This is a genomic window from Pseudomonas sp. NY8896 (assembly GCF_039634505.1).
The window spans coordinates 6,645,401-6,701,481 of record NZ_CP132350.1 but is presented as its reverse complement, the minus strand read 5'-3'; the positions used below and the strand labels follow the sequence as shown (position 1 = coordinate 6,701,481).

The following is a 56,081-nucleotide window of genomic DNA, read 5'->3' as shown; positions in this document are numbered from 1 at the left end:
CAGATGCCGGTCGACGCCGGCCAGCCGCAACGTTGATGCCCCCGCTGGTGCCGCTCAACGCGGCGCCAGGTACCAGCCACGGTCCGAGACCGTGCCCTGCAGCGGTACATCCCAGCTGGCCTGCGCCAGCCGCTCGACCTTCTGGCATTCATGCGCCAGCCCCAACAGCAACGGTTTTTTCCAGGTCTGCCGACGCGCCTGGTAGGCCAGGCTGCGATCATAAAAGCCACCGCCCATGCCCAGGCGCCCGCCCACTTCATCAAAACCGACCAGCGGCAGCAGGATCAGGTCCAGCGCCCAGATCGGCCGTTGGCGTTTGCGGTCAGTGACCGGCTCGGGAATACGGAAGCGGTTGGGCTTGAGCTTTTCACCCTGCTCGAAGCGCTGGAACACCATGCGCGTGCGCGGCCAGGCGTGCAACACCGGCAGGTAGGTGCGCTTGCCGCGACGCTGGGCTTCGCGCAGCAGTAGGCAGGGGTCGATTTCGCTGTCGTTGGGCAGGTACAAGGCAATGTGGCGTGCGCGGCGGAACAAGGGGTGTTGCGCCAGCTGGCGGTACAGGCCGAGGGTGGCCTGGCGTTGCTGGGCAGGGGTAAGGGCGCGGCGGGCATTGCGAAGCAGACGACGGAGCTGGGGACGGGTGAGCGGCGCAGTGTCGGTCATGGCACGAGCTATCCCAGGTGTGCTGGCCAACCTCTGGGCGGTCGGCCAAAACGAATTGCCCGCCGGGGGGCGGGCAAGAGAATTCAGGCTCCCCGATAAGACCGCTATCGGTGTAGCCCTTGAACCCGAAAGTTCAAGGTGGAGATTGCAGGGGGCGTTAAGGCTTTCCGTCGGGCGGACATGCACACCGGCCCCAGCGTGCAACCCCCGTGGTTGTGCGTATCGGCTCAGGGACATAACCGACTGGCGCATCCCCCAGGGAGTGGCGCCAGTATACCAATCTCAGCCGATTTTGGTATCCGTGTCGTCGGACAAAGCCTTGTCTACCCGATCCAGCAGGTCGCGCACCTGTTCGCGGTTGGTGCCGGTGACCGGCGCGTCGTTGCGATCTTCCTGGCGGTGCAGCATTTCGTGGGTAATGTTCAACGCCGCCATTACCGCGATGCGGTCGGCACCGATCACCTTGCCGCTGCTGCGGATCTCGCGCATCTTGCCGTCCAGGTAGCGCGCGGCGCTGACCAGGTTGTTGCGCTCTTCCGGCGGGCAGATGATCGAGTACTCCTTGTCGAGGATCTGCACGGTGACGCTATTGCTTGAACTCATGAGTCTTGCTCCAGAGCCTTGAGGCGTAAAATCATCGACTCGACTTTGCGCTTGGCGATCTCGTTTTTTTCGATGAGGTGGGCGCGCTCTTCGCGCCAGGATTTTTCCTGCGCTAATAGGAGTGCATTTTGCCGTTTTAGTTGCTCGACGCGTTCGATCAGCAACTCGAATCGGCTCATCAGTGCCTGCAGGTCGTTCTCTTGCGTGGGTTGCACTCGATTCGCTCCGTCGTTGAGTCACCTGGCGATGATGCCTCTCCCTGGGCGGCAACGGCCAGTGCCGATGGTCTTGGCGCGCCTGCCGGTGCTAGGATACAAGGTCTCCATTCTAGTCATTGCGCCGTCTGGCGCCTAGCTGCCCATGCCCAATACTCAATCGCCCTACATCGCCTTCGCCATGCTGCTTTCCAGTAATGGCCACCCTGTCACCCCTGCCGAACTGCACGGCCTGCTGATCGGCCGCAGCTGTGCCGGCGCCGGCTTCGATGCCGATGCCTGGCTGGCCGATGCCGCCCAACTGCTGGAAACCGAGCCGGGTGACACCGTGCGCAACGCCCTGATCGGCCTGCAGGAAATGGTCAAGGGCGAGCTGAACAGCGACGACATGGCCATCGTCCTGCTGCTGCCTTCCGACGACGCTGCCCTGAGCGACCGCGCCACCGCGCTGGGCCAGTGGTGCCAAGGCTTCATTACCGGTTTCGGCCTGAATGCCGGTGGCAAGGACCTGTCCGACGAGGCCAAGGATGTGCTGCAGGACCTGGTGGCCATTTCCCAGGTACAAGAAGCCCTCGAAGAGTCCGAAGACGGCGAGAGCGACTACATGGAAGTCATGGAGTACCTGCGCGTGGCACCTCTGTTGCTGTTCTCCGAGCTGGCCAAGCCGGCCGCACCCGCGCCCAAGCCATCGCTGCACTGATCAACCGGGGGAAGTCTGCCCATGAGCCACATACCCAAGGCCGAGTATGCCCGTCGGCGCAAGGCGCTGATGGCGCAGATGGTCCCCAACAGCATCGCCATTCTGCCCGCCGCTGCGGTTGCCATCCGCAACCGTGATGTCGAGCACGTGTACCGCCAGGACAGCGACTTCCAGTACCTCAGCGGCTTCCCGGAGCCCGAAGCGGTGATTGCGCTGATACCGGGGCGCGAGCATGGCGAATATGTACTGTTCTGCCGTGAACGCAACCCCGAGCGCGAGCTGTGGGACGGCCTGCGGGCCGGCCAGGAAGGCGCGGTGGGCGATTTCGGCGCCGACGATGCCTTCCCCATTACCGACATCGATGAGATCTTGCCGGGCCTGATCGAAGGCCGTGAGCGGGTCTACAGCGCCATGGGCAGCAACCCCGAATTCGACCGCCGGCTGATGGACTGGATCAACGTGATCCGCTCCAAGGCACGCCTGGGCGCCCAGCCACCGAACGAGTTCGTTGCGCTGGATCATCTGCTGCACGACATGCGCCTGTATAAATCGGCGGCGGAAGTGAAGGTGATGCGCGCGGCCGCAGACATTTCGGCGCGGGCCCATGTGCGGGCCATGCAGGCCTGCCGGGCCGGGCTGCACGAATACAGCCTGGAAGCCGAGCTGGACTACGAATTCCGCAAGGGCGGGGCGAAGATGCCGGCCTACGGCTCAATCGTCGCGGCCGGGCGCAATGGCTGCATCCTGCACTATCAGCAGAACGACGCGCCGCTCAAGGATGGCGACCTGGTATTGATTGACGCTGGCTGCGAAATCGACTGCTACGCCAGTGACATCACTCGCACCTTCCCGGTCAGCGGGCGTTTTTCGCCCGAACAGAAGGCCATCTACGAGCTGGTGCTCAAGGCCCAGGCGGCGGCGTTCGCCGAAATCGCCCCCGGCAAGCACTGGAACCACGCCCATGAGGCGACCGTACGGGTGATCACCGCTGGCCTGGTGGAGCTGGGCTTGCTGGAAGGGGATGTGCAGGCGCTGATCGACAGCGAGGCCTATCGCGCCTTCTACATGCACCGCGCCGGGCACTGGTTGGGCATGGATGTGCACGACGTGGGCGACTACAAGGTGGGCGGCGAATGGCGGGTGCTGGAACCCGGCATGGCGCTGACCGTGGAGCCGGGGATCTACATTGGCGCCGACAATCAGGCCGTGGCCAAGAAGTGGCGCGGCATTGGGGTAAGGATCGAGGACGACGTGGTGGTGACCAGGCAAGGTTGTGAAATCCTGACTTCGGGCGTGCCGCGCACGGTTGCCGAGATCGAGGCGCTGATGCAGGCCGCCCGCAAGGACGCGGCATGAACCGGGTAAACCTGGCGATCATCGGTGGTGGCCTGGTGGGTGCAAGCCTGGCCTTGGCGCTGCAGGCAGGGGCCAAGGCGCGTGGCTGGAAGATCCTGCTGATCGAGCCGTTCGCCCCCGGCGACAGCTTTCAGCCCAGCTACGATGCGCGCTCGTCGGCGTTGTCATTCGGCACCCAGCAGATCTATCAACAACTTGGCCTGTGGCAAGCCATCGGCCGCCGCGCCGAGCCGATCCGGCAGATTCACGTATCCGACCGTGGCCGCTTTGGCGCCACCCGCCTGGATGCCCTGGAAGAGGGAGTCCCGGCGCTGGGTTACGTGGTGGAGAACGCCTGGCTCGGGCAGTGCCTGTGGCAAGGGCTGGACAGCGAGGTGGTGAGCTGGCGCTGCCCGGCGGAAGTGACCGCGATGCAGGCCATCGAAGGCGGTTACCGCCTGCGGCTCAACGATGACACCCAACTGGAATGCGACCTGGCGGTACTGGCCGACGGTGGCCGCTCCGGCCTGCGCGAGCAGCTGGGTATCCATGTGCGCCACACGCCTTACCAGCAGAGTGCGTTGATCGCCAACATCACCCCGGGTGAAGCCCACGGTGGCCAGGCTTTCGAGCGCTTCACCGAAGAGGGCCCCATGGCCCTGCTGCCGCTGCCGGAAAACCGCTGCGCATTGGTGTGGACCCGTCAGGGCATGGATGCACGGCGTCTGGCTGACATCGACGAGCGCAGCTTCCTGCGCGAGCTGCAGGGAGTGTTCGGCTATCGCCTGGGCGCGCTGCGCCAGGTGGGCGCACGGCACCTCTACCCGCTGTCGTTGATCGAGGCCCAGGAGCAGGTACGGCCGCACCTGGTGGTGCTGGGCAATGCAGCGCACAGCCTGCACCCCATCGCCGGCCAAGGCTTCAACCTGTCGCTGCGTGACGTGCAGTCGCTGGCCGAAGCGTTGCTGGCCGGCCCGCAGCAGCCTGGCGACCTGACCACGCTGCAGGCTTATCACCAGCGCCAGCGCCTGGACCAGGCCATGACCATTGGCTTCTCCGACCAGGTCACCCGCCTGTTCGGCAGCAACCAGCCGCTGCTGGCCGCCGGGCGCAACCTTGGCCTGCTCGGGCTCGACCTGTTGCCACCGGCAAAAAGCTGGTTCGCCCGCCAGGCCATGGGCCTGGGCACCCGCCCTGATTCGCGGGGCCAGGCATGAGCAACCCGCGTAAACTGGCACGACGGGCGCGCATGCTGCGCTGGCTGCTGAACCTTTACCCACCGTACCTGGGCGCCGGTATCCGTGTGCAGCACATCAGCCCGGACCTGCGCAGCGTCAAGGTGGCGATGAAACTGACGCGCTGGAACCGCAATTACGTCGGTACCCAGTTCGGTGGCAGCCTGTATGCCATGGTCGACCCGTTCTACATGCTGTTGTTGATCGAGCAGCTGGGGCGCGACTACATCGTCTGGGACAAGGCCGCCAGCATCGATTTCATCTCGCCGGGCAAAGGCCCGGTGTATGCCGAATTCCACGTCGATGATGCGCTGCTGGCCGACATCCGCCAGCAGACCGCCACCGGCAAGAAGTGCCTGCCGCGTTTGCAGGTCGATATCCGCGATGGTGCCGGCGAGCTGGTGGCGCGGGTCGATAAAACCCTATACGTGCGGCTCAAGCCGCAAGCGAGGCAGGCGTAAGGCATGGAAATGCGCGCAGATCTGTTGATTGTCGGTGCCGGTATGGTCGGCAGCGCCCTGGCCCTGGCGTTGCGCCACAGTGGCCTGCAAATCCTGTTGGTCGATGGTGGCCCGCTGACGGTCAAACCCTTCGACGCCCAGGCCCCGTTCGAGCCGCGTGTCAGCGCGCTGTCGGCGGCCAGCCAGCGCATCCTCGAGCGCCTTGGCGCCTGGGAAGGCATTGCCCAGCGGCGTGCCACGCCGTACACCGACATGCAGGTGTGGGATGGCAGTGGAACCGGGCAGATTCACTTCTCGGCGGCCAGCGTGCATGCCCAGGTGCTCGGCCATATCGTCGAGAACCGGGTGGTGCAGGATGGCCTGCTGGAGCGCCTGCATGACAGCGACATCGGCCTGCTGGCCAATGCGCGGCTGGAGCAATTGCGCCGCTCTGGCGATGAGTGGCTGCTGACCCTGGCCGATGGCCGGCAACTGCGTGCTCCGCTGGTGATCGCCGCCGACGGCGCCAATTCGGCGGTGCGGCGCCTGGCTGGCTGCGAAACCCGCGAGTGGGATTATCTACACCATGCCATCGTCACCAGTGTGCGCTGCAGTGCCGGGCACCAGGGTACGGCCTGGCAGCGCTTCACCGATGAGGGGCCGTTGGCTTTCCTGCCGTTGGTCCGCGATGGCCAGCAGGATTGGTGCTCGATTGTGTGGTCGACTACCCCGGAACATGCCGAGCAGTTGATGGCGCTGGATGAAGCGGCCTTCCTGCAGGCCCTGGAACGTGCCTTCGAGGGGCGCCTGGGCCATGTGCTGCAGGCCGACCCTCGGGTGTGCGTGCCGCTGCGCCAGCGTCACGCCAAGCGCTATGTGGATGAGGGCCTGGCCTTGATCGGCGACGCTGCGCACACCATCCACCCATTGGCGGGGCAGGGTGTGAACCTGGGCTTCCTGGATGCCGCGGTGCTGGCCGAGGTGCTGGTCAATGCTTGCGAGCGTGGCGAGCGGTTGGCGGATGTGAAGGTGTTGAGCCGTTACGAGCGGCGGCGCATGCCGCACAACCTGGCGTTGATGGCGGCCATGGAAGGGTTCGAACGGTTGTTCCAGGCTGATCCGCTGCCGTTGCGCTGGTTGCGAAATAGTGGGTTGAAACTGGTGGAGAAGATGCCGGAGGCCAAGGCGGTGTTTGTGCGCCAGGCGCTGGGTTTGAGTGGGGACCTGCCGGATTTGGCCAAGGCTTGAGATTGCTGGGGCCGCTTTGCGGCCCATCGCGACACAAGGCCGCTCCTACAGGGATATCACAAGGCCAGAGGTCACTCGGGCCCTGTAGGAGCGGCCTTGCGTCGCGATGGGCTGCGCAGCAGCCCCCTCTGCAACATCCGGTAACGGCTAGGTAGATGAGCCAGAAAATGGGATTCACTACCATTTGCACCTCTCAAACGATCCGAGGAGTGCTTCACATGTTGCCACGCAAGCCCCTACTGGCCGCTCTGGCCCTGACCCTGTTCGGCGGCACCGCCCAAGCAGCGGACGAAGTGGTGGTGTACTCCTCGCGCATCGACGAGCTGATCAAGCCGGTGTTCGATGCGTATACCGCCAAGACCGGGGTCAAGATCAAGTTCATCACCGACAAGGAAGCCCCGCTGATGCAGCGCATCAAGGCCGAGGGCGACAACGGCGTGGCCGACCTGCTGCTGACCGTCGATGCCGGCAACCTGTGGCAGGCCGAGCAGATGGGCATTCTGCAGCCAATCAAGTCCGACATCATCGACCAGAACATTCCGCCGCAGTACCGCGCCTCGTCCCATGACTGGACCGGCCTGAGCCTGCGCGCTCGCACCATCATCTACTCCACCGAGCGGGTCAAACCCGAGGAGTTGAGCACCTACGAAGCCCTGGCTGACAAGCAGTGGGAAGGCCGCCTGTGCCTGCGCACCGCGAAGAAAGTGTACAACCAGTCGCTGACCGCCACCCTGATCGAAACCCACGGTGAGGCGAAGACCGAGCAAGTCGTCAAAGGCTGGGTCAACAACCTGTCCACCGATGTGTTCTCCGACGACAACGCGGTGATCCAGGCCATCGAGGCCGGCCAGTGTGACGTGGGTGTGGTCAACACCTACTACTACGGCCGCCTGCACAAGCAGAACCCGAACCTGCCGGTGAAGATCTTCTGGCCCAACCAGGGTGATCGTGGGGTGCACGTGAACCTGTCGGGTATTGGCCTGACCAAGCATGCACCGCACCCGGAAGCCGCGAAAAAGCTGGTGGAATGGATGACGGGTGAAGAAGCGCAGAAGCTGTTCGCCGACATCAACCAGGAGTTCCCGGCCAACCCGAAGGTCAAGCCTTCGGATGAAGTGGCGGCATGGGGCAGCTTCAAGGCTGACAGCATTCCGGTGGAAATTGCCGGCAAGCGCCAGGCTGAAGCCATTCGCTTGATGGATCGCGCTGGCTACAACTAAGCGTCAGGCTTTATCCTTCCGAGGCCTTTCAGGGCTTCTTCGCGGGTGAACCCGTTCCCACAGGTACAGCGCAAGTCTTGATGATGGCGCGGTCCCTGTGGGAGCGGGTTCACCCGCGAACGACCGCGCAGCGGTCGCCATCGCACTCGAGATTTCAGCCTTGCCCCACATCCCCCAACGCCGCTGGTACCTCCCGGTCTCCACGATCGCCGCCCTGGTGCTGCTGCCCCTGAGCGTGCTGCTGCTGTCCTGGCAATCGATTGATCTGCAGATCTGGTCGCACCTGCTCGACACCCAGATGACTCGCCTGCTCGGCAATACCCTGACGCTGGTGGTGGGTGTAGGCATCGGCGTCACCGTGCTGGGCGTCAGCCTCGCCTGGCTCACCAGCCTCTGCGAGTTCCCCGGTCGGCGCTGGCTGGACTGGGCGCTGATGCTGCCGTTCGCCATCCCGGCCTATGTACTGGCGTTCGTCTTCGTCGGCCTGCTGGACTTCGCCGGGCCGGTGCAAAGCGCCCTGCGTGAAGTGTTCGGGCCAATGCGCCTGCCTCGGGTGCGTTCCACCGGCGGGGTGATCATCGTTTTGGTGCTGGTGTTCTACCCCTATGTCTACTTGCTGGCACGCACGGCGTTCCTGGCCCAAGGCAAGGGCCTGATGGAGGCGGCGCGGGTGCTCGGGCTGTCGCCCCTGCAGGCATTCTGGCGTGTGGCCCTGCCCATGGCGCGACCGGCGATCGGCGCCGGCATCGCGTTGGCACTGATGGAAACCCTGGCCGATTTCGGTGCGGTGGCGGTGTTCAACTTCGACACCTTCACCACCGCCATCTACAAGACCTGGTACGGCTTCTTCAGCTTGTCCAGCGCAGCCCAACTGGCCAGCCTGCTGCTGTTGGCCGTCATGCTGGTGCTGTACGGCGAGCGCCGCGCGCGCGGTGCTAGCCGCAGTGGCAACGAACGGCCGCGCGCGCAGGCGCTGTATCACCTGCGTGGGGTCAAGGCGTTGCTGGCAAGTGGTTGGTGCCTGCTGGTGTTCGCCTGCGCTTTTGTCATCCCACTGCTGCAACTGTTGGTGTGGTTCTGGCAGCGCGGTCGGCATGACCTGGACGAGCGTTATGTCGGCCTGGTGCTGCACACCCTGTACCTGGGCGGCATGGCGGCGCTGGTCACGGTATGCGTGGCACTGCTGCTGGCCTTTGCCCGGCGCCAGGCGCCGACCGGCGGTATTCGCGCCGGGGTTGGCCTGGCCAACCTGGGGTATGCCTTGCCCGGTTCGGTGTTGGCGGTGTCGATCATGCTGGCCTTCAGTTACCTCGACAACCACCTGGTCATCCCGCTGTCCAGCTGGCTGGGCGGGGCCGGCAAGCCGCTGCTGCTAGGCAGCCTTTCGGCGTTGCTGCTGGCCTACCTGGTGCGCTTCATCGCAGTGGCTTACGGGCCACTGGAGAGCAGCCTGGAACGCATTCGCCCGTCACTGCCCGAAGCCTCTCGAAGCCTCGGTGTCGGTGGCGCAAGATTGTTTTTCAAGGTGTATCTGCCGCTGCTGGTACCCGGTGCCCTAAGCGCGGCATTGTTGGTGTTCGTCGACGTGCTCAAGGAAATGCCGGCCACCTTGCTGATGCGACCGTTCGGCTGGGACACCCTCGCCGTGCGGGTATTCGAGATGACCAGCGAGGGCGAGTGGGCGCGTGCCTCGCTGCCAGCATTGACGCTGGTGCTGGTGGGCCTGTTGCCGGTCATCGGCCTGATCCGCCGCTCGGCACGTCGACCCGGTCACAGTCACTGAGGGTGCCAGCTGGCGACCTTGCGGCTACAATGCGCGGCATTCGCGCGGCGGGTACTTACAACAAGAGCTGACGACCCACGTCATCGACCGCCGCCGCTTCGCCACGCCCGGAAGGAGAAACCCATGGGACAGCGCACGCTTTTGTATGACCTGCACCTGGCGCTAGGCGCCAAGACGGTCGATTTCGGTGGCTGGGACATGCCCCTGCACTATGGCTCGCAGGTCGAGGAGCACCATCAGGTGCGCAGCGACTGCGGCGTCTTCGATGTTTCCCATATGACCGTGATCGATGTCGACGGCACCGATGCCACCGCTTGGCTGCAGCGTTTGCTGGCCAACGACGTGGCCCGCCTCGACGACGTCGGCAAGGCACTGTACAGCCCGCTGCTCCACGAGCAGGGTGGGGTAATCGACGACTTGCTCGTCTACCGCATGGAAAACGGCTACCGCCTGGTCACCAATGCCGCCACCCGAGCCAAAGTGCTCGACTGGTTAGAGCAGCAGCGGGCCGGTTTCGCCGTGAACTTCCAGCCCCGTCCCGACCTGGCCATCCTCGCCATCCAGGGGCCGCATGCCCGCGAAAAGGTCGCCGCTTTGCTCAGCCCTGCACGCGCGGCCCTGATTCGTGAACTGCGCCCGTTCGAAGGCGTCGCCGAAGGTGACTGGTTCATTGCCCGCACCGGGTACACCGGTGAAGACGGCCTGGAGATCATCTTTCCAGGCGATCAAGCAGTGGCCTTCTTCAACGACCTGGTCGGCGCCGGCATTGCCCCGAGCGGCCTTGGCGCCCGCGATACGTTGCGCCTGGAAGCCGGCATGAACCTGTACGGCCAGGACATCGACGAAAACCACACTCCGCTCACTTCCAACCTGGGCTGGAGCATCGCCTGGGAGCCCGCCGAGCGCGACTTCATCGGCCGTGCCGGCCTGTTGGCGGAAATCGAGCGCGGTGTGCAGGAGAAACTGGTCGGTCTGGTGCTGGAAGAGCGCGGCGTGCTGCGTGCCCACCAGGTGGTGCGCGTAGCCGGGATTGGCGAAGGGGAGATCACCAGTGGTAGTTTCTCACCTACGCTGAGCAAGTCCATTGCCCTGGCGCGCGTACCCATGGCGACCGGTGACCGGGCCGAGGTGGAAATTCGCGGCAAATGGTACCCGGTGCGGGTGGTCAAACCGACCTTCGTGCGCCACGGCAAGATCCTGATCTGAACAATTATCAACCGGCGGGCGTACCGCTGAGCCAATCGAGGAATTCAAGACATGAGCAATATCCCCGCCGACCTGCGTTTTGCCGAAAGCCATGAATGGGCTCGCCTGGAAGCCGACGGCAGCGTGACCGTGGGTATCAGCGACCACGCCCAGCAAGCCTTGGGTGACGTGGTGTTCGTCGAGTTGGCCGAAGTCGGCAAGGTATTCGCCGCTGGCGACGCTGCCGGCGTGGTCGAGTCGGTCAAGGCCGCTTCGGACATCTACGCCCCGATCGGTGGCGAAGTGATTGCCGTCAACGAAGAACTGGCCGACAGCCCAGAGCAGCTCAACGAAGAACCGTACGGCGCGTGGATCTTCAAACTGAAGCCAAGCGACAAGGCCGAGCTGGACAAGCTGCTGGACGCTGCTGGTTACGCAGCAGCTATCGGCGAGTAACACCGCGTCGCCTGCTTCGCGGCTTTAGCCGCGAAGAGGCCAGGCCTGTGAGCAAGTTTCCCCGCAGAATCGGCAATCCCTTCCTAGACTTGTAAGTCTCCATGAGACCCGGTCTAGGAAGAGAGCGTCGTCATGTCCCAGTCGCCATCCCTGCATCAACTGCAAGAGCTCAACCCTTTCCTGCGTCGCCACCTGGGCCCCGATGCCGCCGAGCAGCAGGCCATGCTCAAGGTGCTGGGCGTCGCCAGCCGCAACGAGCTGATCGAGCAGACCGTACCGCCTGACATCCGCCTCAATCGCCCCCTCGACCTGCCGGCGGCGCTGGACGAACAGGCCGCCCTGGCCAAGCTCGCCGGTTACGCCGAACAGAACCAGGTGTGGACCAGCCTGATCGGCATGGGCTACCACGGCACCATCACCCCCACGGTCATCCTGCGCAACGTGCTGGAAAACCCCGGCTGGTACACCGCCTACACGCCCTACCAACCGGAAATTGCCCAGGGCCGGCTCGAGGCGCTGCTGAACTTCCAGCAGATGGTCATCGACCTCACCGGCCTGGCCCTGGCCAATGCCTCGCTGCTCGATGAAGCCACCGCCGCCGCCGAGGCCATGGCCCTGGCCAAGCGGGTGGCGCGCAACAAGAGCAACGCGTTCTTCGCCGACGAACACTGCCACCCGCAGACCCTGTCGGTACTCAAGACCCGCGCCGAGGGCTTCGGCTTCGAGCTGATCGTCGATGCTGTGGATAACCTTGCCAATCACGCGGTGTTCGGCGCTTTGCTGCAGTACCCCGACACCCATGGCGAAGTGCGCGACTTGCGCCCGCTGATCGACCAGTTGCACAGCCAACAGGCCCTGGCCTGCGTGGCGGCCGACCTGCTCAGCCTGGTGGTGCTGGCGCCACCGGGGGAACTGGGTGCCGATGTGGTGCTGGGCTCGACCCAGCGCTTTGGTGTGCCGATGGGCTACGGCGGGCCCCACGCGGCCTATTTCGCCTGCCGCGACGACTACAAACGGGCCATGCCGGGGCGCATCATCGGCGTATCGCGCGACGCCCGTGGTAACACGGCATTGCGTATGGCCCTGCAAACCCGCGAGCAGCATATCCGCCGCGAGAAGGCCAACTCCAACATCTGCACGGCCCAGGTGCTGCTGGCCAACATTGCCGGCTTCTACGCGGTGTACCACGGCCCGGAAGGCCTGCAACGCATCGCCCAGCGCGTGCACCGGCTGACCTTCATCCTGGCCGCCGGCCTTGAGGCCAAAGGCATCAAGCGGCTCAACCAGCACTTCTTCGACACCCTTACCCTGGATGTTGGCGGGGCGCAGGCGGCCATCATCGAAAGCGCCGAAGCGGCGCACATCAACCTGCGCATTCTAGGGCGCGGGCATTTGGGCGTGAGCCTGGATGAAACGTGCAACGAGCATACGGTGCTGCGCCTGCTCGATATTTTCCTAGGCGTGGATCACGGCCTGGAAATCGCCGCCCTCGACCAGTTGGCCCTGCCTGAAGGCATTCCCGCCAGCCTGGTACGGCGCACCCCCTTGCTTGCCCACCCGGTATTCAACCTACACCACAGCGAAACCGAGATGCTGCGCTACCTCAAGCAGCTGGAGAACAAGGACCTGGCGCTTAACCAGTCGATGATCCCGCTGGGCTCCTGCACCATGAAACTCAACGCCACCAGCGAGATGATACCCATCACCTGGCCCGGTTTCGCTCACCTGCATCCGTTTGCCCCAGCGTCCCAGGCCAGCGGGTACAAGGCGATGATCGACGAGCTGGAAAGCTGGCTGTGCGCGATCACAGGCTTCGATGCCATCTGCATGCAGCCCAACTCCGGTGCTCAGGGCGAGTACGCCGGCCTGATGGCGATAACCCGCTACCACCGCAGCCGTCACCAGCCGCAGCGCACGTTGTGCCTGATCCCGTCGTCAGCGCACGGTACCAACCCGGCGTCAGCGCAGATGGCTGGCATGGAAGTGGTCATCGTCGATTGCGACAACGATGGCAACGTCGACCTGGCCGACCTCAAGGCCAAAGCCCACGCGGCGGGGGAGCGCCTGTCGTGCCTGATGATCACCTACCCCTCGACCCATGGCGTGTACGAAGAGGGCATACGCGAAATTTGCGAGGTGGTGCACCAGCACGGCGGCCAGGTGTACATGGACGGTGCCAACCTCAATGCCCAGGTGGGCTTGGCGCGCCCGGCGGACATTGGGGCCGATGTTTCGCACATGAACCTGCACAAGACCTTCTGCATCCCCCATGGCGGCGGCGGCCCGGGCATGGGGCCGATTGGTATTCGCGCGCACCTTACGCCGTTCGTCGCCAGCCACCCTGTGGTGCCGGTGCCGGGGTTGGACCCGAACAACAGCGCGGTCAGTGCCGCGCCCTGGGGCAGCGCAAGCATTTTGCCGATCAGCTGGATGTATATCGCCATGATGGGCCCGCAGCTGGCCGATGCCAGCGAGGTAGCGATTCTCTCGGCCAACTACCTGGCCAGCCAGCTGGGAGGTGCTTTCCCGGTGCTCTATCGCGGGCGAAACCAGCGTGTGGCGCATGAGTGCATCCTCGACCTGCGGCCGTTGAAGGCCCTGACCGGCATCAGCGAGGAGGATGTCGCCAAGCGCCTTATGGACTATGGCTTCCATGCGCCGACCATGTCGTTCCCGGTGCCGGGCACGCTGATGGTGGAGCCGACCGAAAGTGAATCGAAGGCCGAGCTGGACCGGTTTGTCGAGGCCATGCTGGCGATTCGGGCGGAAATTGCCGAGGTGCAGGAGGGCAACTGGCCGGCGGAGAACAACCCGCTCAAACATGCGCCGCATACCCTGGCGGATGTACTGGGGGTGTGGGACAGGCCGTATAGCCTGGAGCAGGCAGTGGCACCCAGTGCTCATGCGCGCCAGCATAAGTACTGGCCGGCGGTGAACCGGGTGGACAACGTGTATGGGGACAGGAATTTGTTCTGTGCTTGTGTGCCGGTGGAGGCGTATCGCTGAGTTCGGTGGTGGGTGCGTCGCGGGCGCATGCCCGCGAAGCAGACGACGCGGTTACTCGGCTACCGCATTCTTCGCCAGGATGGCATTGGCCAGCTCCATGTCGGACGCTTGCATCCCCGGGTTCTCTGCCCGTGCCTGGCGCATGGCCGCTTCCAGGAACGGCCCGCGAATCGCGCCTTCGCTGGCGACGAAGCTGCTGGCGTCATCCTGCGCGGCCACGACCAGCTTGTGGTCGCGCGAGGTCAGGTAGCTCGATGCCGTAGTGGCACCGGAAGTCATCACGTTACGCCAGAAGGTATCGGCCATGGCCGAGCCGATAGGCAGCGAGAGCAAGGCAGCGGCGGCGATGGCGGTTTTGAGACGCATGTTGAAACACCTCGAAGGGTGAGGGTTGAAGATGCGCGGTTGGATCTTTTCGGACGAGGCAAGTTCCTTGAATACAAAGGACTTTTCGTCAGTTACAGACGCGTAGCACTTCCTCCGCACGGGTCTGTCCGCTAGCCACCTTTGCTTCTCCGCAGCGACGCAGGTCAACCAGGCCGTCGGCCAGTGCCTGGCGCCGTAAATGTGCCAGGTCGGCGTGAGGACCGATCAATGCACGCAGGCTTTCGCTGGGCTGCAACAGCTCGAACAAGCCCGTGCGCCCATGAAAACCGGTGCCTCGGCAGGTTTGGCAAGTGGCTGATGAACGTGCCTGGCAGTCCGTGCACACGGTGCGCACCAGGCGTTGGGCCATGACCCCGATCAGCGTCGCCTTGATCAGGTAGTCGGCTACGCCCAGCTCAAGCAAGCGTGTGATTGCTGCGCAAGCATCGTTGGTATGCAGGGTCGACAGCACCAGGTGCCCGGTCAGTGCAGCTTGCACCGCCACCAGGGCGGTTTCGCGGTCACGGATTTCGCCGATCATGATGATATCCGGGTCCTGGCGCAGCATGGCCCGCACGCCGTTGGCAAAACCCAGGTCCAGCGCGGGCTGCACCTGCAGCTGGTTGAAGGCAGGGTCGAGGCGCTCGATGGGGTCTTCGATGGTGCACAGGTTGACCTGCGGCGTGGCCAGCAGCTTGAGGCTGGCGTATAGGGTGCTGGTCTTGCCGGAACCGGTGGGGCCAGTCACCAGGATAATGCCCTGGCGCTGGTGCAGCAGGCCTTGCCACTGGGCCAATTGCTGGCCTTGCAGGCCGAGGTGGTCGAAGCCCTCCTGCAGCTGCTGCGGGTCGAACAGGCGCAGCACCAGTTTTTCGCCAAACGGGGTGGGCAGGGTGGATAGCCGCAGCTCCACTTCACCGCCGCCTGGCAGGCGGCTTTGCAGTCTACCGTCCTGCGGCCGGCGCTTTTCTGCCACATCCATGCGGCCCAGGTGTTTCAGGCGGCTGACCAGCGCCAGGGTGACGCTGGCTGGGAAGGCATAGACAGTGTGCAACAGGCCGTCAATGCGGTAACGCAGCTGGCCCTGTTCGCGGCGGGGCTCCAAGTGGACATCGCTGGCGCGCTGTTCAATGGCGTACTGCAGCAGCCAATCGACGATATGCACGATGTGCGCGTCGTCGGCACCGGCCTCGGCCTGGCGCTTGCCCAGTTCCAGCAATTGCTCGAGTTCGCCCAGGCTCGTCGACTGCTGGTACTGCGCGCCTTTTACCGATTGGGCCAGATGCTGAAACGACTGCCCGGACTGGCGGATCTGTAGCGGGCTGGCCAGCACGCGCCGAACCGATCTGCCGAGGCTACGGGCCAGGTCTGCCTGCCAGTCATCCTGATAGGGCTGGGCGCTGGCGACGGTAACGCTGGACGCATCGGCGGCGACGATGAGAATGCCATGGCGCTGGGCGAAGGCAGGGGAGATCAAGCCGGCGACCTGGGGCAGGTCGAGTTGCATGGGGTCGATGCGCAAGTAGGGCTGGCCAACCTTGTTGGCCAGCCATTGGCAGAGGTGGTCCAGGTCCAGGGGTTGGCCGGTGTGGTGGCGGTCTTCCAGGCTGCAAGCAGCGATCTGCTCCAGCGGGTGGCCTGTGGGGTGGGTGGTGGCGTGTTCGAGTACTTGCAAGGTGTCGTTGGCATGCAAGCGCTGGTCGGCGAGCAGAGCTTCGAGCACGCAGTTGAGGTCGAGTGCCGGGCTGTCGGGGGTATGCATGGTGGGCGTCCGTGCCTGATGAGAGCGTGCTGATCAAGGCTAGCCGGGCGGCGCAGAGGCATCGGAGGTGAAAGGTTTCGGGGTTTTGCTGCACAGCCACAGCAGCGCTGTCAGACCGCGGCCAGTTCCACCCGTTGCAGGTTGGTCAGGCTTACTTCGCCAACACACACCAGGTTACGCAGTTTCTGCGCAATCACCTCGGCCCGGTGCCAGCTCAAACCGCCGATGCCGACTTCAATGTTCAGCCAGTCTTCCTGCTGGTTGACCTGTACGCTGTGCGGGGTCAGGAATTGCAGGGCGAACAGGTTGAGCACCCGGCACAGGCTGTCAGGCTCGGCTTCGGCCTGCAGGCGATAGTGCACGGTGCTGTGGGCGTTGTTGGCGGCCCAGGCGTCGGTACGGGGCTGTGCGTTCATGCTGGTCTCCGCAAATGTGGGAGAAATTCTTGCACGTTGGTCGGGGTATTTTTTCGCTATGATTTGATCTTTTCGCGGGCTTTGCGAATTAATCAATTCATAGGTCGCGTATTTGGAGGCATATCAATGCACAGCCAGCTGGACGCCTACGATCGCCGTATTCTCGAACTACTGCAAGAGGACGCTTCACTGTCCAGTGCACAGATCGCCGAGCGCGTGGGGCTTTCGCAATCGCCGTGCTGGCGGCGTATTCAGCGGTTGAAGGAAGAGGGGGTAATTCGCGGGCAGGTAACCTTGCTGGACCGCAAGAAGGTCGGCCTGAACACGCAGATTTTTGCCGAGGTGAAGCTCAATGCTCACGGGCGTTCCAACTTTACCGAATTCACCGAGGCGATCCGCGGGTTTCCGGAGGTGCTGGAGTGTTATGTGCTAATGGGGTCTGTGGACTTTCTGCTGCGCATCGTCACATCGGACATCGAAGCTTACGAGCGCTTCTTCTTCGAAAAGCTGTCGAACGTGCCGGGCATTCAGGAAGTGAACTCGATTGTGGCGCTGTCGGAGATCAAGTCCACCACCAGCCTGCCACTGTCGCGGTGAGGCAGCTTCAAACCTGCTGGCGCGGTCCCTTGTAGGAGCGGCCTTGTGTCGCGATAGGGCCGCAAAGCGGCCCCAGCAATATCAGCTTAATTGCACAAATCCTGGGGGTGCTTCGCACCCCTTTCGCGACACAAGGCCGCTCCTACAAAGGCTGTGTTAGCCTCCAGAGGGGATCAAGCCTTGAGCAGGTGCTTCCAGCCGCGGCTCTGATCCACTGCCCGAGCCTGTTCGATACGCGCTTCCAGCACTTCATCGCTGATCGGCAGTTCGGCCAGCTCATGCAGCTTCTTCAGGTCGCCATACAGGCGGTCCATTTGCGGTGCTTCCAGCACCTGGCGGGCGTGGTGCAGCCAGGCCAGCAGTTGCTCGATACGTGGCAACTGCTCGGCCAGGTCTTCCGGGCGCTGGGTGTACAGTGGCAGCTTCAACGCTCGGCCTTCCTCGCCCAGCAGGTGCCCCAGCCAGCTGGCCAGCTGCGCCTTGCCCTGGCGCTCGCCACGGCCCTTGCGCTCTGTGGTCCAGGCGCGGGCCAGCAGCCAGCGCGAGGTTTCCAGTGAGAACTGGCCCCAGCGTACGTCTTCCAGCTCTTCGGCGAACTGCTCGGGCGCGGCGCGGCGGATATCTTCGTCATCGTTGCCGGCCTGAACCAGCGGGCGCCAGTCTTCGAGCAGCGCGTCAAGGCTGGCGCGCAGGTCGCGGGTGGTCGCGCGCGGTGCCGCCTGGCCCAGGCTGGCGGTGAGGGCACGCAGTTCACTCAGGCACTCGACCCAATCCTGCAGCAGGCGCCAGTGGCCGTTGTGGCGGTACTGCTCGGCAAGGCGCTGGCTGCTGCCCAGCAGCTGCCAGGCCAGGGCGGCATAGGCGTCGTCCAAGGCCATTTCGGCTTCCAGCTCGGTATGCGGCAGGCCCAGTTCGTAGCTGTCCGGCTCCAGCAGTCGGTAGCCGCGCTCGGCCTTGCTGATGTCGCAGGGCATCAGTGGCAGGCTGGCGGCGAGTTCGGCGGCCAGTTCCAGCAATGCTTGCGGGTCACCTTCGCGCAGCTCCAGCTCCAGCTCGCAGATCTCTTCCTTGCGCTTGCCGGCGATCACGAAACCCTGGTCCAGCGCCGCCTCGATCACCACCTTGCTCTTGCCACGGCCCCAGGCGATTTCGGCGTATTCACGGCTGAAGTCGGTGGTGAACAGCGGCTTGATGGTTTTCTTGTCCAGGTTGGCCAACTGCTCGGGCCAGCAAGTGGCGTCCAGCTTTTTCAGGTCGAGCTTGACCTTGTCCAGGTTCCATTCGTACTCGTTGCGCTCGGACAGGCCGGCCACGCTGGTACCGCGGCATTTGAGGGTCTGGATGATGGCGTCGCCATCGCGGCGCAGGCGCAGCGCGACACGGGCGGCGGACAACTCACGCTCGGGGGTGTCGAAGTACTGGTTGAGCAGTTCACGGGTCTGCCAGCCGGACTTGTTGCGCTTTTTCAGCAGAGGGTGCTCGCGCAGGGCGGCAAGGGTCTCGCGGCTGGCGCGGAGCTTCAGTTCGGTTTCTTTGTGCATCACAGACTCGAAAGAGGGGGGCGTGGTTGGCGGAGAGTCTACAGCAGTCCGCCCTCAACGGTTTATTCCAGACAGCGGATAGTCCTATGATGGGCAACGCTTCCGAGGAGTACGCGCATGCCGTTGCCGACGCTGAAAGACCAGTTCGCCGCCTTGATCGCCGCGCCTTCGGTCAGTTGCACCCAGCCCGCGCTGGACCAGTCCAACCGCCAGGTCATCGACCTGCTGGCGGGCTGGCTGGGCGACTTGGGTTTCAGGTGTGACATCCAACAGGTCAGCCCCGGCAAGTTCAACCTGCTGGCCAGTCGCGGCACCGGCCCGGGAGGCCTGGTGCTGGCCGGGCACAGCGATACTGTTCCGTATGACGAACAGCTGTGGGCCAGCGACCCGCTGAAGCTGACCGAGGCCGATGGCCGTTGGGTTGGCTTGGGCAGCTGCGACATGAAGGGCTTCTTCGCCCTGGTCATCGAAGCGGTCATCCCGCTGCTGGAGCACGACTTCAAGCAGCCGCTGTTGATCCTCGCTACCTGTGACGAAGAAAGCTCCATGTCCGGCGCCCGCGCCCTGGCCGAGGCCGGCCAGCCTCTTGGTCGTGCGGCGGTTATCGGTGAGCCTACCGGGCTGCGGCCGATCCGCATGCACAAGGGCATTCTCATGGACCGCATCGACATCCTTGGGCGCAGCGGCCATTCGTCGGACCCAAGCCTGGGCCGCAGCGCCATGGAAGCCATGCACGCGGTGATGGGCGAGCTGATGGGCCTGCGCCAGCAATGGCAGCAAACCTACCGCAACCCGCAGTTCACCGTGCCGACCCCGACCCTGAACTTTGGTTGCATCCACGGGGGTGACAACCCCAACCGTATCTGCGGCCAATGTGCCCTGGAATTCGACCTGCGGCCGCTGCCGGGCATGGACGTGGAGCAACTGCGCGCGGCCATTCGCGAAAAGCTGGTGCCCGTGGCGGAGCGTCATGATGTACGCATCGACTACGCGCCACTGTTCCCGGAGGTGCCGCCGTTCGAACAGGCCGCCGATGCCGAGCTGGTACACGTCGCGGAACGGCTGACCGGCCACCGCGCCGAAGCGGTGGCGTTCGGCACCGAAGCGCCTTATCTTCAGCAGCTGGGTTGCCAGACCATCGTGCTGGGCCCTGGCGACATCGCCTGTGCCCACCAGCCCGGCGAATACCTTGAAATGTCACGAATCGAGCCTACCGTGCGTCTATTGCGTGACTTGATTCGGCACTATTGCCTGCACTAAACGTCAATCGAACTGATTCGTTCCTGCCTAGAGGAGACCGCGCGTGACCGCAAGCCTGTTCCGACGATGATTCTGAACGCCCCCTGTATCGCCGTTCTCCGTCCACTTATCCACAGGCCCTGTCATGCCCGATTACGTCAACTGGCTGCGTCATGCCTCCCCGTACATCAATGCCCATCGCGACTGCACCTTCGTGGTCATGCTCCCTGGCGATGGGGTGGAGCACCCTAACTTCGGCAATATCGTCCACGACCTGGTACTGCTGCACAGCCTGGGCGTGCGCCTGGTGCTGGTACATGGTTCGCGCCCACAGATCGAAAGCCGCCTGGCCGATCGCGGCCTGACCCCGCACTACCATCGGGGCATGCGCATTACCGATGCCGCCACGCTGGACTGCGTGATCGATGCTGTCGGCGCCCTGCGCCTGGCCATCGAAGCGCGCCTGTCGATGGATATCGCCGCTTCGCCCATGCAGGGCTCGCGCTTGCGCGTGGCATCCGGCAACCTGGTGACCGCACGGCCGATTGGCGTGCTTGAAGGGGTTGATTACCACCACACCGGTGAAGTGCGCCGGGTCGACCGCAAGGGCATCAGCCGTCTGCTCGACGAGCGTTCCATCGTCCTGTTGTCGCCCCTGGGCTACTCGCCTACCGGGGAAATTTTCAACCTGGCCTGCGAAGACGTGGCTACCCGTGCGGCCATCGAGCTGGGCGCCGACAAGTTGCTGTTGTTCGGCGCCGAGCCTGGCCTGCTGGACGCCGACGGTAAACTGGTGCGCGAACTGCGCCCGCAGCAGGTTGCCCCGCATCTGCAGCGCCTGGGCAGCGATTACCAGGGCGAACTGCTGGATGCCGCAGCCGAGGCCTGCAAAGGCGGCGTGGCACGTAGCCATATCGTCAGCTATGCCGAGGATGGTGCGCTGCTGACCGAGCTGTTCACCCGTGGTGGTGGCGGTACGCTGGTGTCGCAGGAGCAGTTCGAAGTGGTGCGCGAGGCGAGCATCGAGGACGTTGGCGGCTTGCTGGAGTTGATCAGCCCGCTGGAAGAACAGGGCATTCTGGTGCGCCGTTCGCGCGAGGTGCTGGAGCGCGAGATCGAACAGTTCAGCGTGGTCGAGCGTGAAGGCATGATCATCGCCTGTGCGGCGCTGTACCCGATTGCCGATTCCGAGGCGGGGGAGCTGGCGTGCCTGGCAGTGAACCCGGAGTACCGCCATGGTGGGCGTGGGGACGAGCTGCTGGAGCGCATCGAGAGCCGGGCGCGGCAGATGGGCTTGAATACCTTGTTTGTGCTCACAACGCGCACTGCGCACTGGTTCCGCGAGCGCGGCTTTGCGCCGAGTGGGGTAGAGCGGCTGCCGGCGGCGCGGGCTTCGCTGTACAACTACCAGCGTAATTCGAAGATTTTCGAGAAGGCCCTGTAAACCTGTGCCGGCCTCTTCGCGGGTGAACCCGCTCCCACAGGATCTTCACCGGACCTGAGGCTGGCGCTATCCCTGTGGGAGCGGGTTTACCCGCGAAGCAGGCGACACGGCCTGGAATGAAAAACGCCGCCCTTGTGGGCGGCGTTTTCGTTTACACGGTATGCAGGTACCAGTTGTACTCGAGGTCGGAGATCGAGTGTTCGAACTCCTCCAGCTCGCTCTCCTTGCACGCGACAAAGATGTCGATGTACTTAGGATCGATGTACTTGTTGAGGATCTCGCTGTCGTCCAACTCGCGCAGGGCATCACGCAGGTTGTTCGGCAGGCTCTGCTCCAGCTGCTCGTACGAGTTGCCTTCGATCGGCGCGCCTGGCTCGATCTTGTTGGTCAGGCCATGGTGCACGCCTGCCAGCACGGCAGCCATCATCAGGTACGGGTTGGCGTCGGCACCGGCCACGCGGTGCTCGAGACGTACAGCGTCCGCCGAGCCGGTTGGCACGCGCAGTGCGACAGTGCGGTTGTCCAGGCCCCAGCTTGGCGCGTTCGGCACGTAGAACTGTGCGCCAAAGCGGCGGTACGAGTTGACGTTCGGGCAAAGGAACGCCATGGACGCGGGCAGGGTCTCGAGCACACCGCCGACAGCATGACGTAGCGCGGCGTTCTGCTCGGGATCCTCGCTGGTGAAGATGTTGTTGCCATCTTTGTCCAGCACGGAAATGTGTACATGCAGGCCGTTGCCTGCCTGGCCCGGGTAGGGCTTGGCCATGAAGGTGGTGTCCATTTCATGGTCGTAGGCGATGTTCTTGATCAACCGCTTGAGCAGTACCGCGTAGTCGCAGGCCTTGAGCGGGTCGGCCACGTGGTGCAGGTTGACTTCGAACTGCGCCGGGGCGCTTTCCTTGACGATGGCGTCGGCTGGGATGCCTTGCTCTTTCGCGCCTTCGAGGATGTCCTGCAGGCAGTCGGCATATTCGTCGAGGTCGTCGATCAGGTACACCTGGGTCGACTGCGGGCGCTTACCCGAAATTGGCGAGCGTGGTGGCTGCGGGCGGCCGTTCACGTTCTCCTGGTCGATCAGGTAGAACTCCAGTTCGAATGCGGCGCAGATAGTCAGGCCCAATTCATCGAACTTGCTCACCACCTGACGCAGCACTTCGCGTGGGTCGGCGAAGAATGGCTCGCCTTCCAGTTCGTGCATGGTCATCAGCAGCTGGGCGGTGGGGCGTTTTTGCCACGGCTCGTTACAGAGCGTGTCGGGGATTGGATAGCAGATGCGGTCAGCATCGCCGATGTCCAGGCCCAGCCCGGTACTTTCGACGGTGGAACCGTTGATGTCCAGGGCGAAGAGGGAGGCCGGCAGGTTGATGCCTTTCTCGTAAACCTTGTGGAGGCTGGTGCGCTCAATGCGCTTGCCACGCACCACACCATTCATATCTGCAATCAGAAGGTCAACGTAGAGAACCTCAGGATGTTCCTTAAGGAACGCGTTCGCTTCGTTAAGCTGAACGGCACGCGGGGGTACCGACATGATGCAACACCTTTGTTGTTAAAAATATCAATCAAGGGGGGCTTGCAGGACCAGTCAATCGAAAAGCCATACTGATGTCAAGCCAACCCCATGATGCCCTGAAATGGCACATCTACGGCAGATTTGCTGCATATCGGGGCAAAGCATTATCCGCTATTTACCGCGTAAAGGGCTATCTCCGGTGCACCGTGTTTTATTTTTTACGGAGGTGTTGTGTAAAAAAATGAACAAGGCTAAGCTCGGTCTCAACCCAGAACACAATAATACGAGGGTCACATGGTCCGCTTGCCGCGACCTGAAAGCACTGCCTGCGCGGTGTCATCAGGTACATCCGTCGTTTTTGCAAGCATCGTCAATGGCGTGGTCGCCCTGGCCGCAATAATTGACGTTTGGTGCTCCCAGGCCCGCCCTCGTAGCGGCTTGCCGCCCTTCGTTTCGTCTTCCTGCCTTTCGAACTCATTACGGACACAGCTGATTTCAGTGTATCCACTGTGGCTCTGCGCGTGGGTTTTTGCTTTAGCAATCTACTCCATCCAGAATCAAGACGTGGACCACCTTACCTCCTGAGGTATTTATGAGTAACAACCTCGACCAGCTCACCGATTGGTTGAAAGAGCACAAGATCACCGAAGTCGAATGCATGATCAGTGACCTGACCGGCATCACGCGCGGCAAGATTTCGCCCACCAACAAATTCATCGCCGAAAAAGGCATGCGCCTGCCCGAGAGCGTGTTGCTGCAGACGGTGACCGGCGACTACGTCGACGACGACATCTATTACGAACTGCTCGACCCGGCCGACATCGACATGATCTGCCGCCCCGACGAAAACGCCGTGTTCCTTGTACCGTGGGCCATCGAGCCGACCGCCCAGGTCATCCACGACACCTACGACAAAAAGGGCAACCCGGTCGAACTGTCGCCGCGCAACGTGCTGAAGAAAGTCCTGCAGCTGTACGCCGACAAGGGCTGGCAGCCGATCGTCGCGCCCGAGATGGAGTTCTACCTGACCAAGCGCAGCGAAGACCCGGACTTCCCGCTGCAGCCCCCGGTAGGCCGCTCCGGCCGCCCAGAGACCGGCCGTCAGTCGTTCTCCATCGAAGCCGCCAACGAATTCGACCCGCTGTTCGAAGACGTCTACGACTGGTGCGAACTGCAGCAGCTGGACCTCGACACGCTGATCCACGAAGACGGCACGGCGCAGATGGAAATCAACTTCCGTCACGGCGACGCCCTGCACCTGGCCGACCAGATTCTGGTGTTCAAGCGCACCATGCGCGAGGCGGCGCTCAAGCACAACGTGGCCGCCACCTTCATGGCCAAGCCGATGACCGGCGAGCCGGGCAGTGCCATGCACCTGCACCAGAGCGTGGTCGATGTGGCTACCGGCAAGAACATCTTCAGCAATGAAGACGGCAGCATGAGCGCGCTATTCCTCAACCACATTGGTGGCCTGCAGAAGTTCATCCCCGAGGCGCTGCCGCTGTTCGCGCCCAACGTCAACTCGTTCCGCCGCTTCCTGCCCGACACCTCGGCGCCGGTGAACGTGGAGTGGGGCGAAGAAAACCGCACGGTCGGCTTGCGCGTACCGGATGCCGGCCCGCAAAGCCGCCGGGTCGAGAACCGCCTGCCGGGCGCCGACGCCAACCCTTACCTGGCCATCGCCGCCAGCTTGCTGTGTGGCTACATCGGTATGGTCGAAGGCATCGAGGCCAGCGCGCCGGTACAGGGCCGTGGTTATGAGCGCCGCAACCTGCGCCTGCCACTGACCATCGAAGATGCCTTGGAACGCATGGAAAACAGCCGTGCGCTGGTGCAATACCTGGGCAAAAAATTCATTACCGGATATGTCGCCACCAAGCGCGCCGAGCACGAAAACTTCAAACGCGTCATCAGTTCGTGGGAGCGTGAGTTCCTGCTGTTCGCTGTCTGATCAACCCTGGTGCCGCAGGAGCGCGGCGGTCGAATTACGGAGAAGCACATGAGCGTCAACAACCCGCAAACCCGTGAATGGCAAACCCTCAGTGGGGAGCATCACCTCGCCCCCTTCAGTGACTACAAGCAACTGAAGGAGAAGGGGCCGCGCATCATCACCAAGGCCCAGGGTGTGCATTTGTGGGACAGCGAGGGCCACAAGATTCTCGACGGCATGGCCGGCCTGTGGTGCGTGGCGGTCGGTTATGGCCGCGAGGAACTGGTACAGGCGGCCGAGAAGCAGATGCGCGAGCTGCCGTACTACAACCTGTTCTTCCAGACCGCTCACCCGCCGGCGCTTGAGCTGGCCAAGGCGATCACCGATGTGGCGCCGCAAGGCATGACCCATGTGTTCTTCACCGGCTCCGGCTCCGAAGGCAACGACACCGTGCTGCGCATGGTGCGCCACTACTGGGCGCTGAAGGGCAAGCCGCACAAGCAGACCATCATCGGCCGTATCAATGGCTACCACGGTTCCACCTTCGCCGGTGCCTGCTTGGGTGGCATGAGCGGCATGCATGAGCAGGGCGGCCTGCCGATCCCGGGCATCGTGCACATCCCGCAGCCGTACTGGTTCGGCGAAGGCGGCGACATGACCCCGGATGCGTTCGGTGTGTGGGCAGCCGAGCAGTTGGAGAAGAAAATTCTCGAAGTGGGCGAAGACAACGTCGCCGCCTTCATCGCCGAGCCTATCCAGGGCGCAGGCGGCGTGATCATCCCGCCGGAAACCTACTGGCCGAAGGTGAAGGAGATTCTCGCCAAGTACGACATCCTGTTCGTCGCCGACGAAGTGATTTGCGGTTTTGGCCGTACCGGCGAGTGGTTCGGCTCAGACTACTACGACCTCAAACCCGACCTGATGACCATCGCCAAGGGCCTGACCTCCGGTTACATCCCCATGGGCGGTGTGATCGTGCGTGACACCGTGGCCAAGGTGATCAGCGAAGGCGGCGATTTCAACCACGGCTTCACTTACTCCGGCCACCCGGTGGCGGCCGCGGTGGGCCTGGAAAACCTGCGCATCCTGCGCGACGAGAAAATTGTCGAGAAGGCGCGCACAGAAGCGGCACCGTATTTGCAAAAGCGTTTGCGTGAACTGCAGGACCACCCGCTGGTGGGTGAAGTACGCGGCCTGGGCATGCTCGGTGCGATCGAGCTGGTGAAGGACAAGGCCACCCGCAGCCGTTACGAAGGCAAGGGCGTGGGCATGATCTGCCGCACCTTCTGCTTCGACAACGGCCTGATCATGCGTGCGGTGGGTGACACCATGATCATCGCGCCGCCGCTGGTCATCAGCCACGCGGAGATCGACGAGCTGGTGGAAAAGGCGCGCAAATGCCTCGATTTGACCCTTGAGGCGATCAACTGAGCACCTGCTAGGCTAGCGATGTGACATTAAGTCGTTACAGGGTCCTGCTTTCCTTGATACAGGGCCTTGTAACTTGCCAGACTAGCGACTGTTTCAGTCGCCGCGCGCTCTGCACCGTAGGTCCTGGCTGCTGAACAGATGGCTAAATAAAAAATTCTGGAGCATGACGCATGAATAAAATGGGCAAGACGTTGCTGGCCGCAGCCCTGATGGGTGCCATGGCTACTGCTGCACAGGCTGACGACAAGGTGTTGAACGTCTACAACTGGTCGGACTACATCGCGCCGGACACCATCGCCAAGTTCGAAAAGCAGACCGGTATCAAGGTCAAGTACGACGTCTTCGACAGCAACGAAACCCTGGAAGCCAAGCTGCTGGCAGGTAAGTCGGGCTATGACATCGTCGTGCCCTCGAACAACTTCCTGGCCAAGCAGATCAAGGCGGGTGTGTACGAGGAACTGGACCGTTCGAAACTGCCGAACTGGAAAAACCTCGACCCCGACCTGCTCAAGGCCGTTGGCGATGCCAGCGACAAGGACAACAAGCACGCCTTCCCGTACATGTGGGGTTCCATCGGCATCGGCTACAACCCGGAGAAGGTCAAGGCCGCGCTGGGTGTCGACCACATCGACTCGTGGGACGCCGTGTTCAAGCCTGAGAACATCGCCAAGCTCAAGAGCTGCGGCGTAAGCTTCCTGGATGCCCCGACCGAAATGCTGCCGGCCGCACTGCACTACCTGGGCCTGCCGAGCAACAGCACCAAGAAAGAAGACCTGAAGGCCGCCGAGGACCTGTTCCTCAAGGTCCGTCCTTCGATCACCTACTTCCACTCGTCCAAGTACATTGGCGACCTGGCCAACGGCAACATCTGCGTGGCCGTCGGTTATTCGGGTGACGTCGAGCAGGCCAAGGCCCGTGCCCACGAAGCCGGCGACAAGATCAAAGTGGACTACATCATTCCGAAAGAAGGTGCCGGTACTTTCTACGACATGGTCGCCATCCCGAAAGATGCCGAGCATAAAGACGCTGCCTACCAGTTCATGGACTTCCTGATGCAGCCAGAAGTCATGGCTGAAATCACCAACGCCGTGCGCTTCCCGAACGGCAATGCTGCGGCTACCCAGTTCGTGGACAAGGACATTACCAGCGACCCGAGCATCTACCCGCCTGCCGAAGTGAAGAAGCAGCTGTACGCAATCGCTGCGCCTGAAGCTTCTGCCCAGCGTGTGATCACCCGCAGCTGGACCAAGATCAAGTCGGGCAAGTAAGCCCGATGCGGCACCTCTGGGCCGGGGATTTCCGGCTCAGAGCCAGTGAAAGGCAATTGATGATTGCGGCATCGAAGCTGCGAAGGTAAGTTGCGCGCCGGTTTTGCGTGTGCGGCAGCACTGTCGCTACCCAGGCACTGATTGTGAGGACCACCCACTTGTCTATTTCTGTATTCCGCAAGGCCTTGATGGCCGGCGCGGGCCTGACGCTGGCATGCAGCGTCCAAGCGGCGCCAACGGTGCATCTCTATAACTGGTCCGACTACATCGGCCCGACCACACTCGCGGACTTCGAGAAAGCCACGGGCATCAAGCCCGTGCAGGACGTGTTCGACTCCAACGAAACCCTGGAAGGCAAACTGCTGGCCGGTAACACCGGCTATGACGTAGTGGTGCCGTCCAACCATTTCCTCGGCAAGCAGATCAAGGCGGGCGCGTTCCAGAAGCTCGACAAGAACCTGCTGCCCAATTATGCCAACCTCGACCCGGCGTTGATGAAGCGCCTGGAAAAGAACGATCCAGGCAACCAGTACGCCGTGCCTTACCTGTGGGGCACCAACGGCATCGGTTACAACGTCGACAAGGTGAAGGCCGCGCTGGGCGTGGACACCATCGACTCCTGGGCCGTCTTGTTCGAGCCCGAGAACATGAAGAAGCTCGCCAAGTGCGGTGTGGCCTTCCTCGACTCGGCGGACGAAATGCTCCCGGCGGTGCTCAACTACATGGGCCTCGACCCCAACAGCACCGACCCCAAGGATTACGCCAAGGCCGAGCAGAAGCTGCTGGCGGTGCGCCCGTACGTGACCTACTTCCACTCGTCCAAGTACATCACCGACCTGGCCAACGGCGACATTTGCGTCGCGGCAGGGTTCTCGGGTGATGTGTTCCAGGCCAAGGCCCGAGCTGAAGAAGCGAAGAAGGGCGTGAACCTGGCCTACGCCATTCCCAAGGAAGGCGGCAACCTCTGGTTCGACGTGCTGGCGATCCCCAAGGACGCCAAGAACGTCAAAGAGGCGCATGCCTTCATCAACTATTTGCTGAAACCTGAGGTTATCGCCCAGGTCAGCGATTACGTCGGTTACGCCAACCCGAACCCCAAGGCTGGCGACCTGATGGACCAGGCCGTGAGGACCGACGCTGCGGTTTACCCACCGCAGGATGTGCTGGACAAGATGTTCGTGAATTCAGAGTTGCCGCCCAAGGTGCAACGTTTGATGACCCGTAGCTGGACCAAGGTCAAGTCGGGCAAGTAACAATCCAGGCCCGCCGTCCAAGCAGGGGCGGGCACACAAATCTTGTTGGGAGTTTCACTCATGGCAGTTGCCTCCGGTGCCTATAAGAAAGCCCTCGAGGGTGGCCAGCAACCCAAGCAGGTGCTGGTCAAAATCGACCGGGTCACGAAGAAGTTCGACGAAACCATCGCCGTAGAGGATGTGTCCCTGGAAATCCGCAAGGGTGAGATCTTCGCCCTGCTGGGTGGCTCCGGATCCGGCAAGTCCACCTTGCTGCGCATGCTGGCCGGCTTCGAGCGCCCAACCGAAGGGCGGATTTTCCTCGATGGCGTCGACATCACCGATATGCCGCCCTACGAGCGGCCGATCAACATGATGTTCCAGTCCTACGCGCTGTTCCCGCATATGACCGTGGCGCAGAACATCGCCTTCGGCCTGCAGCAGGACAAGATGCCCAAGGCCGAGATCGATGCCCGTGTGGCCGAGATGCTCAAGCTGGTGCACATGACCCAGTACGCCAAGCGCAAGCCGCACCAGTTGTCGGGTGGCCAGCGTCAGCGTGTGGCGTTGGCCCGCTCGCTGGCCAAGCGCCCCAAGCTGCTGCTGCTCGACGAGCCAATGGGTGCGCTGGACAAGAAACTGCGTTCGCAGATGCAGCTGGAACTGGTGGAGATCATCGAGCGCGTAGGCGTGACCTGCGTGATGGTGACCCACGACCAGGAAGAGGCCATGACCATGGCCCAGCGCATCGCCATCATGCACCTGGGCTGGATCGCCCAGATCGGCTCGCCGGTGGACATCTACGAGACGCCTACCAGCCGCCTGGTGTGCGAATTCATCGGTAACGTCAACCTGTTCGAAGGTGAAGTGGTCGACGACGCCGAAGGCCACGCGATCATTGCCAGCCCGGAGCTGGAGCGCAAGATCTACGTGGGCCACGGCATCACCACCTCGGTGGAAGACAAGCACATCACCTACGCCTTGCGCCCGGAAAAGATGCTGGTCACCACCCAGCAGCCGACCTGCGAGCACAACTGGTCGCGCGGCAAGGTCCACGACATCGCCTACCTGGGCGGCCACTCGGTGTTCTACGTCGAGCTGCCGAGCGGCAAGGTTGTCCAGTCGTTCGTCGCCAACGCCGAACGCCAGGGCACTCGTCCGACCTGGGGCGATGAAGTGTACGTATGGTGGGAAGACGACAGCGGCGTGGTACTGCGGTCATGAAACTGCGCAAGCTCAAGCGAGCCTTCCAGCGCCTGGTCCCGGAGGGGCGGCACCTGGTGATCGGCGTGCCGTTCATCTGGCTGTTCCTGTTCTTCATGCTGCCGTTCTTCATTGTCCTGAAGATCAGTTTTGCCGAAGCCGACGTGGCGATCCCGCCGTATACCGAGATCTACACCTACGTCGAAGACAAGATTCAGTTGGTGCTCAACCTGGCCAACTATGGGCTGTTGACCGAGGATGAGCTGTATATCTCGGCCTACCTGGGGTCGTTGAAGATGGCCTTCTTCAGCACCATTCTGTGCCTGCTGATCGGCTTCCCGATGGCCTACGCCATTGCCAACGCCAAGAAGGAGACCCAGACGGTCCTGCTGCTGCTGATCATGATGCCGACCTGGACCGCGATCCTGATCCGCGTCTATGCCTGGATGGGCATCCTCAGCAACAACGGCTTGCTCAACGGTTTCCTGATGTGGACTGGGCTGATCGACCAGCCACTGCAGATCCTCAACACCAACCTGGCGGTGTACATCGGCGTGGTCTATTCGTACCTGCCGTTCATGATCCTGCCGCTGTTTGCCAACCTGGTTAAGCATGACCCTTCGTTGCTGGAGGCTGCTTCTGACCTGGGGTCGAGCACCTTCAACAGCTTCTGGAAAATCACCGTGCCGCTGTCGAAGAACGGCATCATCGCCGGCTGCATGCTGGTGTTCATCCCGGTGGTGGGCGAGTTCGTGATCCCTGAACTGCTCGGCGGCCCGGAAACCCTGATGATCGGTAAAGTGCTGTGGCAGGAGTTCTTCAACAACCGTGACTGGCCGGTGGCGTCTGCATTGGCGGTGGTGATGCTGGCGATCCTGATCGTGCCGATCCTGCTGTTCAACCGCAGCCAGGCCAAAGAAATGGAGGGCCGCGCATGAAACGCTTCAGTTTCTCCAAGCTGATGCTGGTGCTCGGCTTGCTGTTCATCTACCTGCCGATGCTGATCCTGGTGATCTACTCGTTCAACGCCTCCAAGCTGGTGACGGTGTGGGGCGGCTGGTCGATCAAATGGTACGTCGGCCTGCTCGACAACACCCAGCTGATGGGTTCGGTGATGCGCTCGCTCGAAATCGCCTGCTACACGGCGGTGGCGGCGGTGGCGCTGGGTACCCTGGCAGCCTTCGTGCTGACCCGGGTCACCCGCTTCAAGGGCCGCACGCTGTTCGGTGGCCTGGTTACCGCGCCGCTGGTAATGCCTGAAGTGATCACCGGTCTGTCTCTGTTGCTGCTGTTCGTGGCCATGGCGCAGATGATCGGCTGGCCGCAGGAGCGCGGTATCGTCACCATCTGGATTGCCCACACCACGTTCTGTGCGGCGTATGTGGCGGTAGTGGTGTCGGCACGCCTGCGTGAGCTGGACCTGTCGATCGAGGAAGCGGCGATGGACCTGGGTGCCAAGCCGTGGAAGGTGTTCTTCCTGATCACCATCCCGATGATCGCGCCATCGCTGGCGGCGGGCGGCATGATGTCGTTCGCCCTGTCGCTGGATGACCTGGTGTTGGCCAGCTTCGTATCCGGCCCAGGTTCGACCACCTTGCCGATGGAAGTGTTCTCGGCGGTGCGCTTGGGCGTGAAGCCAGAGATCAACGCCGTGGCCAGTCTGATTCTGCTGTCGGTGTCGCTGGTGACCTTCTTTGTCTGGTACTTCAGCCGCCGGAGCGAAGAGCGTCGTCGCAAGGCGATTCAGCAGGCGATCGAAGAGGGTGCTGCGGCCAACGCCTCGCAGCCACAGGTCAAGCGCCCGGCTCAGGTTGCGGCTTCGGCCTGACCCGGCCCTTTCGCGGGTAAACCCGCTCCCACAGGGTCATGTGCAGTCTTCAAGACCTGCGCAGTACCTGTGGGTGCGGGTTTACCCGCGAAGGCTCTCCCACCGATTCAAAGCCATATCGCATCCCAATGTGGATAGTCTCTGACACTCTTCACCAGCCCATTACGCAAGGGGTTGGCAACGATGTATCTGGCGACCTGAACCATGCTTCCCTCCCATCTCAATGCTCGGTCCTGATACCCAGGCTGCCACACCGGGTCATGCTCAACCCTCGCCTGATGCAAAACCAGACTGGATCTGGATTTGAATCTGCGCATCAACGTACCCAGCGTCGTGCCTTTCAACTCGATCAGCCAATGCAGATGGTCCGGCATCAGTACCCAGGCCATTGAGCGGCAGGCGTGCTCATGATCGGATTGCCGCAGTTGGTGGATGACCAGCCTTGCATGATGAAAGTCATGGAACAGTGGCTTGCGTTGATGGGTAACAGTAGTAAGCAGGTACAGCCTGCCGAGTTCTGAATAGCGACCACGGCGGAGCAGGTGTGATTGAGCCCGAGGCATTGGTTTCTTCCTTGAAAAGTGACCTCTCCAAGGTAGTGGCTGTGAAACCGCGAAAGTGCTTTGGATAGTTTCTGGAGATGGCAGGGGGCTTGTGGGTGGCTGTACCGACCTTTTCGGGGGCAGTCCAGGTACGGTGCAGGTCTTCAAGGCTGCGCCTGACCCTGTGGGAGCGGGTTCACCCGCGAAAGGGCCCGCGCAGAGGCTGAAAATGCCTGAGTGATCTCCATCAGTGATGTTTACCGAACCCTGAACTACGCTGACAGTCGCATCTCACAAATCATTTGTGCGCAAGCTAGGAGCCTGCATGAGGGTGACGCGTCCACTGTTGCTGGCAAGCTTGGGCTTGCTGTCCATGCTCACCGGTTGTAGCAAGGAAGAGGTTCCCGAGACGCTGCCTCGGGTGGGTGTGCAACAGGTCCAGCCCACCGATTTCGCTGCCAGGGTCACCCTGACCGGCGATGTGCAGGCGCGGGTGCAGACCGACCTCTCGTTCCGCGTAGGCGGCAAGATCATTTCGCGCAGCGTGGACGTGGGCGACCACGTCAAGGCCAACCAGGTGCTGGCGCGGCTGGACCCAAAAGACTTGCAGAACAACGTCGACTCGGCCAAGGCCGAGGTGTTCGCCGCGCAAGCGCGGGTCACCCAGACCAGTGCCGCCTTCGTGCGCCAGCAGAAACTGCTACCCAAGGGCTACACCAGCCAGAGTGAATACGACTCCGCCGAAGCCGCGTTGCGCAGCAACCAGAGCGCCCTCAAGGCCGCCCAGGCGCAGCTGGCCAACGCCAACGAACAACTCAGCTATACCGCACTGGTCTCCGAGGCCGCTGGGGTAATCACTCAGCGCCAGGCCGAAGTCGGGCAGGTGGTACAGGCCACCATGCCGATCTTCAGCCTGGCTACCGATGGCGACCGCGATGCGGTGTTCAACGTCTACGAGTCGCTGCTGGTCGCGCCGCCCAGCGATGCCGGGGTGGTCGTCAGCCTGTTGGACGACCCCAAGGTCCAGGCCCATGGCTTCGTGCGCGAAATCACCCCCACGGTGTCGGCGCAAAGCGGCACGGTGCAGGTCAAGGTTGGCCTGAAAGACGTGCCACCGGGCATGCAACTGGGCGCACCGGTCACTGCTACCACCAACGCTCAGGGCCGGCCCAGCGTCGAACTGCCGTGGTCGGCGTTGACCAAGGCCTTGCATGAACCCGCCGTGTGGGTGGTGGGCGAGGGCGACAAGGTGGAGCTGCGCAAAGTTGAAGTCAGCCGTTACCTCACCGGCAAGATCGTGGTCGCCAGCGGCCTCAAAGGCGGCGAGAGCGTGGTGGTCAACGGCGGCCAGTTGCTGCACCCCGGCATGCAGGTGCAGAAGGTCGATGCCAAGGCCCCAGGGGGTGAGTTATGAAGCGCCTGTTGCTGATGCTGTCAGCCGGCGTGCTGCTAGTGGGCTGCAGTAGCGAGGACGAGGCACCCGAGCCGATTCGGCCGGTGCTGTCGGTCAAGGTCGAACCCCAGGTGCAATCGCAGCTGGGCCGCTTCGCCGGCAGTATCCAGGCGCGCTTCGAAAGCACCCTGGGCTTTCGGGTTTCCGGGCGCATTGCCCGGCGCTGGCTGGATGTCGGTGCCCAGGTGAAGCCGGGCGACACCCTGGCCACCCTCGACCCGACCGACCAGCAGAACCAGTTGCGTGCCGCCGAAGGCGACCTGGCCAAGGTGCAGGCACAGTGGATCAACGCCCAGGCCGATGCCCGTCGCCAGCAACAGCTGTATGACCGTGGCGTGGGCGCCCAGGCCCAGCTGGACATCGCCCAGACCAACCTGAAAACCACCAGCGCGGCGTTGGAGCAGGCGCGCTCCGCGCTCAGCCAGGCCCGTGACCAGCTCGACTACAGCACCCTGCGCACCGACCACGCCGCCGTGATCACCGCGTGGCAGGCCGAAGCCGGGCAAACCGTTACCGCCGGGCAAGCCGTGGTGACCCTGGCCCGGCCGGACGTGAAGGAGGCGGTGATCGACCTGCCGATCGGCCTGGCCGAGCAGTTGGACAAAGGCCTGACCTTTACCGTTGCCTCACAGCTCGACCCAACCATCAATACCACGGCCAGCCTACGCGAGCTGGAGCCCCAGGCCGACGCCACCACCCGTACCCGGCGCGCCCGCCTGACCCTGGCCAGCACGCCGGCGGCGTTCCACTTGGGCACTGCCATCAGCGTGACCCTGAGTTCGGAAGTGACGCCGCGTAGCGAGCTGCCCGCGAGCGCGTTGCTGGAGCGTGACGGCAAGACTCAGGTGTGGGTGATCGATACACAGCAGAAGACCGTGGCAACCCGTGACGTGGCGCTGATCGACCGCACCGCCGACAGCATTGTCCTGACGTCGGGCGTACAGCCCGGTGAGCGCGTGGTTACCGCAGGTGTGAACAGCCTGAAGCCTGGCCAGAAGGTCACCTTCGACGAGGATGCGCAATGAAAGGAAGCTTCAACCTCTCCGAATGGGCGCTCAAGCACCAGTCATTCGTCTGGTACCTGATGTTCGTTGGCCTGCTGATGGGGATTTTTTCGTACTTCAACCTCGGGCGTGAGGAAGACCCGTCATTCACCATCAAAACCATGGTCATCCAGACCCGCTGGCCGGGTGCGACTCAGGACGAAACCCTATACCAGGTCACCGACCGCATCGAGAAGAAGCTGGAGGAGCTCGATTCCCTCGATTACACCAAAAGCTACACCCGTCCGGGTGAGTCCACCGTCTACGTGTACCTGCGCGACACCACCAAAGCCAAGGACATCCCGGAAATCTGGTACCAGGTGCGCAAGAAAATCCAGGACATCCGCGGCCAGTTCCCGCAGGGTATTCAGGGGCCTGCCTTCAACGACGAATTCGGTGACGTGTTCGGCTCGATCTACGCCTTTACCTCTGACGGCCTGACCCTGCGCCAACTGCGCGACTACGTTGAACAAGCCCGCGCCGAAGTGCGCGAAGTGCCCAACATCGGCAAGATAGAGCTGGTCGGCACCCAGGACGAAGTGCTGTACCTGAACTTCTCGACCCGCAAACTGGCAGCGCTGGGTATCGACCAGCGCCAGGTCATGCAGGCCTTGCAATCACAGAACGCAGTAACGCCAGCCGGGGTGATCGAGGCTGGGCCAGAGCGCATTTCGGTGCGCACCACCGGGCAGTTCGCATCCGAAAAAGACCTGCAAACCGTCAACCTGAGGATCAACGACCGCTTCTTCCGCCTGGCCGATATCGCTGATATCGAGCGTGGCTACGTCGACCCGCCCACGCCCATGTTCCGCTTCAACGGCCAGACCGCGATCGGCCTGGCTATCGGCATGAAGGCCGGCGGCAACATGCAGGTATTCGGTGCGGCGCTGAAGAAGAAAATGGACAGCGTGATCACCGACCTGCCGGTCGGGGTGGGTGTGCACACCGTGTCAGACCAGGCGGTGGTCGTGAAGCAGGCAGTCGGCGGCTTCACTAGCGCACTGTTCGAAGCGGTGGTGATTGTATTGGCGGTGAGCTTTATCAGCCTCGGTGTGCGTGCAGGGTTGGTGGTGGCCTGCTCGATTCCGTTGGTGCTGGCGATGGTGTTCGTGTTCATGGAGTACAGCGGCATCACCATGCAGCGGATTTCGCTGGGGGCGTTGATCATTGCCCTTGGCCTGCTGGTGGATGATGCGATGATCACCGTGGAGGTCATGGTCACGCGGCTGGAGATGGGCGAGAGCAAGGAGCAGGCGGCGACGTTCGCCTATACCTCTACCGCATTCCCCATGCTCACCGGCACCTTGGTGACCGTTGCCGGCTTCGTGCCGATTGGGCTCAATGCCAGCTCGGCGGGCGAATATACCTACACCTTGTTCGCGGTCATCGCCGTGGCGTTGATCGTGTCGTGGGTGGTGGCGGTGTTCTTCGCGCCGGTACTGGGCGTGCATATCCTGAGCAGCAAGGTCAAGGCACACGAGGAGCAGACCGGGCGAGTAGGGCGAGCGTTCGAAGGTGGCCTGCTGTGGTGCATGCGCAACCGCTGGCTGACCATCATCGGTACGGTGCTGTTGTTCGCGTTGGCCATTTTCTGTGAGCGCTTTGTCCAGAACCAGTTCTTCCCGTCCTCGGACCGCCCTGAAATTCTGGTCGACCTCAACCTGCCGCAGAACGCCTCGATCGAGGAGACGCGCAAGGTGGTCGACCGCTTCGAGGCGCGGATCAAGGATGACCCGGACCTGGTGCACTGGAGCACCTACATCGGCCAAGGTGCCATTCGTTTCTACCTGCCCCTCGACCAACAGTTGCAGAACCCCTACTACGCGCAGTTGGTGATCGTCAGTAAAGGCTTCGAAGAGCGTCAGGCCATGATGGATCGCTTGCAGAAGATCCTGCATGAAGAGTTCGTTGGCATCGGTACCAACGTACAGTCGCTGGAAATGGGCCCGCCGGTAGGGCGGCCGATCCAGTATCGGGTCAGTGGCGCAAATATCGACGAGGTGCGCAAACACGCCATCGAACTGGCCACCCTGCTTGACCAGAACGAGCATATCGGCGAGATGATCTACGACTGGAACGAGCCAGGTAAGGTGCTGCGCGTGGAAATCGCCCAGGACAAGGCACGCCAGCTGGGGTTATCGTCGGAAGACGTGGCCAATGTGATGAACAGCATCGTCAGCGGCGTGCAGATCACCCAGGTCAACGACAACATTTACCTGGTCAATGTGGTCGCCCGTGCCGAAGACAGCGAGCGCGGCTCGCCTGATACCCTGCAGAACCTGCAGATCCTCACGCCCAACGGCACTTCGATCCCGTTGCTGTCGTTTGCCACGGTGCGCTACGAGATGGAGCAGCCGCTGGTTTGGCGCCGCGACCGCAAGCCCACCATCACCATCAAGGCCTCGGTCAACGGCGACATCCAGCCCACCGATCTGGTAGCTCAGTTGAAGCCCAAGATCGACGAGTTCGCCAGCAAGCTGCCGGTGGGCTTCGAAGTGGCTACCGGCGGTACGGTGGAGGAGAGCGCCAAGGCGCAAGGGCCGATCCGCAAGGTGATCCCGCTGATGCTGTTCCTGATGGCGACCTTCCTGATGATCCAGCTGCACAGTGTGCAGAAGCTGTTCCTGGTGGTCAGCGTGGCGCCGCTTGGGCTGATTGGCGTGGTGCTGGCGCTGGTGCCCACGGGTACGCCGATGGGCTTTGTGGCGATCCTTGGCATCCTGGCGCTGGCGGGCATCATCATCCGTAACTCGGTGATTCTGGTAACCCAGATCGATGAATTCGTGGCGCAAGGCTTTTCGCAATGGGATGCGGTGGTGGAGGCCACTAACCATCGGCGCCGGCCAATCCTGCTGACCGCGGCGGCGGCGAGCCTGGGTATGATCCCGATTGCCCGCGAGGTGTTCTGGGGGCCGATGGCCTACGCGATGATTGGCGGGATCATCGTGGCGACCTTGCTGACGCTGCTGTTCCTGCCGGCGCTGTATGTGGCCTGGTACAAGATCCGCGAGCCTGAAAACAGTAGCAAAACCCAACACTGAACCCTGTGGGAGCGGGCGTGCCCGCTCCCACAGAGGAATTTTGGCGCCTACAAAATCTCTTCTTGAATTTGGTTATATAAACATTCTTAAACAGTATTTTTAAGAATATCTCCGCCTCACTACTATTGCCCTCAAGCCAGGCGCAAATCCCCTTCAAACCTCTGCCCGGCACCCTCACTCCAAGGAGAACGAGCATGAGTGCATCTCTGCGTAGCATCGACGGTCAGGACGAAGCCACCATTCTGCGTGAAATCCAGAGCGCCTTGCGCGACCTGCGGTTTGGTGCGGTGGAGATCACTGTGCACAACGCTCAGGTCGTACAGATCGAGCGCAAGGAGAAGTTCCGCCTGCAACAGCCGGGCAACAAGCCCAGCTGATCGCGCCTCACATCCAAAATTAGAAAAATGCCAATCGGGAGCTTCACCATGTCCATCCGCCGTTATGCGCTCGCCGCCCTGGCCAGTGCTGTTTTTGCCGGTTCCGCCATCGCCAAGGACTACGAACTGCTGAACGTGTCCTACGACCCGACCCGCGAGCTGTACCAGCAGTACAACGCCGAGTTCATCAAGCACTGGCAGCAGGCCCACCCGGGCGACAAGGTGAAGATCCAGCAATCCCATGGCGGTTCGGGCAAGCAGGCCCGTGCGGTGATCGACGGCCTGCGCGCCGACGTGGTGACCCTGGCCCTGGCCGGCGACATCGACGAAGTAGCCAAGCTCGGCAAGACCCTGCCGGACAACTGGCAGACCCGCCTGCCGGACGCCAGCACCCCGTACACCTCGACCATCGTGTTCCTGGTGCGCAAGGGCAACCCGAAAGGCATCAAGGACTGGGGCGACCTGATCAAGAAGGACGTCTCGGTCATCACCCCCAACCCGAAAACCTCCGGCGGTGCGCGCTGGAACTTCCTGGCGGCCTGGGCCTATGGCCTGAAAGCCGGCGGTAGCGAAGAAAAGGCCAAGGAGTACGTACAGGAGCTGTTCAAGCATGTACCGGTGCTGGATACCGGCGCCCGTGGCTCGACCATCACCTTCGTCAACAACGGCCAGGGCGACGTATTGCTGGCTTGGGAAAACGAAGCCTTCCTGGCGCTGAAGGAAGACGGTGGCGCCGACAAGTTCGACATCGTCGTGCCGTCGCTGTCGATCCTGGCCGAGCCGCCTGTGGCGGTGGTGGACAAGAACGCCGAGAAGAAAGGCAATACCGAGATTGCCACCGAATACCTCAAGCACCTGTACAGCCCGGCTGGGCAGAAGATTGCCGCCGAGAACTTCTACCGCCCGCGTGACGAGAAAGTCGCTGCGGAGTTTGGCAAGCAGTTCCCGAAACTGGACCTGGTAACCATCGACAAGGACTTCGGTGGCTGGAAAACTGCACAGCCCAAATTCTTCAATGATGGCGGTGTGTTCGACCAGATCTATCAGGCACAGTAAACGCCAGGGAAAAGCTGGGCCGTGTTGCGGCCCAATCGCGACACAAGGCCGCTCCCACAAGGAACCGCAATCTCCTGTGGGGGCGGTCTTGCGTCGCGATTGGGCTGCAACGCAGCCCCGGGATTCAGAGTCTTGCACCGGCCCGGGATTGATTCCGGGCTTCGTGCGTTCAACCAGGGATACTTATGTCACGTCGTATTTCCCCCGTCATACCCGGCTTCGGGCTGACGCTGGGCTACACCTTGGTGTACCTCAGCCTGATCGTGCTGATACCGCTGGCGGCCATGTTCATTCATGCCTCGCAGCTGACCTGGGAGCAGTTCTGGAACATCATCAGCGCACCGCGGGTAATCGCCGCGCTCAAGCTGAGTTTCGGCACCGCCCTGTTCGCCGCCATCATCAATGGTGTGATCGGTACCCTGCTGGCCTGGGTACTGGTGCGCTACACCTTCCCCGGGCGCAAGATCATCGACGCGATGATCGACCTGCCGTTCGCCCTGCCTACCGCCGTTGCCGGTATTGCCCTGACCGCCCTGTACGCGCCTGCGGGCTGGGTCGGCCAGTTCGCCACCGACCTGGGCTTCAAGATCGCGTACACCCCGCTGGGCATCACCCTGGCGCTGACCTTCGTCACCCTGCCGTTCGTGGTGCGCACGGTGCAGCCGGTACTGGCCGACATCCCGCGTGAAGTGGAAGAGGCCGCTGCCTGCCTGGGGGCCAAGCCGCTGCAGGTGTTCCGTCATATTCTGGCGCCGGCCCTGCTACCGGCCTGGCTCACCGGCTTTGCCCTGGCCTTCGCCCGTGGCGTGGGCGAATATGGCTCGGTGATCTTCATTGCCGGCAACATGCCGATGAAGACCGAAATCCTGCCGCTGCTGATCATGGTCAAGCTCGACCAGTACGACTACACCGGCGCGACCGCCATCGGCGTGCTGATGCTGGTGGTTTCCTTCATCCTGCTGCTGCTGATCAACTTGCTGCAGCGCCGCATCGAAACCCCTTGAAGGAGGCCGGCATGTCCAGTTCATCCCTGAGTACAAGCGCCGCCGCCAACGCCGCCCGCCGAGGCAGCGCTACTTCGCGACGCATTCTGATCGGCCTTGGCTGGTTGGTGTTCGCGCTGTTCCTGTTGCTGCCGCTGGTGATCGTGGTGTCGCAGGCGCTGAAGAACGGTTTTGGCACCTTCTTCGAGGCGATCTTCGAGCCTGATGCCTTGTCGGCGCTGAAGCTGACCCTGCTCGCCGTGGTGATTTCGGTGCCGCTGAACCTGGTGTTCGGTGTCAGCGCCGCGTGGTGCGTGAGCAAGTACACCTTCCGTGGCAAGAGTATCCTGGTCACCCTGATCGACCTGCCGTTCTCGGTGTCGCCGGTAATCGCCGGCCTGGTCTACGTGCTGATGTTCGGCGCGCAAGGCCTGTTCGGGCCGTGGCTGCAGGACCACGACATCCAGATCGTGTTCGCCCTGCCGGGCATCGTCCTGGCGACCATTTTCGTCACCGTGCCGTTCGTGGCCCGTGAGCTGATCCCGCTGATGCAGGAGCAGGGCACGCAAGAAGAGGAGGCCGCGCGCCTGCTCGGCGCCAATGGCTGGCAGATGTTCTGGCACGTGACTTTGCCGAATATCAAATGGGGCTTGATCTACGGCGTGGTGCTTTGTACTGCACGGGCCATGGGCGAGTTCGGCGCGGTGTCGGTGGTGTCCGGCCACATTCGCGGCGTGACCAACACCTTGCCGCTGCACGTAGAGATCCTCTACAACGAGTACAACCACGTGGCGGCCTTCAGCGTGGCCAGCCTGTTGCTGATCCTGGCGCTCTTCATCCTGCTGCTCAAGCAGTGGAGCGAGAACCGTATTAACCGCCTGCGCCACAGCGCCGCGGAGGAATGATTCATGTCGATCGAAGTTCGTAATGTCAGCAAGCGCTTCAACAGCTTCCAGGCCCTGAACAACATCAACCTGGACATCAACAGCGGCGAGCTGGTGGCCTTGCTCGGCCCGTCCGGCTGCGGCAAGACCACGCTGCTGCGCATCATCGCCGGCCTGGAAACCCCGGACCAGGGCAACATCGTGTTCCATGGCGAGGACGTGTCTGGCCATGACGTGCGTGACCGTAACGTTGGGTTCGTGTTCCAGCACTATGCGCTGTTCCGCCATATGAGCGTGTTCGACAACGTCGCCTTCGGCCTGCGCATGAAGCCCAAGGGCGAGCGCCCGAGCGAGAGCAAGATCGCCGAGAAGGTGCACGAGCTGCTGAACATGGTGCAGTTGGACTGGTTGTCCGATCGCTACCCCGAGCAGCTGTCTGGCGGCCAGCGTCAGCGTATCGCCCTGGCCCGCGCCCTGGCGGTGGAGCCCAAGGTGCTGCTGCTGGACGAGCCGTTCGGTGCGCTGGATGCCAAGGTGCGCAAGGAGCTGCGCCGCTGGCTGGCGCGGTTGCACGAGGATATCAACCTGACCTCGGTGTTCGTGACTCACGACCAGGAAGAAGCCATGGAAGTGGCTGACCGCATCGTGGTGATGAACAAGGGCGTGATCGAGCAGATCGGTTCGCCGGGCGAGGTGTACGAGAAGCCAGCCAACGATTTCGTCTACCACTTCCTCGGCGATTCCAACCGCCTGGCACTGAGCGAAGGCCACCACGTGCTGTTCCGTCCGCACGAGGTGTCGCTGTCGCGGCATGAGACCGAAGGGCACCATGCGGCCGAGGTGCGGGACATCCGGCCGTTGGGCGCGACCACGCGGGTGACTTTGAAGGTGGAAGGGCAGAGCGAGCTGATCGAGGCCGAAGTGGTCAAGGACCATGACAGCCTGACCGGCTTGGCGCGTGGGGAGACGTTGTTCTTCCGGCCGAAGGTTTGGCAGAAGGTGGCGGATATCTGATCTGCCCTTGATGATTAAGAGCCCGGGCTTGGTCCCGGGTTTTTTTATGCCTGTCGGATTGCCGGGGCTGCTTTGCAGCCCATCGCGACACAAGGCCGCTCCTACAAGGGATTCGCGTAAGGTCCGAGGGGCGCGAGTCCTTTGTAGGAGCGGCCTTGCGTCGCGATCGAGGGCGCAGCCCTCGCGGCAATCTCATGCCTTACGCGAATATTTTGCATGCCCCCAATGCATAGCCTTTAGCCATGAATGCCACAGCCCGCGCAATCCGTGGCTTTCACGCGATACTTCAGAAACAATATTCAATTAAGTTCTAACCATAATTTTAAACATTACTTTAAGAGATAAGCCTCTGGCCCCGATGATTCAGCCACACACCTGAATCGAGACCCCAGGAGTTTGATCAATGGGTAATGTCCAATCGGCCGTCAGGGCCTACGACCAGCCATGGCGCCCGGCCCCAGGCGACCTGGTCGAGCTTGGACGCACGCTTCGCCTGCCGCTTGGCCAGCTGCGCCTGCAACGCACGCCTGTGAGCGGGCTCAAGCGCCGCGACAAGCTGGTGTTGGGCCTGCTGGTGCTGGCCCTGCATGGCGCCGCCGCGTACTGGGTCAGCCAGGCGCCCACGCCCGAACTGCCGGTTGTGCCGCCACAGGTGCCGCCCATGACCATCGAGTTCGCGGCACCCGCACCGCCTGTGGTCGAGCCTCCGCCGCCTGCGCCCGCGCCTCCCGTGGTCGAGCCACCGCCGCCGCCACCGGTCGTCGACGAACTGGCCGCCAAGCCCAAACCCAAACCGAAGCCCGTGCCAAAGCCTGTGGTCAAGCAAGCGCCCAAGCCACAGCCCAAGCCGGTTGAAGCACCACCACCCGCGCCAGTGGCGGCCCCGGCACCGCCTGCGCCCGCACCACCCGCGCCGGCCCCGATAACCCCGGCATCGGCCAACGCCGCGTACCTGAAGAACCCGGCGCCGGAGTACCCGCAGATGGCTCAGCGCCGTGGCTGGGAGGGCACCGTGCTGTTGCGTGTCGAAGTGCTGCCCAGCGGCAAGCCTGGGCAGATCCAGGTTCAGAAGAGCAGCGGCCGTGACGCCCTCGACGCCGCCGCGCTGGCCGCGGTGAAGCGCTGGAGCTTCGTGCCCGCCAAGCAGGGTGATGTGGCCCAGACCGGCTGGGTCAGCGTGCCGATCGATTTCAAGCTTCGCTAACTTTTTCGCAGAACACAGGAAGACATCATCATGAGCCTGCTGGCATCCCCCCTCGAATCCGTTGAAAGCGCAGTCATCTGGCTGCTGGTCGGTTTTTCTGTCGTCACCTGGGGCCTGGCCCTGGTCAAGGTCGCGCAGTTCGTGCGGTTGAAGAACCAGGACAAGCGCTTCCACCAGCAGTTCTGGGCTGCCTCCAGCCTGGACTCGGCCGCCGAGCTCAGCCATGAGCTGCCCGGCCCGGCTGCCCGTGTGGCCCAGTCTGGCTACGCTGCCATCGCCGTTGGCGACACTCAGGCCAACGACCTGAGCCATGCGATCAACCACCAGGACCGCCTGGAGCGCGCCCTGCGCCAGCAGATCGTGCGTGAGCGCCGCTCGCTGGAAACCGGCCTGGCGGTGGTCGCCAGTATCGGCAGCACCTCGCCCTTCATCGGCCTGTTCGGCACCGTGTGGGGCATCATGGAAGCGCTCAAGGGCATCAGCGCGGCCGGCTCCGCCAGCCTGGAAACCGTCGCCGGACCAATCGGTGCGGCACTGGTGGCGACCGGTGTGGGTATCGCCGTCGCGGTACCGGCCGTGCTGGTTTACAACTACTTCCTGCGGCGCCTCAAGCTGACCGCCGCCGACCTCGATGACTTCGCCCACGACTTCTACAGCCTGGCGCAGAAGAGTGCCTTCCGCGTGCTGGTGCACCCTGCTGTGCAAAAAGCCCAGGCCGGTTTCACCCAGCCAGTGAAGGAGGCGTCCTGATATGGCCTTTTCGACCCAGGACAGCGACGAAGTCCTCAGTGAAATCAACGTCACGCCCCTGGTGGACGTCATGCTGGTGCTGCTGGTGGTGTTCATCGTCACCGCGCCGCTGCTGACCAACGCCATTCCCATCAACCTGCCCAAGACCGAGGCCGTGGCCCCGGTGGAGCAGAAGGACCCGCTGGTGGTCAGCATCGATGGCGAGGGCAAGCTGTTCATCAACAAGGACCAGATCCAGCCCGATCTGCTGGAAACCAATCTCAAGGCCGCCAAGGACAAGGACGCGGACGTGCGCGTGCAGCTGCAGGCCGATGACGGCGTGAACTACGGCGAAGTGGCACGGGCCATGGCGGCCATCGAACGCGCGGGGATCAGCAAGCTGGCGGTGATTACCGCACGTTGATACCCGGCACACCTCTTCAGGCAAGTGCTTATGGGCCACATCTCTTGGCAGGGGTTGGCCCTTTTTTTTGCCTGTGAGGGCCCTGTCGCAGGAATTTGTTTTTGGTTATTAATAAATAGCTTCTTATTCCTTTACGAATATAACTCCCTCCCTATACTTGTCTCCAAGCACGCAAACTTACTGGAGGCGTCCCCATGCGCAATGAGTCGATTCGTTACCTGATTGTGCCGGGCTGGCAAGGATCGCCAGACAACCATTGGCAAAGTCACTGGCAGCGCACCCTGCCTAACAGTGCCCGGGTGGAGCAACACGACTGGCTCACCCCGCAGCGGCAGGATTGGGTGCAGGCGCTGGAGCAGGCAATTGCCGCCGAGCGCTCACCGGTGATCCTGATCGCCCACAGCCTGGGCTGCATCACTGTCGCCCATTGGGCTGCGCAAGCCAGGCCGGCCTTGCTGCGGCGGGTGCGTGGTGCACTGTTGGTGGCGCCGGCAGACGTCGAGCGGCCCACCTGCGCGCCAGCCCTGCGCAACTTTGCGCCGATCCCGACCGATGCATTGCCGTTCCCCAGCCAGGTCGTCAGCTCGGACAACGACCCGGCCGTGAACGTACCGCGGGCGCTGTACCTGGCCCAGGCATGGGGCGCCGAAGCGGGGTTGCTGAGCAATGCCGGGCACATCAACGTCAAGTCCGGCCATGAGCGCTGGGAACAAGGCTTCGCCTACTTGTATCGCTTGCAGAGCCGGGTAGAGCAGCGCGCACTGCGCCGCGCCTGATCACCCTTACTGTTTACCGTTTGCCTGACGCCCGGCCATTGCAGGCCTGGGGCGGGAGTTCGTCATGACTTTTCAAAACCCGTTTGGCCAGCCGCTGCTGACCTTCCCCGAGCTGGACAAGAGCCCGCTGAGCATTCGTGCCAAGGCGCTGGTGTTCATCGACCCGCGCTCGCAGCAGCTGCGCGAGGACCTTGAGCGCCTGGCGCCACAACCTGTGCCGGTGCTGATCCGTGGCGAAACCGGCACCGGCAAGGAGCTGCTGGCCCGGCAGATCCACCGTGCCAGCGACCGTGGCGGGCTGTTCGTGTCGGTCAACTGCGCGGCCATCAGCCCCACCTACGCCGATGCCGAATTGTTCGGCTATAGCGCCGGCAGTCATGGCGGCACAGCCAGCAGCCGCGCCGGCTGGTTTGGCTCGGCCAATGGCGGCACGCTGTACCTGGACGAGATTGCCGACTTGCCGCTGGCCATCCAGGGCAAGTTGCTGGCCGCACTGGAAAACCGTGAGGTCACCCGGGTTGGCGCGCAGCAGCCACAGCCAGTGGATGTGCGCCTGGTCGCCGCGACCAGCATCGACCTGGCGCGCGTGGTACGTGCGGGGCGCTTCAACGAGCGCCTGTACCAGTACCTGCGCGAGGGGGCGCTGGAACTGCCGCCGCTGCGTGAACGGCCGGGCGACATCCTGCCGCTGGCCGAGTACTTCGTGGGCATTTACAGCGTGCGCCTGCAGCGGCCCGTGCCGTTGGTGAGCGAGGCGGCGCAGCAGGTGCTGGAAGCGCATTTCTGGCCCGGCAACACCCGCGAGCTGGAGAACGTGATCCACTTTGCCTTGCTGGTGAATGACGGCGCAGAGATCCTGCCGGAGGACCTCGACCTGGCCAATCCCGCGCGCTAGACATCGCTCATAAGCAAAGTGGCTGGTGGCAGTTTGTTTTTGGAATAAGCAGCTAAGTAAAAGATATTGTTACGGAATAAAAAATCTAGGTATTGTCCGCCTCACGCCCACTGGTGAACCGGTTGGGCACCCGATTCGCCATCGTCGATGGCCCAGATTCAGAACAAGGACCACCATGAAGAAGACCCTGCTGACCACTGCCCTGGCTGCTGCCCTGTCGTTCTCCGGCCTGGCCGCCGCTGCCGAGAAACTGGTGGTTGCCGCTACCCCGGTTCCGCACGCCGAAATCCTTGAGCTGATCAAGCCGACCCTGGCAAAAGAAGGTGTGGACCTGCAGATCAAGGTCTTCACCGATTACGTGCAGCCAAACGTACAAGTGGACCAGAAGCGCCTGGACGCCAACTACTTCCAGACCCTGCCGTACCTGAAAAGCTTCAACGAAGGTAAAGGCACCCACCTGGAAACCGTGGTCGGCGTGCACGTCGAACCCTTCGGTGGCTACTCCAAGAAGATCAAGAACCTGTCCGAGCTGAAGGAAGGCGCCACTGTTGCCATCCCTAACGAAGGCAGCAACAGCGGCCGCGCCCTGATCCTGCTGCAGAAGGCTGGCCTGATCACCCTGAAAGACCCGAAAAATGCCCTGGCCACCCCCAAGGACATTGCCGAGAACCCGAAGAAGCTGAAGTTCCGCGAGCTTGAGTCGGCCATGCTGCCGCGCGTGCTGGACCAGGTTGACCTGGACATGATCAACACCAACTACGCCCTGGAAGCCGGCCTGAACCCGGCCAAGGATGCGCTGGTGATCGAAGGTGCCGATTCGCCATACGTGAACTTCCTGGTTGCCCGCCCGGACAACAAGGACAGCGAAGCCATCCAGAAACTGGCCAAGGCCCTGACCAGCCCGGAAGTGAAGGCATTCATCGCCAAGAAGTACCAGGGTGCGGTGCTGCCAGCGTTCTGATGCAGTTGCATTCCCTTGCATGACCTGACGCCGACTCATATGAGTCGGCGTTTTTATTTCTTTGACATGCATTTTGGGGAGAAGCGATCCCCTGTAGGAGCGGCCTTGTGTCGCGAAAGGGGGGCGGAGCGCCCCCAGGATTTTTGCAATTCACCTGCTATTGCCGGGGCCGCTTTGCGGCGCTTTCGCGACACAAGGCCGCGCCTACAAAGGGCGTCTATGCCTGTACTATGCATATGCAATAAAGGTATTTATTAAAAAATTTTTAGATCATTAGAGTCTATTCATTGTGCCCCCGCGCACCCTGCAGACTTGCTCTACCCATGACCCTCGACATCGCATTCATCCTCAGCACGCTACCCGCTTTTCTCAAGGCCGTGGGCGTGACTTTGCAGGTCGGCATGATCGCCATCGCCACCTCGCTCTTGGTCGCCCTGGTCAACGCCACGCTCCTTGTCCTGCGCACGCCCTACCTGTGGCGCCTGGTCAAAGCCTACGTGGAGCTGGCGCGCAACACGCCGCTGCTGATCCAACTGTTCTTCGTCTACTTCGCCTTGCCAAGCCTGGGCCTGAAGATTTCCGGTTTTTCCGCGGCGATCATCACCATGACCTTCATGGGCGGTGCCTACCTCACCGAGGTGTTACGGGCCGGCATCGAGGCGGTGCCGCGTGCGCAGCTGGAGTCTGGGCGCTCCATCGGCTTGTCCGAGGGCCAACTGCTGCGCCATGTGGTGCTGCCCCAGGCCGGTATCCTCAGCCTGCCGGCACTGTTCGCCAACTTCATCTTCCTGCTCAAGGAAACCACCGTGGTGTCGGCGGTGGCCGTGCCGGAAATCCTCTACACCACCAAAAACTACATCGCGCTGTACTACAAGACCTACGAAATGCTCACCGTGCTGACCCTGCTCTGTGTATTGCTGTTCCTGCCGCTGTCGTTGCTGCTGCGCTACGTGGAAAGGAGGCTGCAACATGGCCAGTTCGGCGTTTGACCTGTTGCTGCAGGCGCTGCCGCAGCTGGCCGGCGGCGCCGCGCAGACCCTGGCCATCTCGGCACTGGGCATCCTCTTCGCAACGCTGGGTGGCGTGCTGTACGGCGTGCTGGCAACCCTGGGCAACCGTGCCCTGAACATCGCCTTGCAGGTGTACCTTGAGTTGTTTCGCGCCATCCCGGTGCTGGTCTGGTTGTACCTGGTGTTCTTCGGCCTGCCGATCTTCTTTGCCCTGAGCATCCCCAGCTTCTGGTGCGCGGTGCTGGTACTGGCCCTGTGGGGCGCGAGCGAGGTGGGCGAGGTGGTACGCGGTGCGCTGCGTTCGCTGCCGCGCGGCCAGCGCGAAGCCGGGCTGTCGATCGGCCTGGCGGGGTGGCAGCTGTATGGCTACGTGCTGCTGCCGCAGGCGCTCAAGCGCATGACCCCGCCCACCATCAACATCTACACGCGGATCATCAAGACCAGCTCGCTGGCGGTGCTGATCGGCGTGGTCGAGGTGATCAAGGCCGGTCAGCAGATCATCGAACGCACCTACGAATCGGTGCTGATCTATGGCGCCTTGTTCCTGTTCTTCTTCATCGTTTGTTATCCGCTGTCCGCCGCTTCGCGCGTGCTGGAACGCCGCTGGGCACACTCATGAGCGCACTGATCGAATTCCAGGGTTTCAACAAGTTTTTTGGCGAGCACCAGGTGCTCAAGGACGTCGACCTGCAGGTGGCGGCCGGTGAAGTGGTGGTCATCCTCGGCCCCAGTGGCTGTGGCAAAAGCACGCTGCTGCGCTGCCTCAACGGCCTTGAGCAGGCCCACAGCGGGCACCTGCGCCTGGCCGGGCAAGAATTGCTCGCCCCGCACACCGACTGGCGCGCCATCCGCCAGCGGGTCGGCATGGTGTTCCAGAGCTACCACCTGTTCGGCCATATGAGCGTGATCGACAACCTGCTGCTGGGCCCGCTGAAAGTGCAAAAGCGCGAGCGGGCCGAAGCCCAGGCCCAGGCCGAGGCGCTGCTGGCGCGGGTCGGCCTGCTGGACAAGCGCGACGCGTTCCCCCGGCAATTGTCCGGGGGCCAGCAACAGCGCATCGCCATCGTGCGCGCGTTGTGCATGAACCCCGAGGTGATGCTGTTCGACGAAGTTACCGCTGCCCTCGACCCAGAAATGGTCAAGGAGGTGCTGCAGGTAATTCAGGGCCTGGCCCGCGACGGCATGACCTTGCTCATCGTTACCCACGAAATGGCCTTCGCTCGCGCGGTGGCCGACCGCATCGTGTTCATGGAGGCCGGCAGGGTCCTTGAACAGGGTGACCCCGAGAGCTTCTTCACCCGACCGCGGACCGCACGCGCGCAGCAGTTCCTGGAGAAATTCTCCTTCGTAGAAAGCCTGCCAAAGACATTGCACAAGGAACTGTCATGAAAACTGCCAACTTCACCAAACTGCTGGCACCGTTGTTCGGCCTGGCCTTGCTGGCCGGCTGCAACAAGGCCGACGAACCGCCCAAGCCGGCGGCGGCATCGCCAGCCACCAGCTACCTGGAAACCATCAAGGCCCGCGACAAGCTGATTGTCGGCGTGTTCACCGACAAGCCGCCGTTCGGCTTCGTCGATGAGAAAGGCCGCTATGTGGGCTTTGACACCGACATTGGCCGGCGCCTGGCCAAGGACCTGCTGGGCGATGAAAACAAGGTCGAGTTCGTTGCCGTGGAACCGGCCAGCCGTATTCCGTTCCTGCAGAGCGACAAGGTCGACCTGATCCTCGCCAACATGACCGTGACCCCGGAGCGCAAGGAAGCGGTGGACTTCACCAACCCCAACCTGCGCGTTGCCGTGCAGGCCATCGTGGCGGATGGCAGCCCGGTGCAGAAGCTCGACGACCTGGCCGACAAGACCATCATCGTGACCACCGGCACCACGGCCGATATCTGGCTGACCAAAAATCATCCCGACTGGAAGCTGCTCAAGTTCGAGAAGAACAGCGAATCGCTGCAAGCCCTGGCCACCGGCCGTGGCGATGCCTATGCCCAGGACAACCTGATCCTGTTCAGCTGGGCCAAGCAGAACCCGGGTTACCGCGTGCTGCCTGAGCTGCTGGGTGACGAAGCGCCGATTGCGCCGGCGGTGAAGAAGGGCAACACCGAGCTGCGAGACTGGGTGAATGCCGAGTTGGCCAAACTGGGGGAAGAGAAGTTCTTGCTGAAGCTGTATGACCAGTATGTGCGCAAGGAACTGAGCGATGACACCAAGCCGGAAAGCGTGATCGTCGAAGGGGGCAAGTGGCAGGGTTGACGGTGTGATTGGGGCTGCTGTGCAGCCCTTCTCGGTCATTCGCCTGGTACTAATCGCAAGGTACTTTGCGCCGGAATCACCCCCATCTGTGCACGCTGATACTGCCCCTGCACATACCCCTCGGCCTGGTCCGCATAATGCCGGTCGAACGGCACGCCGCTCTGCCCTACCGGGTTGCTGGTCAGCGCCTGTCCGGCATCGGCAAAGTCGACCAGCCGCCGTGTCGATGGCCCATAGTTAACCGGCCATGGCGCCGGGCCGATCTTCGCCGAGAGGTTGTTCGGCACTTCATGGGTGCCGGGTGCAGCGAAGGGGCCGACGTTGAACAACAGGTTCAGCGGCTTTTTCACCCCAAGCGGATGGTTGTGGGTCAGGGTATGGGCCTTGCCCCACTGCCAGCTGACCGGGTCGCTGCCCAGGGTGTCACGCAGGTGTTTCAAGCTGTTCTGCCAAGCCGTGCGCACAACGGCTGTACGGTCGGTACGCAGGTTGCCACCACGGGTGTTCCACCAGGGTGAGTCTGCATCCACTGCCAGGCGTGGCAGGGCGGCGTCAATGGCGCGGGTGCTTATCAGCACCGGGAACCAGGTGTCGCCCAGCTCGTCATGCAGGGCTGCGAAGGCCAGTTCGTAGAGGAACTGGTTGAACAGCGTGGCGCTGGTCGAGTCCAGCGGGTAGTCGCCCGCCCAGGCCGCCAGTTGCTCAACCAGCTCCTTCTGTTCGTCACCTTCGGCCACTGCGCGCAGGGTTGCCAGCAACGGGGCAAGGGTGCGCGGGCCGTAGTCGCTGGCAGTGTCCAACTGCAGTGCCTGGCTGTTCTGGGTGTCCCATTTCACCTCGGGGTTGGCCAGGTGCCGATCGAGCTGGCGGCCACGGTCGGGCAAGTTGTAGTAACCCGGTATCGGCACCGCCGCTGGCGGCTGGTAGTTGGCCGAAACGATGTAGCCGCGCGCGGGGTTCTCCTGTTGCGGGTTGACGCTGAAGGGGTAGAAACCAAGCTTGTCCGCCTGCACGCTGGCGCCGTCGAGGATGAACGCGGGGTCGACGCCGTCGGGACGGATCGGTAGCTTTGCCGCCGCCCACCAGCCGATATCGCCACGGGCATTGGCCCAGACAAAGTTAAGCCCAGGGGCGTGGACCTTGGCGGCGGCCTCGCGCATCTTGCCCAGGGTGTCGGCGCGGTTGAGCTGATAGAAGCCGTCGAGGATCGGGTTTTCGGTTTCCAGAAATGCCCACCACATGGCGATGGGCGTGGGGCCGGTAGTGCTGCCCAGTACGTCGTTGACGATCGGGCCATGGGGCGAGCGGCGCAAGTTGATGGTGACCGGCGCTTCGCCTTTGACGGCGATTTGCTGCTCGGTCTTTTCGAGCGTCTGCCATCGGCCATCGATCATTACTTGGTTGGCGTCGGCCGGGTTGGTGCGCTCGGCGATCAGGTCGACGTCATCGTTCTGGAACATGGTCAGGCTCCAGCCGAAGTCACGGTTATGACCGAGCAGCGCAAACGGGTTGAGCGCCTGGAAGTAGCCATACAGGTTGAAGCCGGGCGCTGACAGCTCGGCCTCGTACCACACGGCTGGTACCGCGAAGCTGATGTGCGGGTCGCCGGCCAGCAACGGCTTGCCACTGCGGGTGCGGTTACCCGCTACCGCCCAGGCGTTGCTGCCTTCGAACTGCGGGATACCGGCGTCGCCCAGTGCCTCATGACTGAGGCGGGCGAGGGCTTCAAGGCCGTGCCAGTCGGCGGCGGCCAGCGGCGTGCCCAGAGCACCCTCGGGTTGCCAGCCTAGGTCGAATATTTTCAGGTATTCAGGGCCCAGAGTGTCGCGGATGTAGGTCAGTGCAGGCTCGGTGCGGAACGCGGCAGCAAAACTGTAGGCCAGGTAGCCGGCGACGCTCAGGGTGTCTTCGGCGGTGAACGGGCGCGGGGTGATACCGAGCAGGTCGAATTCCATGGGCTTGGGGTGACTGGCTTGCCAGTTGTTGACCCCGTCGAGGTACGCTTGCAGGGCTTGCCATGCCGGCGACTGCGGGTCCTGTTGCTTGGCCATCAGGGCGGCCTGTTCGCGAATGCGCAGGCTGCGGAACAGGGTATCGGTGGGCAGCAGCTTGTCGCCCAGCACCTCGGCCAGCTCGCCACGGGCCAGGCGACGCAGGATTTCCATCTGGAACAGCCGGTCCTGGGCATGCACGTAGCCCAGCGCACGGTACAGGTCCGGCTCGCTCTGGGCCTGCAGGTGCGGCACGCCGCGGGCATCGTAGCGCACGCTGACCGGTGCTTGCAGGCCGGCAATGGCTACCTCGCCTTCGCGTTGCGGTAGCTTGCCCTGTACGTACCAGTAACCGGCGCCGGCGGCCACGGCAACCACCATGGCCAGCAGGGTCAGGCTGCGCTTCATGCAAGCTCCTTGTGCGTTCAAGCGGAAAATGTGGTCCGATCATCGGCGGATTCGCGAACAGAGCATAGCCCCCGGGAAGGAGATTCCATGTCACTCAGCGAAAAACAGAAGATGCTTACAGGCCAGCTCTACCACGCCGGCTGCCCCGAGCTGCAGGCCGAGCAGATCGCCAACAAGCACTGGATGCACCGTTACAACAACAGTGTCGAACTGCTCAACGATGCGCGCCACGGGCTGCTGCTGGAGCACTTTGGCCAGGTGGGTGAAGGCGCGGTGATCCGCCCGCCGTTCTATTGCGACTATGGCTACAACATCAGTGTTGGCCGCAATACCTTCATGAACTTCAACTGCGTGATCCTCGACGTGGTACCGGTGCGCATCGGCGACGACTGCCAGATCGGCCCTAACGTGCAGATCTACACCGCCGACCATCCTCTCGACCCTGACTTGCGGCGCAGCGGGTTGGAGAGCGGGCGACCGGTGACCATCGGCAACAACGTGTGGATCGGCGGCGCGGCGATCATCCTGCCGGGGGTGACCATTGGCGACAATGCCGTGGTGGGTGCTGGGAGTGTGGTGACCCGGGATGTGCCGGCGGGTGCGACGGTGGTGGGTAACCCGGCGCGGGTACGTCAGCCCGCCCAAGGGCAGTAGCAACCCACTGCCAGGGTATTGGAGGCGCTGACCTGGCGGCCATCGAGCAAGGCCTTGAGGATGGGCTCGATGAAGCTGTTGCTGGCATTGCACACCGCACCTTCGCTGTAGGGGCCGAAGTAGGCCAGGCGCCCTTGCCGGTCCCAGATAGCCACGGCCGGGGAGGCGGGCAGGTGTTCGCTGCCGGGCAGGCTGGCGAGCGGCTTGAGGGCGGAGAGGTTGGCGGGCAACTGGCCGTGGCTGCCGGGCTTTTGCAGCACATGGAAGGTGACGCCCTGGCCGGCGAACTGGCTGACCAGGTCGCCCAGGTGCTGCTGGTTGCCGACGTTGCACGGGCAGGCGGGGTCCCAGAAGTGCACCACGCGGATCGGGCCTGTGCCGGCCAGTTCTGGTGGCAGGTGCAGTTGGCTGCCGTCGAACAGGGTGGTCTGGTTGTCGAACGGGCGCAGGTAGCGGGCCTGGAAGGTGGTGTAGGCCTGCCAGAGGATGGCAACGCCGACCACTAGGGCAAGCACCGTGCACAACGGTTTGATGATTCGGCTACTCATGAAGCGTCGGTGGACCTTTGTGGGAGCGGGCTTGCCCGCGAAGCAGACTACGCGGTGGATGGCACGGGCTATGCCCGTGTTCGCGGGCAAGCCCGCTCCCACAGTGATCGCGCAAATTTCCAGATTTGAGCAAGGCAGTAATCCGACAACCAGATCGGTGCTGGTTGTTCGAGGTGAGCAAGCTTGCCATGACGCCGGCCAGAGCTGAAGATTCCGGATCAATACTTGCGTCAATGTGGATGTACCCGATGCCCGCTGCTTTTCAACCCGACCACCTGCGCACCTGCCTGGCACCGTTGACCGCTTGCCAGCCGTTAACGGCCGAGGCCCAGGGATACCAGCGCTTCTACGGCCTGGACCTGTCGGCACACAGCTGGCTGGGCGGCTTCCAGGCGGCGGGGTTCGACCTGGTCGGGCAGGCCTGGTTACCCGAGCAGCCCATCGCAACGCTGTTCCTGTTGCACGGTTATTACGACCATATGGGCCTCTACCGGCATGTGATCGAATGGGCACTCAAACAGGGTTTCGCTGTGATCAGCTGTGACCTGCCCGGTCATGGCCTGTCCAGTGGCGAGCGGGCCAGCATCAGTGATTTTGCGGTTTACCAGCAGGTGCTGGAGGTGTTGTTCGAACAGGCACGGGCGCTGCAACTGCCGCGCCCGTGGCACCTGTGCGGGCAGAGCACCGGTGGCGCCATTGCCGTGGACCACCTGCTGCACCAAGGCGCGCGCAGCCCCATCGATGGCCAGGTCATCCTCTTGGCACCGTTGGTACGGCCCTGTTCCTGGCGCTGGTCGAAATTGAGTTATCGGGTGTTGCGTCACTTTGTGAACGGCATCGAGCGCCGCTTCAGCGAGAACACCAACGACCCGGCCTTCCTGCCGTTTCTGGAGGCCGACCCGCTGCAACCGCGCCGCCTGCCAACCGCCTGGGTGGGGGCACTGATCGCATGGGTCAAACGCATAGAGGCCGCGCCACGCAGTTCGCGGCGGCCGTTGATCGTGCAGGGGGAGGCCGATGGCACGGTGGATTGGCCCTACAACCTTGAAGTGCTCAAGGCCAAGTTTGCCGAGCCGCAAATTCTGATGCTGCCCGAGGCCCGTCACCACTTGGCCAACGAGCTGCCGGGCATTCGCCAGCGCTACTTCGACTTCATCGACCAGCGCCTGGGCTGATCACTTCAGCTCGTTGGTACTCTGGCCAACCGCCAGGCCCGCGCGGACAGCGGCCAGGGCCGCCTGGTAGTAGGCCTTGCCGTCAGGGGACTCGGCGAAGGTGGCGAATTCTTCCAGCTCGGCGTCGGACAGGTCGCGGTAGACGTACAACAAGGTGTTGTTGAGGTCTTCGCCGATCTGGTTCATCAGGCGCTGGCGCTGGCCGTCGAGCAGGCCCTGGGCCTGGCCGCCACCGAACAGGCCGGGGATCATCGAACTGAGGCTGTCGGCTGCCACGCCGGCGATGGCCAGGCTGACTTCGGCGCCGGCTTCACGCGCTGGCAGGGCCTGGGCCAGGTGGCCGATGACCAGCAGGCGGTCGTCGCTGGCCTGGATCTTCGGCAGGCCCTTGGCATTCTTGGCCAGTTCGTCCTTGCGAGTGGCCTTGAGTTCCGCTGCCACCACCTTGCGCCCCAGCGGCGACTGGAAGAAAGCCAGGGCCGGCGAGGGGTTGGCCAGGGTGGCGCGCAACTGCGCCTGGGCACGACGGTCTACCGCCTGGGCCTGGAAGCGCTGGTTGCTGTTGTTGACCAGCGCCTGATACACGGCGGGTGGCAAACTGTTGCGATAGCGCGCCTGGGCGGCGGTCAGGGCATCGTTGAAGTGGGCGCGCTGGTCGGGCCAGCCGGCGGCCTTGTACAGTTGATCCAGGTTGTCTGCCCAGACAGGCGTGGTGCAGATCATCAGCAGAATCAGGGAAAACAGACGGCGCATTCAGGACTCCTGTCGGCAGGTGGCTATTGTCCTTGGCCCAGCGCTG

At 62.9% G+C, this 56,081-nt stretch carries 53 protein-coding genes and 1 other RNA gene (1 of these 54 cut by a window edge); 41 read left to right on the top strand and 13 right to left on the bottom strand.

Features of this window, described 5'->3' with window-relative positions; all coding sequences use genetic code 11:
* On the top strand, positions 1-36 hold the final stretch of the coding sequence (locus Q9451_RS30335) for a hypothetical protein (RefSeq protein WP_012274758.1). The gene continues 117 nt to the left of window position 1, outside the view; 36 of the gene's 153 nt are visible here — the last part of the coding sequence; its start codon lies beyond the left edge, outside the window; it ends in the stop codon at positions 34-36.
* A gap of 18 nt (positions 37-54) precedes the next feature.
* On the opposite strand, the gene Q9451_RS30330 is transcribed toward Q9451_RS30335, so the two are convergent.
* From Q9451_RS30330 to Q9451_RS30315, 4 genes are all read right to left on the bottom strand, one after another.
* Positions 55-663, bottom strand: a complete 609-nt coding sequence (locus Q9451_RS30330) for a 5-formyltetrahydrofolate cyclo-ligase (RefSeq protein WP_060493202.1) — start codon at positions 661-663, stop codon at positions 55-57.
* An 85-nt stretch (positions 664-748) separates the two neighbouring features.
* Positions 749-928: non-coding RNA, 6S RNA (gene ssrS, locus Q9451_RS30325), on the bottom strand.
* A gap of 17 nt (positions 929-945) precedes the next feature.
* Entirely contained in the window at positions 946-1,266 is a 321-nt protein-coding gene (locus Q9451_RS30320) for a cell division protein ZapA (protein ID WP_010955726.1), read from the bottom strand.
* Positions 1,263-1,445 carry a TIGR02449 family protein gene (locus tag Q9451_RS30315; protein ID WP_041166806.1) on the bottom strand — a complete coding sequence of 61 codons (183 nt, stop codon included), beginning with the start codon at positions 1,443-1,445 and terminating at the stop codon, positions 1,263-1,265. Before Q9451_RS30315 ends, Q9451_RS30320 begins: the two co-directional genes overlap by 4 nt.
* Before the next feature lie 181 nt (positions 1,446-1,626).
* Between Q9451_RS30315 and Q9451_RS30310 the strand changes: the two genes are divergently transcribed.
* From Q9451_RS30310 to gcvP, 10 genes are all read left to right on the top strand, one after another.
* Positions 1,627-2,181, top strand: coding sequence for a YecA family protein (locus tag Q9451_RS30310; protein WP_012274755.1), 555 nt, complete (start codon positions 1,627-1,629; stop codon positions 2,179-2,181).
* A gap of 21 nt (positions 2,182-2,202) precedes the next feature.
* Complete coding sequence (gene pepP / locus Q9451_RS30305; protein ID WP_012274754.1) at positions 2,203-3,537, top strand: Xaa-Pro aminopeptidase; 1,335 nt, start codon at positions 2,203-2,205, stop codon at positions 3,535-3,537.
* Positions 3,534-4,733 (top strand): 2-octaprenyl-6-methoxyphenyl hydroxylase, encoded by a 1,200-nt coding sequence (gene ubiH, locus Q9451_RS30300; RefSeq protein WP_012274753.1) that lies wholly within the window; start codon positions 3,534-3,536, stop codon positions 4,731-4,733. The genes pepP and ubiH overlap by 4 nt, the downstream gene beginning before the upstream one ends.
* A complete protein-coding gene (locus tag Q9451_RS30295; protein ID WP_012274752.1) occupies positions 4,730-5,212 on the top strand; it encodes a DUF4442 domain-containing protein in 483 nt (160 codons plus the stop codon). Before ubiH ends, Q9451_RS30295 begins: the two co-directional genes overlap by 4 nt.
* A 9-nt stretch (positions 5,213-5,221) precedes the next feature.
* Positions 5,222-6,439: a 2-octaprenyl-3-methyl-6-methoxy-1,4-benzoquinol hydroxylase gene (locus tag Q9451_RS30290; protein ID WP_171577245.1), complete on the top strand. Its 1,218-nt coding sequence runs from the start codon at positions 5,222-5,224 to the stop codon at positions 6,437-6,439.
* Between the two features lie 218 nt (positions 6,440-6,657).
* Positions 6,658-7,659, top strand: a complete 1,002-nt coding sequence (locus Q9451_RS30285) for an extracellular solute-binding protein (protein WP_012274750.1) — start codon at positions 6,658-6,660, stop codon at positions 7,657-7,659.
* Between the two features lie 160 nt (positions 7,660-7,819).
* The gene (locus Q9451_RS30280) at positions 7,820-9,442 is read left to right on the top strand and encodes an iron ABC transporter permease (RefSeq protein ID WP_012274749.1); all 1,623 of its coding nucleotides are present in this window, start codon (positions 7,820-7,822) and stop codon (positions 9,440-9,442) included.
* Between the two features lie 123 nt (positions 9,443-9,565).
* The gene (gene gcvT / locus Q9451_RS30275) at positions 9,566-10,648 is read left to right on the top strand and encodes a glycine cleavage system aminomethyltransferase GcvT (protein ID WP_012274748.1); all 1,083 of its coding nucleotides are present in this window, start codon (positions 9,566-9,568) and stop codon (positions 10,646-10,648) included.
* Positions 10,649-10,699: 51 nt separating this feature from the next.
* Positions 10,700-11,083, top strand: coding sequence for a glycine cleavage system protein GcvH (gene gcvH / locus Q9451_RS30270; RefSeq protein WP_012274747.1), 384 nt, complete (start codon positions 10,700-10,702; stop codon positions 11,081-11,083).
* A 132-nt stretch (positions 11,084-11,215) separates the two neighbouring features.
* Positions 11,216-14,089 carry an aminomethyl-transferring glycine dehydrogenase gene (gene gcvP / locus Q9451_RS30265; protein ID WP_012274746.1) on the top strand — a complete coding sequence of 958 codons (2,874 nt, stop codon included), beginning with the start codon at positions 11,216-11,218 and terminating at the stop codon, positions 14,087-14,089.
* A gap of 51 nt (positions 14,090-14,140) precedes the next feature.
* On the opposite strand, the gene Q9451_RS30260 is transcribed toward gcvP, so the two are convergent.
* From Q9451_RS30260 to Q9451_RS30250, 3 genes are all read right to left on the bottom strand, one after another.
* Positions 14,141-14,455, bottom strand: a complete 315-nt coding sequence (locus tag Q9451_RS30260; RefSeq protein WP_060493205.1) for a DUF2388 domain-containing protein — start codon at positions 14,453-14,455, stop codon at positions 14,141-14,143.
* 88 nt (positions 14,456-14,543) lie between these two features.
* Positions 14,544-16,217 carry a GspE/PulE family protein gene (locus Q9451_RS30255; RefSeq protein WP_012274744.1) on the bottom strand — a complete coding sequence of 558 codons (1,674 nt, stop codon included), beginning with the start codon at positions 16,215-16,217 and terminating at the stop codon, positions 14,544-14,546.
* Between the two features lie 110 nt (positions 16,218-16,327).
* On the bottom strand, positions 16,328-16,633 hold the full coding sequence (locus Q9451_RS30250) for a hypothetical protein (protein WP_012274743.1): 306 nt from the start codon (positions 16,631-16,633) through the stop codon (positions 16,328-16,330).
* A 126-nt stretch (positions 16,634-16,759) separates the two neighbouring features.
* Between Q9451_RS30250 and Q9451_RS30245 the strand changes: the two genes are divergently transcribed.
* Positions 16,760-17,230, top strand: a complete 471-nt coding sequence (locus tag Q9451_RS30245) for an Lrp/AsnC family transcriptional regulator (RefSeq protein ID WP_012274742.1) — start codon at positions 16,760-16,762, stop codon at positions 17,228-17,230.
* Between the two features lie 173 nt (positions 17,231-17,403).
* On the opposite strand, the gene Q9451_RS30240 is transcribed toward Q9451_RS30245, so the two are convergent.
* On the bottom strand, positions 17,404-18,771 hold the full coding sequence (locus tag Q9451_RS30240) for a CYTH domain-containing protein (protein ID WP_012274741.1): 1,368 nt from the start codon (positions 18,769-18,771) through the stop codon (positions 17,404-17,406).
* Between the two features lie 117 nt (positions 18,772-18,888).
* On the opposite strand from Q9451_RS30240, the gene argE reads away from it, so the two are divergent.
* Positions 18,889-20,031 carry an acetylornithine deacetylase gene (argE, locus tag Q9451_RS30235; protein ID WP_012274740.1) on the top strand — a complete coding sequence of 381 codons (1,143 nt, stop codon included), beginning with the start codon at positions 18,889-18,891 and terminating at the stop codon, positions 20,029-20,031.
* A 124-nt stretch (positions 20,032-20,155) separates the two neighbouring features.
* Positions 20,156-21,454 (top strand): amino-acid N-acetyltransferase, encoded by a 1,299-nt coding sequence (gene argA, locus Q9451_RS30230; RefSeq protein WP_012274739.1) that lies wholly within the window; start codon positions 20,156-20,158, stop codon positions 21,452-21,454.
* 151 nt (positions 21,455-21,605) lie between these two features.
* On the opposite strand, the gene Q9451_RS30225 is transcribed toward argA, so the two are convergent.
* A complete protein-coding gene (locus Q9451_RS30225) occupies positions 21,606-22,982 on the bottom strand; it encodes a glutamine synthetase family protein (protein ID WP_012274738.1) in 1,377 nt (458 codons plus the stop codon).
* 574 nt (positions 22,983-23,556) lie between these two features.
* On the opposite strand from Q9451_RS30225, the gene Q9451_RS30220 reads away from it, so the two are divergent.
* From Q9451_RS30220 to Q9451_RS30190, 7 genes are all read left to right on the top strand, one after another.
* Positions 23,557-24,915: a glutamine synthetase family protein gene (locus Q9451_RS30220; RefSeq protein WP_012274737.1), complete on the top strand. Its 1,359-nt coding sequence runs from the start codon at positions 23,557-23,559 to the stop codon at positions 24,913-24,915.
* Between the two features lie 48 nt (positions 24,916-24,963).
* On the top strand, positions 24,964-26,325 hold the full coding sequence (locus Q9451_RS30215; protein WP_012274736.1) for an aspartate aminotransferase family protein: 1,362 nt from the start codon (positions 24,964-24,966) through the stop codon (positions 26,323-26,325).
* A gap of 170 nt (positions 26,326-26,495) precedes the next feature.
* Positions 26,496-27,593: a polyamine ABC transporter substrate-binding protein gene (locus Q9451_RS30210; RefSeq protein ID WP_012274735.1), complete on the top strand. Its 1,098-nt coding sequence runs from the start codon at positions 26,496-26,498 to the stop codon at positions 27,591-27,593.
* Between the two features lie 158 nt (positions 27,594-27,751).
* Entirely contained in the window at positions 27,752-28,846 is a 1,095-nt protein-coding gene (locus Q9451_RS30205; protein WP_012274734.1) for a polyamine ABC transporter substrate-binding protein, read from the top strand.
* A gap of 60 nt (positions 28,847-28,906) precedes the next feature.
* Positions 28,907-30,049 carry a polyamine ABC transporter ATP-binding protein gene (gene potA / locus Q9451_RS30200; RefSeq protein WP_012274733.1) on the top strand — a complete coding sequence of 381 codons (1,143 nt, stop codon included), beginning with the start codon at positions 28,907-28,909 and terminating at the stop codon, positions 30,047-30,049.
* A complete protein-coding gene (locus tag Q9451_RS30195; RefSeq protein ID WP_012274732.1) occupies positions 30,046-30,966 on the top strand; it encodes an ABC transporter permease subunit in 921 nt (306 codons plus the stop codon). Before potA ends, Q9451_RS30195 begins: the two co-directional genes overlap by 4 nt.
* Positions 30,963-31,856 (top strand): ABC transporter permease subunit, encoded by an 894-nt coding sequence (locus tag Q9451_RS30190; protein WP_012274731.1) that lies wholly within the window; start codon positions 30,963-30,965, stop codon positions 31,854-31,856. Before Q9451_RS30195 ends, Q9451_RS30190 begins: the two co-directional genes overlap by 4 nt.
* Before the next feature lie 107 nt (positions 31,857-31,963).
* Here Q9451_RS30190 and Q9451_RS30185 read toward each other — a convergent pair whose 3' ends face one another.
* On the bottom strand, positions 31,964-32,419 hold the full coding sequence (locus tag Q9451_RS30185) for a transposase (protein WP_012274730.1): 456 nt from the start codon (positions 32,417-32,419) through the stop codon (positions 31,964-31,966).
* A gap of 304 nt (positions 32,420-32,723) precedes the next feature.
* Between Q9451_RS30185 and Q9451_RS30180 the strand changes: the two genes are divergently transcribed.
* From Q9451_RS30180 to Q9451_RS30095, 18 genes are all read left to right on the top strand, one after another.
* Positions 32,724-33,812 (top strand): efflux RND transporter periplasmic adaptor subunit, encoded by a 1,089-nt coding sequence (locus Q9451_RS30180; RefSeq protein ID WP_012274729.1) that lies wholly within the window; start codon positions 32,724-32,726, stop codon positions 33,810-33,812.
* Positions 33,809-34,876 (top strand): efflux RND transporter periplasmic adaptor subunit, encoded by a 1,068-nt coding sequence (locus Q9451_RS30175; RefSeq protein WP_012274728.1) that lies wholly within the window; start codon positions 33,809-33,811, stop codon positions 34,874-34,876. The genes Q9451_RS30180 and Q9451_RS30175 overlap by 4 nt, the downstream gene beginning before the upstream one ends.
* The gene (locus Q9451_RS30170) at positions 34,873-37,935 is read left to right on the top strand and encodes an efflux RND transporter permease subunit (RefSeq protein ID WP_012274727.1); all 3,063 of its coding nucleotides are present in this window, start codon (positions 34,873-34,875) and stop codon (positions 37,933-37,935) included. Before Q9451_RS30175 ends, Q9451_RS30170 begins: the two co-directional genes overlap by 4 nt.
* A gap of 194 nt (positions 37,936-38,129) precedes the next feature.
* Positions 38,130-38,312 (top strand): sulfur starvation response protein OscA, encoded by a 183-nt coding sequence (gene oscA / locus Q9451_RS30165; RefSeq protein WP_012274726.1) that lies wholly within the window; start codon positions 38,130-38,132, stop codon positions 38,310-38,312.
* A 48-nt stretch (positions 38,313-38,360) separates the two neighbouring features.
* Positions 38,361-39,368 (top strand): sulfate ABC transporter substrate-binding protein, encoded by a 1,008-nt coding sequence (locus tag Q9451_RS30160; RefSeq protein ID WP_012274725.1) that lies wholly within the window; start codon positions 38,361-38,363, stop codon positions 39,366-39,368.
* Positions 39,369-39,553: 185 nt separating this feature from the next.
* Positions 39,554-40,372, top strand: coding sequence for a sulfate ABC transporter permease subunit CysT (cysT, locus tag Q9451_RS30155; protein WP_012274724.1), 819 nt, complete (start codon positions 39,554-39,556; stop codon positions 40,370-40,372).
* A gap of 11 nt (positions 40,373-40,383) precedes the next feature.
* Entirely contained in the window at positions 40,384-41,256 is an 873-nt protein-coding gene (gene cysW / locus Q9451_RS30150; protein ID WP_012274723.1) for a sulfate ABC transporter permease subunit CysW, read from the top strand.
* 3 nt (positions 41,257-41,259) lie between these two features.
* The gene (locus Q9451_RS30145) at positions 41,260-42,249 is read left to right on the top strand and encodes a sulfate ABC transporter ATP-binding protein (RefSeq protein WP_012274722.1); all 990 of its coding nucleotides are present in this window, start codon (positions 41,260-41,262) and stop codon (positions 42,247-42,249) included.
* Between the two features lie 403 nt (positions 42,250-42,652).
* Complete coding sequence (locus Q9451_RS30140; protein ID WP_012274721.1) at positions 42,653-43,453, top strand: energy transducer TonB; 801 nt, start codon at positions 42,653-42,655, stop codon at positions 43,451-43,453.
* A 30-nt stretch (positions 43,454-43,483) separates the two neighbouring features.
* Complete coding sequence (locus tag Q9451_RS30135; protein ID WP_012274720.1) at positions 43,484-44,203, top strand: MotA/TolQ/ExbB proton channel family protein; 720 nt, start codon at positions 43,484-43,486, stop codon at positions 44,201-44,203.
* Position 44,204: 1 nt separating this feature from the next.
* A complete protein-coding gene (locus Q9451_RS30130; RefSeq protein WP_012274719.1) occupies positions 44,205-44,606 on the top strand; it encodes a biopolymer transporter ExbD in 402 nt (133 codons plus the stop codon).
* Positions 44,607-44,800: 194 nt separating this feature from the next.
* On the top strand, positions 44,801-45,382 hold the full coding sequence (locus tag Q9451_RS30125; RefSeq protein WP_012274718.1) for an alpha/beta hydrolase: 582 nt from the start codon (positions 44,801-44,803) through the stop codon (positions 45,380-45,382).
* A 64-nt stretch (positions 45,383-45,446) separates the two neighbouring features.
* Positions 45,447-46,277: a sigma 54-interacting transcriptional regulator gene (locus tag Q9451_RS30120; protein WP_012274717.1), complete on the top strand. Its 831-nt coding sequence runs from the start codon at positions 45,447-45,449 to the stop codon at positions 46,275-46,277.
* Positions 46,278-46,452: 175 nt separating this feature from the next.
* Positions 46,453-47,238 (top strand): MetQ/NlpA family ABC transporter substrate-binding protein, encoded by a 786-nt coding sequence (locus Q9451_RS30115; protein ID WP_012274716.1) that lies wholly within the window; start codon positions 46,453-46,455, stop codon positions 47,236-47,238.
* A 323-nt stretch (positions 47,239-47,561) separates the two neighbouring features.
* Positions 47,562-48,227: an amino acid ABC transporter permease gene (locus Q9451_RS30110; protein WP_012274715.1), complete on the top strand. Its 666-nt coding sequence runs from the start codon at positions 47,562-47,564 to the stop codon at positions 48,225-48,227.
* The gene (locus tag Q9451_RS30105; RefSeq protein WP_012274714.1) at positions 48,208-48,867 is read left to right on the top strand and encodes an amino acid ABC transporter permease; all 660 of its coding nucleotides are present in this window, start codon (positions 48,208-48,210) and stop codon (positions 48,865-48,867) included. Before Q9451_RS30110 ends, Q9451_RS30105 begins: the two co-directional genes overlap by 20 nt.
* Positions 48,864-49,637 carry an amino acid ABC transporter ATP-binding protein gene (locus Q9451_RS30100; protein ID WP_012274713.1) on the top strand — a complete coding sequence of 258 codons (774 nt, stop codon included), beginning with the start codon at positions 48,864-48,866 and terminating at the stop codon, positions 49,635-49,637. Before Q9451_RS30105 ends, Q9451_RS30100 begins: the two co-directional genes overlap by 4 nt.
* On the top strand, positions 49,634-50,506 hold the full coding sequence (locus Q9451_RS30095; protein WP_012274712.1) for a transporter substrate-binding domain-containing protein: 873 nt from the start codon (positions 49,634-49,636) through the stop codon (positions 50,504-50,506). The genes Q9451_RS30100 and Q9451_RS30095 overlap by 4 nt, the downstream gene beginning before the upstream one ends.
* A gap of 35 nt (positions 50,507-50,541) precedes the next feature.
* Here the strand turns inward: Q9451_RS30095 and Q9451_RS30090 are convergent, their stop codons facing one another.
* Positions 50,542-52,905: a penicillin acylase family protein gene (locus Q9451_RS30090; RefSeq protein ID WP_012274711.1), complete on the bottom strand. Its 2,364-nt coding sequence runs from the start codon at positions 52,903-52,905 to the stop codon at positions 50,542-50,544.
* An 87-nt stretch (positions 52,906-52,992) separates the two neighbouring features.
* Here Q9451_RS30090 and Q9451_RS30085 point away from each other — a divergent pair, with 87 nt between their 5' ends.
* Entirely contained in the window at positions 52,993-53,559 is a 567-nt protein-coding gene (locus Q9451_RS30085) for a sugar O-acetyltransferase (protein ID WP_012274710.1), read from the top strand.
* On the opposite strand, the gene Q9451_RS30080 is transcribed toward Q9451_RS30085, so the two are convergent.
* Entirely contained in the window at positions 53,538-54,107 is a 570-nt protein-coding gene (locus Q9451_RS30080) for a DUF6436 domain-containing protein (protein WP_012274709.1), read from the bottom strand. The genes Q9451_RS30085 and Q9451_RS30080 overlap by 22 nt on opposite strands.
* Positions 54,108-54,355: 248 nt before the next feature.
* Here Q9451_RS30080 and Q9451_RS30075 point away from each other — a divergent pair, with 248 nt between their 5' ends.
* Complete coding sequence (locus tag Q9451_RS30075; protein ID WP_012274708.1) at positions 54,356-55,282, top strand: alpha/beta hydrolase; 927 nt, start codon at positions 54,356-54,358, stop codon at positions 55,280-55,282.
* On the opposite strand, the gene Q9451_RS30070 is transcribed toward Q9451_RS30075, so the two are convergent.
* Positions 55,283-56,035, bottom strand: coding sequence for a DUF2059 domain-containing protein (locus Q9451_RS30070; protein WP_012274707.1), 753 nt, complete (start codon positions 56,033-56,035; stop codon positions 55,283-55,285). It abuts the gene before it with no gap.
* Positions 56,036-56,081: the final 46 nt, after the last annotated feature.

Coding starts and splice junctions, on each gene's coding strand:
- Q9451_RS30260 (WP_060493205.1), bottom strand. CDS start 14,455: ATGCGTCTCAAAACCGCCATCGCCGCCGCTGCCTTGCTCTCGCTGCCT.
- Q9451_RS30330 (WP_060493202.1), bottom strand. CDS start 663: ATGACCGACACTGCGCCGCTCACCCGTCCCCAGCTCCGTCGTCTGCTT.
- Q9451_RS30135 (WP_012274720.1), top strand. CDS start 43,484: ATGAGCCTGCTGGCATCCCCCCTCGAATCCGTTGAAAGCGCAGTCATC.
- Q9451_RS30090 (WP_012274711.1), bottom strand. CDS start 52,905: ATGAAGCGCAGCCTGACCCTGCTGGCCATGGTGGTTGCCGTGGCCGCC.
- Q9451_RS30170 (WP_012274727.1), top strand. CDS start 34,873: ATGAAAGGAAGCTTCAACCTCTCCGAATGGGCGCTCAAGCACCAGTCA.
- oscA (WP_012274726.1), top strand. CDS start 38,130: ATGAGTGCATCTCTGCGTAGCATCGACGGTCAGGACGAAGCCACCATT.
- Q9451_RS30320 (WP_010955726.1), bottom strand. CDS start 1,266: ATGAGTTCAAGCAATAGCGTCACCGTGCAGATCCTCGACAAGGAGTAC.
- Q9451_RS30075 (WP_012274708.1), top strand. CDS start 54,356: ATGCCCGCTGCTTTTCAACCCGACCACCTGCGCACCTGCCTGGCACCG.
- potA (WP_012274733.1), top strand. CDS start 28,907: ATGGCAGTTGCCTCCGGTGCCTATAAGAAAGCCCTCGAGGGTGGCCAG.
- argA (WP_012274739.1), top strand. CDS start 20,156: ATGCCCGATTACGTCAACTGGCTGCGTCATGCCTCCCCGTACATCAAT.
- Q9451_RS30315 (WP_041166806.1), bottom strand. CDS start 1,445: ATGAGCCGATTCGAGTTGCTGATCGAACGCGTCGAGCAACTAAAACGG.
- Q9451_RS30110 (WP_012274715.1), top strand. CDS start 47,562: ATGACCCTCGACATCGCATTCATCCTCAGCACGCTACCCGCTTTTCTC.
- ubiH (WP_012274753.1), top strand. CDS start 3,534: ATGAACCGGGTAAACCTGGCGATCATCGGTGGTGGCCTGGTGGGTGCA.
- Q9451_RS30160 (WP_012274725.1), top strand. CDS start 38,361: ATGTCCATCCGCCGTTATGCGCTCGCCGCCCTGGCCAGTGCTGTTTTT.
- Q9451_RS30215 (WP_012274736.1), top strand. CDS start 24,964: ATGAGCGTCAACAACCCGCAAACCCGTGAATGGCAAACCCTCAGTGGG.
- Q9451_RS30120 (WP_012274717.1), top strand. CDS start 45,447: ATGACTTTTCAAAACCCGTTTGGCCAGCCGCTGCTGACCTTCCCCGAG.
- Q9451_RS30310 (WP_012274755.1), top strand. CDS start 1,627: ATGCCCAATACTCAATCGCCCTACATCGCCTTCGCCATGCTGCTTTCC.
- cysW (WP_012274723.1), top strand. CDS start 40,384: ATGTCCAGTTCATCCCTGAGTACAAGCGCCGCCGCCAACGCCGCCCGC.
- Q9451_RS30100 (WP_012274713.1), top strand. CDS start 48,864: ATGAGCGCACTGATCGAATTCCAGGGTTTCAACAAGTTTTTTGGCGAG.
- Q9451_RS30225 (WP_012274738.1), bottom strand. CDS start 22,982: ATGTCGGTACCCCCGCGTGCCGTTCAGCTTAACGAAGCGAACGCGTTC.
- Q9451_RS30105 (WP_012274714.1), top strand. CDS start 48,208: ATGGCCAGTTCGGCGTTTGACCTGTTGCTGCAGGCGCTGCCGCAGCTG.
- Q9451_RS30185 (WP_012274730.1), bottom strand. CDS start 32,419: ATGCCTCGGGCTCAATCACACCTGCTCCGCCGTGGTCGCTATTCAGAA.
- Q9451_RS30180 (WP_012274729.1), top strand. CDS start 32,724: ATGAGGGTGACGCGTCCACTGTTGCTGGCAAGCTTGGGCTTGCTGTCC.
- Q9451_RS30080 (WP_012274709.1), bottom strand. CDS start 54,107: ATGAGTAGCCGAATCATCAAACCGTTGTGCACGGTGCTTGCCCTAGTG.
- Q9451_RS30240 (WP_012274741.1), bottom strand. CDS start 18,771: ATGCACAAAGAAACCGAACTGAAGCTCCGCGCCAGCCGCGAGACCCTT.
- Q9451_RS30145 (WP_012274722.1), top strand. CDS start 41,260: ATGTCGATCGAAGTTCGTAATGTCAGCAAGCGCTTCAACAGCTTCCAG.
- Q9451_RS30290 (WP_171577245.1), top strand. CDS start 5,222: ATGCGCGCAGATCTGTTGATTGTCGGTGCCGGTATGGTCGGCAGCGCC.
- pepP (WP_012274754.1), top strand. CDS start 2,203: ATGAGCCACATACCCAAGGCCGAGTATGCCCGTCGGCGCAAGGCGCTG.
- Q9451_RS30250 (WP_012274743.1), bottom strand. CDS start 16,633: ATGAACGCACAGCCCCGTACCGACGCCTGGGCCGCCAACAACGCCCAC.
- Q9451_RS30210 (WP_012274735.1), top strand. CDS start 26,496: ATGAATAAAATGGGCAAGACGTTGCTGGCCGCAGCCCTGATGGGTGCC.
- Q9451_RS30220 (WP_012274737.1), top strand. CDS start 23,557: ATGAGTAACAACCTCGACCAGCTCACCGATTGGTTGAAAGAGCACAAG.
- Q9451_RS30245 (WP_012274742.1), top strand. CDS start 16,760: ATGCACAGCCAGCTGGACGCCTACGATCGCCGTATTCTCGAACTACTG.
- Q9451_RS30175 (WP_012274728.1), top strand. CDS start 33,809: ATGAAGCGCCTGTTGCTGATGCTGTCAGCCGGCGTGCTGCTAGTGGGC.
- gcvT (WP_012274748.1), top strand. CDS start 9,566: ATGGGACAGCGCACGCTTTTGTATGACCTGCACCTGGCGCTAGGCGCC.
- Q9451_RS30190 (WP_012274731.1), top strand. CDS start 30,963: ATGAAACGCTTCAGTTTCTCCAAGCTGATGCTGGTGCTCGGCTTGCTG.
- Q9451_RS30140 (WP_012274721.1), top strand. CDS start 42,653: ATGGGTAATGTCCAATCGGCCGTCAGGGCCTACGACCAGCCATGGCGC.
- Q9451_RS30085 (WP_012274710.1), top strand. CDS start 52,993: ATGTCACTCAGCGAAAAACAGAAGATGCTTACAGGCCAGCTCTACCAC.
- Q9451_RS30115 (WP_012274716.1), top strand. CDS start 46,453: ATGAAGAAGACCCTGCTGACCACTGCCCTGGCTGCTGCCCTGTCGTTC.
- cysT (WP_012274724.1), top strand. CDS start 39,554: ATGTCACGTCGTATTTCCCCCGTCATACCCGGCTTCGGGCTGACGCTG.
- Q9451_RS30255 (WP_012274744.1), bottom strand. CDS start 16,217: ATGCATACCCCCGACAGCCCGGCACTCGACCTCAACTGCGTGCTCGAA.
- gcvP (WP_012274746.1), top strand. CDS start 11,216: ATGTCCCAGTCGCCATCCCTGCATCAACTGCAAGAGCTCAACCCTTTC.
- Q9451_RS30070 (WP_012274707.1), bottom strand. CDS start 56,035: ATGCGCCGTCTGTTTTCCCTGATTCTGCTGATGATCTGCACCACGCCT.
- Q9451_RS30285 (WP_012274750.1), top strand. CDS start 6,658: ATGTTGCCACGCAAGCCCCTACTGGCCGCTCTGGCCCTGACCCTGTTC.
- Q9451_RS30295 (WP_012274752.1), top strand. CDS start 4,730: ATGAGCAACCCGCGTAAACTGGCACGACGGGCGCGCATGCTGCGCTGG.
- Q9451_RS30195 (WP_012274732.1), top strand. CDS start 30,046: ATGAAACTGCGCAAGCTCAAGCGAGCCTTCCAGCGCCTGGTCCCGGAG.
- Q9451_RS30125 (WP_012274718.1), top strand. CDS start 44,801: ATGCGCAATGAGTCGATTCGTTACCTGATTGTGCCGGGCTGGCAAGGA.
- argE (WP_012274740.1), top strand. CDS start 18,889: ATGCCGTTGCCGACGCTGAAAGACCAGTTCGCCGCCTTGATCGCCGCG.
- Q9451_RS30130 (WP_012274719.1), top strand. CDS start 44,205: ATGGCCTTTTCGACCCAGGACAGCGACGAAGTCCTCAGTGAAATCAAC.
- gcvH (WP_012274747.1), top strand. CDS start 10,700: ATGAGCAATATCCCCGCCGACCTGCGTTTTGCCGAAAGCCATGAATGG.
- Q9451_RS30095 (WP_012274712.1), top strand. CDS start 49,634: ATGAAAACTGCCAACTTCACCAAACTGCTGGCACCGTTGTTCGGCCTG.